The sequence below is a fragment of the Xenococcus sp. PCC 7305 genome (assembly GCF_000332055.1).
Classification (GTDB): Bacteria; Cyanobacteriota; Cyanobacteriia; order Cyanobacteriales; family Xenococcaceae; genus Xenococcus.
This window is the reverse complement of the sequence record NZ_ALVZ01000234.1, coordinates 1-57,671: the sequence shown is the minus strand read 5'-3', so window position 1 is coordinate 57,671 and position 57,671 is coordinate 1. Positions and strand designations below refer to the sequence as shown.

Genomic DNA, 57,671 nt, shown 5'->3' with positions numbered 1-57,671 from the left:
CTATCCAATATTTGAGCGATTTAGGTCAGCAAATCTCCCCTGCTGCTGATTCTCGGCAGGTCATCGTATCTGCTATGGAGGGAATTCAAAGCTATGAACAAAAACTTTGCCAACATTTGATTAGGGGCTTGTTAGCAATTCGGGGGATAACTTTTTACGGTATCAGCGAGCAGAATCGCTTGCGATGGCGAACTCCTACTGTAGGAATCAGGATCAGAGGCAAAACTCCCTATGAGATTGCCAAGGAGCTTGGCGATCGCGGTATTTTTACGTGGCATGGCAATTTTTATGCGATCGGACTTACTGAACGTTTGGGCCTAGAATCCAGTGGCGGTTTGCTGCGTATTGGCTTAGTCCATTACAATGCGATCGCAGAAATTGATCAGCTCCTTGCGACCTTAAAAGAAATTGCCTCTAAAGCCCCTGACGTGGTGAAGGCAGAGGGCAGAGAGAGGGCAGAACGAAAAAATACCCCGAAAATAAAGGCTAGAAACTAATGATAGCAAGACTTTTAGTCAATTTTGTTGATTTTTTAGTTTCTGAAGAGCAGAAAGCAAAAAATGCTCTGAATAATGCAACTTGACCTTCAAGGCAATCGCTAATAATAACCTTTGTTCATAGACGTAAAATCATTTTAAATTACCTTTGCGTCTTTGCGTCTTTGCGCGAGATGCAAAATTACACTTTAGAACGCGATTTAGTATAGAACCTAACACCAGTTCTGACTAGACCATAAAATTGCCAAATCGTCTTTCTTACTTTTTTTTAGTAGCTTTTGGCCTGGTGAATTTAGAGGCTGCGGGAAAATATTTCACAGGTTCATTTGCTAGAGCTTGTGACATAAAAGAGCGCCAAATCGGTGCAGCATGACCACCTCCTGTGACACCTCTTCCTAAAGTTTTATAGTTATCGTTCCCAACCCAAACAGCGGTGGCCAATTGGGGCACATAACCAACAAACCAGACATCTCTTTCCGAAGAAGTGGTACCAGTTTTCCCTGCCGCGGGACGACCAATATCAGCATTGGGAGCTGTCCCTCCAGGGGCAATAACTCCTTTGAGAACAGATGTCAAACTGGCAGTTGCCCAAGAATCTAGTAGTAACTGCGGTTTAGGCCGATTTTCCAGGAGAATATTCCCTCGACTGTCGGCGACTTGCAAAATTAATGTGGGGTCAGCATGCCAACCGTTACTGGCAAAAGTGGCATAAGCTGCGGCCATTTCCATCGGAGTAACCCCAATCGAGCCTAAGGGCAGAGAAACTACTGGTTGCAAAGGACTCTTCAATCCCAAAAGACGACATACTTCAATTACATCCTCTAAGCCAACTGCTTTGCCCAATTTCACCGCAGGAACGTTTTTAGACTGGATTAATGCTGTTCTCAAGGCGATCGTTCCAGAAAATTTCTTGCCATAATTTTGGGGTCTATACCAACCAGAAGGCACTCGATAACGAACCGGGGTGTCATCAATAGTACTGTAGGGACTATAGTTACCACTAGCAAAAGCAGTGTAATAGACAAAAGGTTTAAAGGCAGAACCAGGTTGTCTGCGAGACTGAAGGGCACGATTAAACTGGCTTTCATCGTAGTTTACCCCTCCAACTAAAGCTTTAACAAAATGAGTTCTCGGATCGATCGCAATTAAAGCTACTTGGTCAGCTCGCACACCCCAGCGACGTAAACGTTTAAACCCATCTTGAACTGACTTTTCTGCCATTTGCTGGAAATTTAAATCAATAGTTGTTTGAACCCTCATGCCGCCTCGTAATACTTCTTCTGAGCCGAAACGTTCTTTGAGTTCGGCCGTCACAGCTTCTGTAATAAAAGGTAATTTACTTGCACTCCAGGCAGTTGGTTTATTGACCAATAGAGGGGCTGTTTTAGCTGTATCTTTCTCTGATTCAGAAATCCAACCTAAAGTTGCCATGCGATTTAACACAATAGCTTGTCTTCTTTTGGTAGCTGGATATTGGGAAAAGGGACTATATTGTTCTGGCGCTTGGATTAAACCCGCCATCATCGCCGATTCTTCGAGGTTCAATTCCGAGGCATTTTTATTAAAATAGGTTTCAGCCGCGGTTTGTACACCATAGTTATTGTGACCCCAATAGATATTATTCAGGTACATTTCCAAAATTTCATCTTTCGAGAAAACCTGTTCTACTCGTACCGCCAGAATTGCCTCGGCTAATTTACGACTAAATGTTCTTTCTTGAGTTAAAAACAGATTTTTCACCAGTTGCATCGTCAGGGTAGAGGCCCCCTCTTGCACGCCCCCCTTCTGCAAATTCACTACAACCGCGCGACCAATACTATAGGGATTGATGCCATTATGTTCATAAAAACTGCTATCTTCTACGGCAATCACAGCTGTTTTCAGTTCCGCTGAGATCTCTGAGAGAGGAACTAATTCTCGATTGGCTTCTCCGTGAAGACGGGTGAGGAGTTTGCCTTTGATGTCGTAGATATAGCTGGTCTCAGAAGGTAGATAACTACTTAAAACTCTTACATCAGGTAGATTACGGAAACTAATCGCTAAACCAACTAAGCCTCCTGCGACGATCGCACTACCAATCATGGTAATCCCTAAAAACGTTCCACTAGCAGCTTTGGCAACTCCAGTAGTGAAAGAGATGACAGGTGACAATTTTTTGGGAGGTTGCTGATGGGACTCTATAGCTTTAGACGACACGATGTTTTCACTTCCTCTGCGAACTGATGTGGGACTCTGTATTATAGCTAGTTCGTAGATTATAACTTTGAGGAAACTATTCGCAACTTGTTTCCTCAAACTCCAATGTTCGAGCTGGTAAATTGGGGGAATCGAAGGTTTTAGGTAGTAGGTGTTAGGTGTTAGGTAAGTCCAGAAAAATGATAAATGTACTTCTAGTAGATGATCAAAGTATTGTGCGAGAAGGATTAACCAGTTTACTCGAAACTCAAAGTGATCTGAAAATAGTTGGGGAAGCAGAAAATGGCAAAATTGCCGTAGAGCGATCGCTAGAGCTCAAGCCAGATGTTATCCTCATGGATATTCGGATGCCTATTATGGACGGGGTCGCAGCAATTCGGATTCTGAACAAACAAGCCCCAGAGATTAAAATCCTGGTTTTAACTACTTTTGATGACGATGAATATGTGACTCAAGCGATGGCTTCTGGTGCCAAGGGCTATTTGCTCAAAGATACTCCCTCTGCCGAGCTCGCCCAGGCAATTCGGGCTGTGAATCAAGGATATACCCAATTAGGGCCTGGATTGTTTGAGAAAGCTCTGGCGGTTAATGCTGAAATTTCTGCAACCATACCATCAGAGTTGAGCGAACTAACTTCCAGAGAACAAGAGGTTTTACAATTGATTGCCCAGGGTTATAACAATCGGGAAATCGCCGCGGAATTATATATTGCAGAACGGACTGTTAAAAATCACGTTAATAGTATTTTGCGTCGTCTTAATTTACGCGATCGCACTCAAGCTGCTATTTTGGCGAACAAGTATTTTTAGATTCAGACACAAGTTTCAAACTATAGCGCTACGCGCTGGGGAATAGGCAACAGGCAACAGGCAACGGGAAAAGCAAAATCCAGAATATACAAAGTGTTTGAAGAATTGCAGTGTGATAATCATTTGTCATAACCTAAATTCGTATTGCTATAGAAGCGTTTTAAGAGCTAATTGACAATGAAAATATCTCTATGAGATAAATTTGGAGTATTAGTCAGAGTTGTAATTAGCAATTCGCGGCCCGAACCACTGCCGTCGGCATCAAAGAAAACATTCCCATTGTTGGGATTATAAATAAAGCGATCGCTAGCATCAGTTGTTCCTAAGCCGATCGCAAATTGATCTTCATTAAGAAACTGACCAGATGTTAATTCTTCCCCAAAACCAGCACGGGAGAAAATCATGATATCCTTAGCAACGTCAAAATCTGTAATGCGATCATTCCGATGATTGATTGCCTTATAGAAAAAGACATCTGAACCTTCGCCGCCGGTGAGCAGATCAACGCCGACTCCCCCAATCAAGGTGTCATCTTGAGTTCCCCCCACCAAGGTATCACGACCACCACTGCCATTAAGAATCACTTGCATCCGGGTTACAGCAGAGGCATCGACAAAATTATGGGAGCTCCCCGCAAAAACATTGGCGATTTCAATATCTTCTAAAATATCTGTGCCCCGAGCAATCAGACTTGTGTTCGTCAGCAAAATGTCGCCATTAAAAGATTCTTTGGCAACATCAATGCCTGCGCCCCCTTGCAAAGTATCGTCGCCATTGCCGCCACGAAGAGTATCATCACCCGCGCCTCCCTGTAATACATCTTGACCACCTTGACCAAATATGAGATCTTTTCCTAGTCCACCGACTAGGGTATCGGCACCTTCTCCGCCCACTAGAGTATCGCCAAAAGCTCCACCATCAAGAAAATCCTTGCCATTCCCCCCATTGAGGCTATCGGCTCCTGCTTCTCCTAAAATCGTATCAGCACCATCTAAGCCTTTAATGGTATCGTCTCCATCTTCCCCTAAGATATAGTCTTGACTATTAGTGCCAGTAAGTTGATCATCATTAGCTGTCCCGATAATATCTGGATCAGGTTCGGGATTTGGTTGTGGAGGAATATCTTGCCCCTCAGTAATGGTCAGAATCTGATTGATTGCTACATTGCTAAATTCTTGCGTGGCTCCCGAAGGCCATTCTACTCGTAAATTTTCGATCTGATTGTTTTGTCCTAAACCAAAGTGAATTCTTTGGGAATTTTGCCCAAAAAGATGATTGCCCCCATTTTGTTCTCTGAGCTGACTAGTGCCATCGGGAGTTGTCAGAATAACTCTGGCACCAACAGCATCACGATTGGAAGTTGTACCTTCTAATTTGAACTGAATCCAATTATTATTGTTCCCTTGATTTTGGAAAAGTTGGGGCGCTTCGCCTAAATAAGTGCGATCACGCGATCGCGATGTCAGAGAGCCCGCAAAAATATCTAAAAAGCCGTTATTATCAAAATCGGCAACGGCTAGTCTCTGTCCAATATCAAAATCGAGAATATGGGGGCCAATGGCTGTGCCTTCAGCTCCACTAACTTCTACGGGGATAAAACTACCATCGCCTTGATTGTCATAGAAAATATTCGGTTGATTAAAGCTAGCATAGGCATTGGCAAGATATAAATCTACATCCATATCATTATCAAAGTCTCCTGCCACTACTGATTGAGCAGAAGTTAAAGCTGTAATCCCTGAAGCGATGGAACTATCTTGATATTGATCTGTTGCCGAATCATAAAGCCATAAGCGATCGCTAAGTCTATTGACATTAGGATCTACAGTGGTAAAACCAATTGTGTTTGTATTGTTGATCTGCTCCGTACTTTCAACTACTAGCCGTAGGCGTTCTCTATTGGGAGAAACTAACCGGACTTGCCAAGTTTGACTAAAAAAGTTGTAGCCAATGTATAGACCTTTGGTAGCAGGATCAGGCGTTGTTAAGCCAAAAACTGAAGCATCATTGGGGTTGAGAACTAAACCCGCGCGATCGCTGTTAACAGTTTGTAAAGCTGAGGAATTGGGTGATGCAAACTGAGTAATTGCTGCCAATTCTGCAGCGGTGGGATTGCGCCCCGAAGCTCCGATGAAGATTTGATTGACATTGAGATTAGCGACTAAACCATTGACATCAAAAGTGTCTAGAGCCAGATTCCCATTGGTTTGAAGACGAAAACCAATATCATTGATGCCATCACCAGAGTTCAAAAACAAATCCGCAGCGAGCATTTTTCCCGAAGTTTGCACCAGACTAGAGCCTTGTTGTTTGGTACTAGAGCGGGTCATGAAAATATCGGGACGCAAATCGTTATTAAAGTCTGCGATCGCAAAATCCCTAGCCGCCTGATGATCGATAAAATCTTGAGTCGGTTCGGCAGGAGGATCACTCAAGATAGGAAACTGATTGGTAATATCCTGAAATAAACCAGTTGAGATATCGTAAACTTTCAGAGGAAAACTGTAAGTACCCTGAATGACCAGATCTAGTTTGCCATCTCCAGTTAAATCTGCCAATTGAGCAGAACGGGCCGGTTCATTGAAATTCAGACCAACTTCAACCCGAGCATTAGTAAATGTGCCATCAGCATTTTGACGAAAAAAAGTTGTTTTGCCTAAACCATCTTCTCTGAGCCCATTGAGCTGTAAAACATCTAGTAAGCCATCATTATTGCTATCAAACCAAAGAGCGGACCGGCCTCTACCAATTTTAAATCGAAGATTTTTTTCTCCAGCTTGTTCTCTTAAAACTCCATTATCATTAATATATAAGAGATTGGCATCTACATCATTTCCTCCCAAATTTCCGCCGCCAACCACAAAAAGATCGAGATCCCCATCATTATCAATATCTTGCCAATTTGTTCCATGTAAATCGCCATTATTTTTGACGGTAAAATCCTCAAAGATATTGGTAAAAGTGCCATCTCCATTATTAATATAAAGACTGGGCTTTTTCCCCTCAGGATTAATAGTTGTTGGGACAAAATATCCATGGCCACTCACAAATAAATCTTCCAGTCCATCATCGTTATAATCTAGCCAATTAAGACTAAAAGCTTCAAATCCCCTGGCTTCTGACCAAGTGATTCCCGCCTGTTGAGCTATATCGACAAAAGAGTTCTGGTTAATCATTGTTAATTTGAATATATTTATAATTTGTTCTTTGATTTAATTAATTTACTAAGTCATGAAACCCATTCCAAGAATTACGAAAATCTTTGATTTCTTCTGGATTGGAGGAATACTAACTCGGATTAAATATAAATTAAAATCAGAACATAATTATTCTCAAAAATAGTAGTAAATCAATATAAAAATTATCTATTGGTATAAATAGTCTCATTTAAGAATAGTAATTTATATATTTTTTGTATCAAGATCGGTAATAGTTGTTTATAAATTTGACAATATTTAGCGTAATTGTAAAAATTTCGTTTTTGACTAACTTAAATTTTTAAACTGATAATTGGCAACAGGTAATAGGGCACCGGAAAAAGGAATCAAGCTGATTCAAGATGCCTAACATTGAATAGAAGCTTTAGCTAATGCAATTATCATCGGTTCGCTAGTATAATCCTAAAGGTTCACTCGCAAATTCAGTTAAATTAAACGAACAAGTACTAAATAATACGATTATGTTGAAAAATGATAAATGGATTATTGAGCAAGCTGGAAAAGGTATGATCGAGCCTTTTGAACCCAAATTAGTTAGAACTGTGGTCAATAATGCAGGGAATACCATACCTGTGCTGAGCTACGGTGTTTCTAGTTATGGATATGATATCCGCTTATCTAATTCAGAATTTCTCATTTTCAAACATATACCTGGCACCATCATTAACCCTAAACAATTCAATCCTCGCAATTTAGAAGCGGTCGAATTACAGCATGATGAATACGGAGATTTTTTTATTATTCCTGCCCATAGTTACGGATTGGGTGTTGCCTTAGAAAAACTTAGTATCCCACCAAATATCACGGTGGTTTGTGTCGGCAAAAGTAGCTATGCTAGATGCGGCTTGATTGTAAATACCACTCCTGGAGAAGCTTCTTGGGAAGGTCATCTAACTCTTGAGTTCTCTAACGCTTCAAGTGCAGATTGCCGAGTCTATACAGAGGGCATTGCTCAACTACTTTTTCTGGAGGGAGAGCCTTGCCAAACTACCTATTCTGACCGCAAAGGTAAATATCAAAATCAGCCTCAAAAAGTAACATTACCCATCGTCTAAATATAGAACTAATTAGGTTTTAGGCTTTAGGTTTTAGGTTTTAGGTTAAAAATAATCATATTTTGATTTAAATCAAATAATATTGAGGAATTGCCCATTACCCATTACCTATTACCCATTACCCATTACCTATTACCCATTACCCATTACCTATTACCCATTACCCATTACCCATTACCTATTTACTTACTGGGAATTTTGATTGAAAGTTTGAACCAAAGTAGATAGACCATTGATAGCTCTGTACAGCTGATTTAGAGATTGATTATATTGAATAATGGCATCAAGGCGATTTCCTCTAGCAGTTGTCAATTCGGTTTGAGCTTCAATAACATCAGTTTGAGTCCCTACTCCTGCTTGGAAACGTAGTCTTGCGAGCCTTAGACTCTCTTCTGCAAGTTCTACAGCTTTTCCAGAGGTGACAATATTCTCTTTGTTGGCTTGCAGTCCAAAATAAGCTTGTTCTACTTCGACACGTACCTGATTTCGTTGATTAGCAAAAGCAGTTTGATCAATCAAAATATCGGTTTCTTCCTGTCTTGCTCTAGCAAGAGCTGTTCCACCATCGAAAATTGACCATTGCAATCTGGCGCCATAGGAATAACCATCGGCTAAGTCCGCATCATCATCATAGACTTCTAAGATCTCGTACTCGGCAAACAAACTTATTTGAGGTTTGATCGCAGACCAAGCAATTTTACGCTGTTCCTCGTTAATCTGTTTACGGACTAATAATTGATCCAGCTCTGCGCGATCGCTGTATCCCAAAACAATGGTTTCTTCTAGAGATTTGTCCCAAAGTCCTGCCTCTTGAATTTCATCAGCAGTTTCGAGATTCACTTGCTGTCCCAGACTCAGAGTTTCCGCTAATTGTCGACGTGCGGTGCGCTGTTCGGCTATGCGAGTGGTCAATCTTTGCTCAGCATTAGCCAATTCTACTTCTGCCCGTAAAACATCGAATCTAGTTCCTAAGCCCGCTTGTTCCAAGAGTTGTGCATCTTTTAATGTTTGCTGTGCATCCTCGACTGCGGCTTCTTCAATATTGACTTGAGCATTGGAATTTTGCAGATCATAGTAATCCCTGGCAGTTTCAAAAAGAGTTTGCTCGGTGATTCTTTCGACATCTAATTGATTAAATTCGACGTTCTTTTTCGCCCGACGAATGTCTGCACCTCTATTGCCCCCAGTATAGACATTGTAACTAAGAGTAATATCACTATCCAATTGAGTAATACTGTCTTCATCTGCTGAACTACCAGCGCCAAATCTCTCTCTAGAACGTTCGGAAGCAGCCGAATCACTTTCTGTAAAATTACCTCGTAGATCAAGATCGGGATAGAGAGCCGATCTTGCTTGTTGCAATTCTCTTTCTGCTCGTACTAGGTTTAATCTCGACTCTTCTAAGTCTTTATTGTTTCTTAATGCTAAATCGAGGGCTTGTTTGAGGGTGAGAGGTTCATTGATATTAATTTCTACTTCTTCTGGTGTGGCAGGAAGATTTAGGCGATCGGGATCTTGTTCCAATCTTTCAAATTCAGAATAAGTTTCAGCTTCTACTGTGGGATCTAGTTCCTCTACCTGCTCAACTTCTTCCTCCTCAACAGTATCTGTTGCCTGTGATATTTTTAGGGGACTAGTAGTATTTTTAATATTAGTTGATGTATGGAAATTCTGAGGTTTTGGCGGTTTATCTATTGTTTGTGCCGAGGTTGGGGTTATATAACTAGATAAAATTACGGCGCTTACCCCAATAGTTTTGAGAATTAACTCTACTCTACTCACTCCTCACTCCTTAAATCTATATCTTATATATTGAAAATAGTCGTAACTAATATATCCTAGATTATTGATTCTGACTTTATCTTAGGTAAGTGTTTTGTTTGCGAGTATTATTGTCGGCAAATCATTTCTAAGGCTTAATTTATGGCCGTCTAAATTTTCCAGGCTTTATATAGTCTTTGCCACAAATTATTAACTGTCTTTTTTACCTCATTCTGGAAATCCCAACGTTGAAAAGCCCTTTCGTATTCGTCTCCCTGAAGATGGAAAGTTTTCCAGGCACTCAATGCAATGGCGGGACTCCAAAGTAAGAGAATAAAAATAGACCAAGGAGTAAAGTTAAGCACCAAAAAATTAATCGCGACCAGAAAGGCATTGATAATGAGATATTTGACTAGTTTCTGTTTGAAGCAATCATGGCGATAGCGATCAAAGGCCAGATGCTTTTCTTGAATCGTCTTAAGTTGTAACCAATCTGTTTCAGCCGCTTGTATCGTCTGGGGATCTAGATCCAATTCTTCAGCAATTTCCCAAAGTTGTTTTCTCGTTAGTTGATCATCTTCTCCTTGTCGAGCGATCGCAATCTGGAGAATATGTTGAATATCTTCTGTTGTATATAGTTCTGGATATTGTACGGACGAATCGGGCATGGCTATCTAATAATCTCTTCCTATTCAATTATGCCTAATTACATAAAATTGCTAATATACTTCAATTAGGGAACAATGACAACCTAGGTAGTAATTCCTCCGTGACATAAATATTGGGGACTGGTTATTAATTAAAACTTAAAAATTTTTCCGAGAAAACCCGTAGTTATCATACGACATGAATGGCCCGAACTTTGCTTGTCTAGATCATCGGTTATGGCGCAGTTTCCTTTGCAGGGATGACATCTGCGGGATCGAACCTTTGTTGGGCAAGTCTGCTCAAAAAGTCTGATTAAATAATTGAAAAAGCATTAAAAGACAGTTTTTCCTGGAATTTTGCTTGGTTACAGTTGATTCGTCACTATTGCTTTAGCTTTATTTGTTCAAAAGATGACGGCTTTAACACAGCGATCACGCAAAAATAAAAAATCGGATGCCTCAAGAAAACAACTCGTTTTAATGCCTGTAGATCCTCTGACAATTGAGGAAGAGAGCATTCGTTTTTCCCTAGAAAAAAAAGTAGAAAGAGCCTTTTATGAAGCGGGAAAGGCTTTACGGGAATTACGAAACCGCAGACTTTATCGTTCGACCCATGTCACCTTTGAAGAATATTGTCGCGATCGCTTCGATTTTACCCGTCGTCGTCCCTATCAACTTATTGAAGCCGCCCAAATTTATGACAATCTGATCGACAAATGTGAACCAATTGTCCCAGTTCTTCCAACCAAAGAAGGACAAGTCCGGCCTTTAAGTGAACTGACTATCGATGAGCAACCTATCGCTTGGGAGACTGCTGTCGAGCAGGCTGGGGGCAAAGTCCCCACGGGTAGAATCGTCAAAGAAGTGGTGAAAAGAATGAAAGACAATAACCCGAAACCCATACCTTTTCGGGTAGGCGAAATTTGCCAGATTATGACCAAAGACAACCCCGAATTGCGTGGCAAGGGTGGCTGTTGGTGTATTGTTAAGGATATTTATAAACTAAGCTGTCAAGTAAGCACTTGGAATGATAACTATATTCTGCGGGCCGAAAATCTTAAATCTTTGGGCTATTCCACCGAAGAATGCCAGGAGATGGCCATTATTCGCGATCGCATGAATGCTATCCATCAAACAGGAGACTTGGATGATGCGGCATTATGGGTTCTCAATGGTTTGGCGAAACTGACTGCTCCTCACCTAAGCGATCTAGAAGAAAAGCTGTTGCAACTCTTAGAACTCGAATACAAAGACTAATCATGTTCTATTCTCAAAAGTCAGGGCAAAAGCTGCATTTTCTGGATCGCTCAACTACGCTAAAATGCTGAAACTTAAGAAATAAAAGATAAATAGGTTAAACCAGTAATTTCTAATGAAATCAATTAAGACTTTAATCTTTGATCTAGATGGAGTGATTACCAGTGAAAAGAAATACTGGAACACTTCGCGTTTGACTGCTTGGGAATTAATCTGCGATCGCAATTATTTGGGATTAACTAACTATTTTGGCTCTAGTCCCGATGTTTCGACTAGACTAGAAAAAATTGGGGATAATATTATCCCTAAAAGTTTTATTTATGAATTAAAGAGTCGGGCAATTAACTCTAACTGGGACTTAACTTTTTTTGTTTGCTGTCTACATTTTGCCGGTATTTTCGCTACAATTGCCCGAGAACAGCCTACAAGTTTAGCCAATATTCTCCAGGATAATGATTTAACTCTCGAAAAACAATTACAAAGCATCGGCGAATTATTGCATTCTCGTAATTATCAAAGCCAGATCAGTGATGATGCGATCTCACAATTTTGGGCAGAAACAAAATCTTTGACTGGGGCAGCTGTCTTGAACTATGTGAATACCTTTATTGCCGAAAAACTGGGGCAGCATTTTGCCTTTTTTGATCCCAAAGGAGAATTATGGCAGCTTTGTTATGATAATTTCCAAGCCTGGTATGAAGGCAAAAAAGGCTATGATTTACCTGATGATGAGACGGTAATTGATTTGGCGAGCATTGATAAAACTCTCAAGGCTTTGTCTGATTCGGGAAATTTTACCCTGGCGATCGCAACAGGCAGACCTCGCAACGAAGTTATCCAACCTCTCACAAATTTAGGAATTCTCCAGTATTTTGCTCCCACTCGCATTGTTACTTACGACGAAGTAATTGCTGCCGAATCGGCACTGGTCGCTGACAATCAAACTAAACTAGGAAAACCCCATCCTTTTATTTTATATAAAGCCCTTTATCCCCAGGAATCGGTAGTAAATTTAGCTAGTGATGAGTTTAAGATCTCTAATCCTAAAACTATTGCTTACATCGGAGATGCGGGCAGTGATGTGGTCGCGGCAAAAAAAGCAGGAGTTGTTTCTGTTGGCGTTTTGACCGGTTTTGCTGAAGGAGAGGCGATCAGGAAAAAACGAGTAATGTTAGGGAATTTAGGTTGCGATGTAATCTTAGATAGCGTTTTAGATTTACCTGAATTATTGAGCCTGAAAATTGATGATAAATAGCGATCGCATTAAAGAGGCTGCCAAAAATATTGGCTTTCACAAGGTAGGAATCGTTTCTGTTGACGACATCCCCGATGATGCCGCTGTTGAACATCTCAACAACTGGTTAGCATTTGGCTATCACGCCGATATGGCCTGGATGGCAAATCCTAAGCGAGCCGATATTCGTCTTTGCTTACCAGATGCGCGATCGCTGATCGTCGTGGCCGTGAACTATTACAGTCCCCATCAACATGCCGATGCTCCAGAAATCGCTAAGATATCTCGTTATGGTTGGGGTCGAGATTATCATAAGGTGATGCAGAAAAAACTCAAGGCTTTAAGTAGCTGGCTGCAAGAACAAGGGGACAATATCACAACTCGTTATTACTCTGATACTGGGCCAGTTCAAGATAAGGTTTGGGCGCAACGAGCTGGTCTGGGTTGGATTGGCAAAAATGGCAATCTGATCACCAGAGACTATGGTAGCTGGGTCTTTTTGGGGGAGATTTTAACCAATTTAGCAATAACTGCCGATCAGCCCCATAGCTCACATTGTGGGACTTGTACTCGTTGTCTAGAAGCCTGTCCGACCAATGCGATCGCCAAGCCCTTTGTTGTAGATGCCAATCGTTGCATTGCCTATCACACAATCGAAAATCGGGAGCCAGAATTACCAGCAGAAATTGCCCAAAAATTATCAGGATGGGTAGCAGGTTGCGATATTTGCCAAGATGTTTGTCCCTGGAATCAACGTTTTGCCCAAGAAACAGACATTGAAGATTTTCAACCCTATCCCGAAAACCTTCACCCTCAATTAACAGAATTAGCAAGCATCGAGTCGGGCGAATGGGATCGTCGCTTTCGGGCTTCTGCTCTTCGCAGGATCAAGCCTCAGATGTGGCAACGTAATGCCCAGGCAAATCTGAAATATATCAAGGAACAGTGAATTAGGTTTTGAGTGCAAACTCCAATAATCACTTATAATTAACTTAATTGATTAATTGAACGCCAAAATAGACTAAGTCTCGTTCCTGAAATTATTTGCTGCTTACATTCCTGGCAAGAGGATGACGAAAAAAGTTATTGTTTTTGATTTTGATGGCACAATTGCCGATACCTATCAAGCCATTGTTGATATTACCAACGATTTATCTTCTGAATTTGGCTATCAGCCAATGAGTGAGGAAGAACTCCTATTATTTAAAAATCTTAGTTCCAAAGATATAGTTAAACGCACAGAAATATCTCTTTTTAAAATTCCTTTCTTGGTTAAAAGAGTTCAGAAAGAATTAGGACATCAAATTGCCGATCTTGCCCCTATTAAGGGAATCGAGTCAGTATTAATAGCTTTGAAACAAAGGGATTATGTCTTAGGCATTGTCACTTCTAATGTAGAAAAAAATGTAATAATGTTTCTGCAGAAGAATAATCTGGAATATCTTTTTGATTTTATATATTCGGGAACTAATATTTTTGGCAAGCATCGCATTATTAATGAGATTGTCAGAAAACGTAAACTCAAAAAAACAGATGTTATTTATGTGGGGGATGAAACTAGAGATATTCGCTCAGCTAGAAAAAGTGGCATTGGCATAATTGCCGTGGGTTGGGGATTTAATTCTCAAGAGATTTTGGCAGAATACCAACCGGATTTTTTGGCTGCTAACCCGACTGAATTATTGGAGGCGATCTCTCCGAGCCCCGTAAAGCTAGGTGCATCTTGAAGAAGGCAGATGGCAGATGGCAGATGGCAGATGGGGAACATCTCATGCCGAGGAGTAGACCTAATTATTTATTGTCCTTGACTAGGGAAGAATATTTAGTTCATCAAGACTGGATGGCTCAGGCGATCGCGCTGGCCAAAGAAGCAGGAGATGGGGGAGATATTCCTGTAGGGGCGATCGTGGTTGATGCCCAAGGTCATGCGATCGCCAAAGCCAATAATCTTAAGCAAAGAAATCAAGATCCGACTGCCCATGCCGAAATTATTGCTTTACGGGCTGCCAGTCAAGTGAAACAGAACTGGCATTTAAATGATTGCACTCTTTATGTGACCTTGGAACCTTGTCCCATGTGTGCAGGTGCGATCGTTCAGTCAAGAATTGGGTTATTAGTTTATGGAGTTGATGATCCCAAAACTGGGGCAATTCGGACTGTGATGAATATTCCTGATAGTGCAGCTTCTAATCATCGCTTGTTGGTTTTAGCTGGAGTTGCTGAAGTTGAATGTCGGCAAATGCTCCAATCTTGGTTTGCTCACAGACGAAAAAGTAGAACCTCAAAAATCCACAATTCTGGGAATTATTAGAATGATTAGAGTGACTATTAACGCATATTTACAAATAAAATCTAACCTGACTTAGCAAAAACTATAAAATGCTGTTGAGGAAGAAACTCTTGAGTATCAACCCATTGCAAACCAACAGTTTTCATCTCTTTCTTGACTTGCTTTTGAGTCATTTTATGTAGAGGTTTGATCATAATAAAAGGATCTTCTCTACGATATTCGACGAGAATCACTCTGCCGCCAATTTTTAAAGAATTAAAGATGCTTTCCATCATTTCCCGGGGAAAAGCAAACTCATGATAGGTATCTACCATTAACACTAAATCGATAGTATTTTCTGGAAGATGAGGATCATAGACTTCTCCTAAAACCGTTTCTATATTTGTTACCTGCTTCTGTTGTTTTAAACTTTCGATGACATCTAACATTTCAGGTTGAATATCAACAGCTAATACTTTTCCTTCAGATACGAAAGGAGCCATGCGAAAGCTAAAATATCCTGTCCCAGCACCGATATCAGCAACAATATCTGTATCCTTTAACTCTAAAGCCTGGACGACAGCTGAGGGATGTTCTTGGTTTTCTCTACTGGGTCTTTCTAGCCACCTCATCGCCTGATGTCCCATTACTTGAGCAATTTCTCTCCCAAGATAAAATTTCCCAATTCCACCTCGACTATGAAAGGCTTTTTCCTGATAATAACTAGGATAATTGGTATCTGTTGCCAATAAATCAGGCTCATAAGCAAAGTTAACTAAAAATAAAACTGTTGCCATAATCAAAACGGCAAAGCCAACAATATATTTTTTCATTTGTGCAAACTATAAAATATTTACTGAGTTTTGTTGTTTTACTTTGTACGTTACACTGCCGTTAATGTGCGGTACAAGATCTGCGATCGCAATACTATTCTTTTCTCAGGAGATCGCGTTTGATCAAAAATCTACGATCACATTGCATTACTGACAGCTGTTGGGATTTTCAACTGATAGACCTTCTTGAGAAGCAGCTAGGTTTAATTCATTATCTGCTGATACAAAAATTACAGGTGATAAACCACTAGCTATACAAAGCAAATTGACTGCACAACCTGCCGCTAACTGAACTGCATCATAGCCTCGTAATCCTCTCTTTTCAGCTAATAATATCCCAGAGTTGATGACTTCCTCTGTAATTTCGACAATTTGATAGTCTGTTTGTAAATCACTCTTAAATTGATTACATATAAGTATTGCATCAGCAGAACGAATACTCCCACCGCGTGCCCGTCGGGTAATTGCTGAAATGATTTCAACAGCAGTGATTGCTGCAATAAAAATCTCGTTGTCTTGGGGAAAATCGAATAATTCTAAAACCCATGCTGAGCCAATTTCACTGATATATCTTTTTACCAAGGCACTACTATCTACAAAGTAAATTGCCATCTATCGGCGTTCCTCAATAATGCTTTGAGAAGCTGGTTCACCTTGAATTGGAATAAGCTGTTTGTCTGTTTTTTGGGCAAAGGCAGGTTTTTTGATCTTTCTTACTAAACCAGATTCAACTAAGGCTTGATGGAATGCTGCTCGTTTAGTAACTGTTTCTCTATCTGAAAGATAACCTTGGATTTCTTGACTAAGATGTTGTAATTCAGATTTTTCTAAATCTGGCAGTTGGTCAAGAATTTGATTAAGAATTGCCTGAGACATTGAAGTGAACTTAGATTAAAAAGGCTTTGTCCTCTATTGTACCAAGGCTTAAACATCCTATTATTTTGTTCTGCAAGATCTGCGATCTCAATTAGCTAAAGTGTTGCTCGATCTCTAGCTAAAAACCTCTAGTAGACTGACACGCCTTAAATGTTGCTTTAGAAAACTGCTACAACTTAGCTAAAAAAAGTGTTTAGCAGAAAAACCTAGTGCACTATTTTATCTATGTCAGCCTAAGACAAGATCTGCGATCACACTAATCAGGGAAGCAAACTTTTACTGAGCAGTTTACGTCAACTCTCCCAGAACATTCAATTCATCTTTGAAATCAACACAAGCACCAAGGATTCTTCTTGCACAGACACCATTACGTTGATCTGCATCTCCTCTAAAACTTGGAGGATCTGTTAAGAGTGTTAAGGAGGCAGAAGCTCCATATTTCGCGCGCGCATCATTAAGACAAGCAGCTCTCGCTTCGGATTCCTGTCTTCCTCTATCCCCACAACTTCTCACTCCACTAAAACTTCTAGATACATTAAAGGTTTGATCGCTGTTCTCTATCTTAATAAAAAAATAGTAGAGAAGACTAATTCCCTACTACTAAAATTTATTTAATAACTTTTGCTGAATCTAAAACATTTAAGAAGAAGGTAACAATTCTTTCTTCTTCAGCTGAGGTAAGATTTTGACCTTTCCTTCCTCATTAACATCAACAACCGCAGTATCGCCTTCTCCTAGACGACCAGAAAGAATCTCTTCTGCGAGGACATCTTCCAACAAACGCATAATTGCTCGACGTAACGGACGCGCCCCATAGGCAGGGTTAAATCCTTCATCGACTAAGCGTTCTTTGAATTTGTCTGTAACTTCGAGATCGATTTCCTTCTCTGTCAGACGAGTAAAGACCTCTTTAAGCAAAATTTCGGCAATTTCCTTGACCTCATCCTTACTCAACTGACGGAAGACAATAATCTCATCCAAACGATTGAGGAACTCAGGACGGAAATAGTTTTTCAGCTCTTCGTTAACTAGGGATTTAATCCGATTGTATTGGGCTTCTCCCGCATTATCTTCAAACTCAAAACCTAATCCACCGCCACCTTTCTCAATGACCTTAGAACCAATGTTAGAAGTCAGAATCAATAGCGTATTTTTGAAATCTACCGTTCTGCCCTTGGCATCAGTTAAACGACCATCTTCCAAAATTTGCAACAGCATATTGAAGATATCGGGATGCGCTTTCTCAATCTCATCAAAGAGCACCACAGTATAAGGACGACGACGAACCGCTTCAGTTAATTGACCCCCTTCGTTGTAACCTACATATCCTGGAGGAGAACCAATCAATTTGGAGACAGTGTGACGCTCCATATATTCCGACATATCAAGACGGATCATGGCCTCTTCCGAGCCGAAGAAATAAGTTGCTAGGGCTTTGGTGAGCTCAGTTTTACCAACCCCAGTAGGCCCGGAAAATACGAAACTTGCGATCGGGCGATTGGGGTTTTTCAAGCCTACCCTTGCCCGACGAATTGCCCGAGAAATAGCTTTAACCGCATCTTCTTGGCCAATAATGCGCTGGTGGAGTGTATCCTCCATATGCAAGAGTTTTTCAGATTCAGTCTCGGTGAGCTTGTTAACTGGGACACCAGTCCAAGAGGCAACAATATGGGCAATCTCTTCAGAATCGACAAAGGGCGAATTAGTTTCAGTATCTTCTTCGCTTTTCTTCGCTGAAGCGATATTACGAATTTGCTCCTTGATTTCCATTTCGCGATCGCGCAAAGACCCAGCCTTATCAAAATCCTGAGAACGCACCGCATCATCTTTTTCCTTAAGAATTCCCCGTAATTCTTTATCTAATTCTTTAGCCGCAGGAGGCAGTTGAGAATTGATCAAACGCACCCGAGAACCAGCTTCATCAATTAAATCGATCGCCTTGTCGGGCAAATAGCGATCGCTAATGTAACGATCCGATAGTTTAGCTGCGGCTTCTAAGGCTTCATCCAAAATTTTCAGCTTGTGATGTTGCTCGTAGCGCTCCCGCAAACCGTAAAGGATTTCGATGGTTTCTTCAACCGAAGGCTCACCTACCATTACGGGTTGGAAACGACGTTCTAGAGCGGCATCTCTCTCAATATGCTTACGATATTCGTCCAAAGTTGTTGCCCCGATGCATTGCAGTTCCCCGCGAGCCAAGGCTGGCTTCAGGATATTTGCTGCATCGATCGCACCTTCAGCTGCCCCAGCACCGATTAAGGTGTGAACTTCATCAATTACCAAAATCACATTGCCAGCTTGACGGATCTCGTCCATGATCTTTTTGAGTCTTTCCTCAAACTCCCCACGATACTTGGTTCCTGCAACTAACAACCCAATATCGAGAGTGACGACTCGTTTTTCCTCTAGGATGTCAGGGATATCTTGATTGGCAATGCGCTGGGCTAACCCTTCTGCGATCGCAGTTTTACCAACCCCAGGTTCCCCAATCAGCACCGGATTATTTTTGGTACGACGTCCGAGAATTTGAATAACTCGTTCGATTTCTTTTTGGCGACCGACAACAGGATCTAACTTACCTTCTGAGGCCATTTGGGTCAGATTAGAGCCAAATTCATCAAGAGTTGGAGTTTTGTTTCTGCCTGAGCTACCACCACCAGTCGCAACCTCAGCAGTTTCCCCAAGCATTCTGATAATCTGAGTGCGAACTTTAGAAAGATCGACTCCCAGGTTCTCTAGTACGCGAGCAGCAACCCCTTCTCCTTCTCGAATCAAACCGAGCAGTAGATGTTCTGTTCCAATATAGTTGTGTCCTAATTGACGAGCTTCTTCTAGAGATAGTTCGAGGACTCTCTTGGCTCTGGGAGTGAACGGAATTTCCACTGCCACGAAACCAGAACCGCGACCAATGATTTTTTCAACTTCAATCCGAGCATCTTTGAGATTGACACCCATAGATTTAAGTACCTTGGCTGCTACTCCAGTTCCCTCGCCAATTAAGCCCAGAAGAATTTGCTCTGTGCCAACGAAGTTATGACCCAGGCGGCGTGCTTCCTCCTGGGCTAACATGATTACTTTAATAGCTTTCTCTGTGAAGCGTTCAAACATGACTTCCTTCCATCACCTACTGCTTGCCCTTGTAATGGTGATTCTAGCACAGCCCTTAACGAGGAATTTACTGATTTATTTTACCCATACATATTTTGGTAAAAACCTTTACAAATTCCTGGAATAATCTAAAACACTACAGTTCGGTTGCCATAGACCAATACCCGATGATCCAAATGCCATCTGACGGCGCGGGATAGGACTAATTTCTCTAAATCTTTACCTTTGCGAATCAAATCTGACACATTATCCCGATGACTAACATGAACAACTTCTTGCTCGATAATGGGGCCTTCATCCAAGTCTTCCGTCACATAATGAGCTGTGGCTCCAATAATTTTAACTCCTCTATCATAGGCGCGATGATAGGGTTTAGCTCCAGCAAAGGCAGGCAAAAAGGAATGGTGAATGTTAATAATATTAGGAAAATTATCAACCAAATTAGGACTGAGAATCTGCATATATTTAGCTAGGATTACTAAGTCAATTTGATATTTTTCGAGCAATGCTAATTGTTGCGTCTCCTGGGCGAGCTTATTTGTTTTAGTGATTGGCAGATGGTGGAAATCAATCCCAAACTGACTTGCGATCGCTTCTAGGGAACTATGATTACTAATAATTAGGGGGATTTCGGCTTTCAATTCCCCAGCTTGCCATCTCCAGAGTAAATCTAGTAGACAATGATTTTGTTTGGTTACCCAAATTGCAATACGGGGGATGACATCGGAAAAATGAATTTGCCATTGCCCATGCCAATCCTTGGCGATCGCATTAAAACTATCGGCGATCTCCTGGCAAGATAAAGTAAACCCATCCAATTGCCATTCAACCCGATTTAAAAACAGACCCGTACTAAAGTCTGTATGTTGATCTGCATGAATTATATTGCCGCCATGAGAGTAAATAAAATTAGCAATTTTGGCGACTATACCTGGGCGATCAGCACAGGATATCAAGAGAGTAGCAGTTTTGAAGTTTTCTGAATTTATTTGGGCGCTCATTAATCAATAAGTACCGTTGACTTTTCAGCTACTGATCATTACTCAGAATGGATAATTCATCAACGGCTAGATAATCTTCCCAATCTTGGCCGACTTGAATCGTAATATCAGAATTCAGAACCCCAGTACTTTCGACTAAAACTTCTCCTATGCCCAATTGCCCACGAATATTTTTGGCAGCAACATCATCTCCTGCCTGGGCAATAATTCTTGTTTTAGTGAGGTTTTTAGCGTTATTTCTACTTATATAAGCTCTATTGTAACCAGCTTCTCTGAGGGCAACCAATAATTTTCTTGCAGGACGATCATTTTCCAAAGTATTTTGAATTGCAATCCTAACATCGGTTAGCTCCCGCGTTTCCCAGGCATCATAACTTTCGGGATAAACATCAAAATGCTGAACTACCACCTGTTGAATGCGACGCTCATCAGGAAGCCAATAACTCACTCGTTCGTCAGGACTGTTAAAATCTCCTGGGAGCATAATCATTTGGACATCTGAACGTTCAGATTTTGCCGCAAAACTAGATAGTGCCATCAATTCTTTGACCGTTAAATTGGTATCTAAATGGGACTTAACAACATCTAGGATCTTGGGGATTTTGACAATTGTTGCTGGGCGAAGAGCTTGCTCGACAACAGAGCGCATCAACATTTGTTGCCTTTGAACACGGGCAATATCTCCCAACCCATCGTAACGAAAACGCAAGAACTGAACTGCTTTATCTCCATCCAAATGTTGTTCGCCTTTTTTAAGGTTCACATAGAAATGTTGACTAAAATCGTTGTATTTCATGTCTTTGGGAACATCAACCGTGACGCCTCCTAGAGCATCAATGAGTTTTTCAATTCCCTGGATATTAACTCTTACGTAGCGGTCTATTTCCACGCCTCCTAGCAATTCGCTAACAGCGCTAGCAGTCAAAGCCGGGCCACCCTCATAGTTAGCATGATTAATCTTCCCAATACCATAACCTTCTATATAGGTGCGAGTATCTCTGGGGATAGAGAGGACAGTCAGTTTTTCTTGTAGCGGATCAAAGCGCAATAGTAACATCGTGTCGCTGAGACCTTCAAAGGAATTGACCAGAGCATGATATCCCAAGTCCTCTGGAACCTCCTGAGTTTTGAGGTCCGAAGTTAAAACCTTAATCCCTAGGACTAGGATATTAACTGGACGAGATAATTCTGGGATCGATAAGCTGCTAAGCTCAACAGTCTCTTCTTGACTAAAAACCTGTTCTTCTTCGAGACTTAGTTTCGCCTGTTGCAACATCGAGGATTCAGAAAAAGTGATTGCCAGCAAAGCCCCCGCTGCAGCTGAAGTCATTGAAACAATGGCCAAAGCAAACCCCAGAAAGATGTTGCGTCCTCTACTGGATTGACGTCGTCTATTTTGTTTATATTTCACTCTAGGCTGGAACTTTTTGGTTTTTTTCGTTGTTTTATAAAGTTTGGGCGCTGACACTTTTTATCCTCACACAGGCGTAATTATAAGATTTTTGATTTTTATAGATATAGCTATATACAAGTATTCTTATGTAAGTAAATATCCTGAATACTTCCAACCTTATCAAAGATAGGTATTAATACACAAAAGAATTAAACGATAAACATGACCTAATTATTCGAAAATACTTGGCACAATTGTTCTCTGGAGTATCGAGATAAGCTCTGGATATTCACAACTCAATCTTAGCTTGTTATTCAGAAAATAGCAGATTCAAACCGCTGTCTTTAAGGGAACTTTTTTTTTGTTTTGATGTTGGCTAAGGTACTGATCAAGGGTAAATACGGAGATTTTCCTTGGAGCGACTGCCATAAAAGAACCAGACAGGCTAAAAAATAACCGGTGGTGATTAGAGCATTAATATAAAGTAATCGAAAAGATAAAAGGTCTGAAGTTTGATTAGAACCAAAAAATAATGAGATATATGCTATAAGCCAAGATGAAACTAAGATTAGAGATAACCGGCTGATTTTCTGTTCTTGTTCATTAGCTTGGCCTCGATATAGAGTCCAAAGAGCAGGGATAATTCCCACTATGGGTAGAAGATAAATCCATAATTGTTGTCTTTGTGCTTTTTGGTCTGACACTGAAGATAAATCATTCATAAGCTTAATTTATGCTGTCAAAAGAAAAACAGTCCCTGACCGCTATTGTTTTAGCTGGCGGACAAAGTTCCCGCATGGGACAAGATAAGGCTTTGTTGACTATCGGCAACCAAAGTTTGTTATCTTACGTCTGTAATGTAGCTCAAGAATCTGCGAATTGGGTTTACATTGTGGCGCCTTGGGTTAAGAAATATCACCATTTTGCTGAACATTCTTCTGTTTCCTTGGTGCAAGAATCTTTAATCGACCCCAAAGCCCAGTCTAATTGTCCTCTAGTTGGTTTTTATCAAGGATTAGAGCAAGTTAAAACTGAATGGGTATTATTGCTTGCTTGCGATTTGCCTCGCCTCAATTCTCATGAAATTAAAAGATGGAGTGAATCTTTAAACGATCTGCCCCAGGATGCGATCGCACTGCTGCCCCGTCATGCTAAGGGATGGGAACCGCTATGTGGGTTTTATCGCAGTAATTGCCGTGCTTCTATTCAAAAGTATTTAGAACAAGGCGGCAGGGCTTTTCAACCTTGGTTGAGGGAAAATCGGGTAGTTGAATGGGAAATATGCGATCGCAACATGTTATTCAATTGCAATACAAAAGATGACTGGTTAGAAGTGAAAGAGAATAAGCTGTAAGCCAAAGCAGCTAGTGATTTATCTGTCTTGCTTCTTCGTTCTTTGCTTCTTAACTAACTGAATAGCCAAGCTTCGGCAGCTGCCACTTCGTCCAGACTGAAGGCTTTGATCTCAAGACCGGGAAGCAAAAAACCTTCAATTTCACTGACCTTTTGCACCCATTTCTTGTCAGAAAGCACTGCTGCGCGATTAAATTTCCCAATAGTTCGGAATAATTCGGGAAGACGCGACAGCTCAACCCCAAGTGCTCCTAGGGTGGGTAGATCAAAATCCTCAATTCGATATAACATTGTACCCTGCTCGATATCTTGAGACTTACCTATAAGATCATCAAGGGATGCTTTCATTTCCTGGCTGTCTAATTTGCCGCCAAATTTAATATCTATGCGGTTGAGCCCATTTGATGTTACCTGAAACATGAGACCTCCTTTGCCAAATTCTTAGCATTAAACTGTCCAATACCCAGACAAACAAATTCTAATTCCAATAATTAGCATAAATTAGCTCTAATCACATTTTAGCAATTAGCCAAGAACTCCCCTCTAAAATTAATAATCTGGATTTGATACCAGGTCTCACCTCAGATTACAGTAAAAGGAATCACATATTTGGTTAAGGAATAAGGTAATATTTTATGGCCTCCCTTTTGCTCGAAGCGATCTTGCTAGTTTACTTGCTTAAGAAATTTTTAATAAAGGTTCTCATCGCTTATGTACAATAAAAATAGTAAGCACAAGATCGAGAAAAGTAACAGATAAATTTCAACATTTCTAGAGATAATTGCTCTAGGAAAAGACAGCTTCAGTCACCTGCCGAAACACTTCCTTAATAAGTTTGATAACTAATACGAAAATGACTAAAATACCATCTGCAAAAAATGTAGCAATCACCAATCAAGAACTAAAAAAATCCTCAGAAGAACAACCATTTGCCGGACAACCCTGGTTGGTAGAAGAAAGAGATGCTTGCGGTGTTGGGTTTATTGCTTACCAAGATGGGAGAGCCAATCATCAGATTGTGGAACAAGCTTTGGTTGGCCTAGGATGTATGGAACATCGCGGGGGTTGTAGCGCGGATCTCGATTCGGGTGACGGGGCCGGAGTTATGACAGCAATTCCTCATCAGTTATTCGAGTCTTGGTTTGATGATCAGGGAATTGCGGCACCGAGCGCGCAAAGTTATGGTGTGGGGATGGTTTTTCTGCCCCAGGATCTAGCAGAGCGAGAAGAAGGCAAAAAATTTATCGAACAGATAGTTAGAGAAGAAAATTTAACTGTCTTGGTTTGGCGAGAGGTTCCTGTTAAACCTAGTGTTTTAGGGGTTCAGGCTCGGGATAATCAACCTTATATTGAGCAAATATTCGTCGCTTCGGATGATGGGCTGACGGGAGATGCTTTAGATCGTAAGCTATATATTGCGCGATCGCGAATTGGCAAAAAACTAACTGATCATTTTTATATTTGTTCTTTTTCCTGCCGCACTATTGTTTATAAAGGGATGGTGCGATCGGAGATTTTGGGTCAGTTCTATACAGATTTAACCAATCCTGATTACAAAACAAGTTTTGCGGTCTACCATCGACGCTTCAGTACTAACACTATGCCGAAATGGGCGTTCGCTCAACCAATGCGGTTGTTAGGTCACAACGGTGAGATTAATACTCTTTTGGGTAATGTCAACTGGATGGCCAATCGGGAAAGAAATCTCGAAGTTACCGGATGGAGTAAGTCTGATTTAGCAGCTCTGACTCCAATTGTGAATTCTGCCAATAGTGATTCCTATAACTTGGATAGCTCCCTAGAGTTGCTTGTCAGAACAGGACGTAGTTTACCAGAGGCCACAATGATCCTAGTGCCAGAAGCCTACAAGGATCAGCCTGAGCTGCAAAAATATCCTGAAATTAGTGATTTTTACGATTACTATAGCGGCTTACAAGAACCTTGGGATGGCCCTGCATTGCTAGTTTATAGCGATGGCAAAACTGTTGGGGCGACTTTGGATCGTAATGGTTTGCGCCCTGCCCGCTACAGCATTACTAAAGATGGTTATATCGTAGTAGCTTCTGAGACGGGAGTTGTTGAATTACCCGACAGTGAAATTGTGGAAAAAGGCAAATTAGGGCCAGGTCAATCGATTGTTGTCGATTTGCAGAGTCAGGAAATTTTGCGAAATTGGGATCTAAAAAAACGGGTTGCTAGTCAAAATCCCTATGGTGAATGGGTCAAAGAACATCGTCAAACTATCACTCCTCAGTCTTTTAGCGTTGAGGCTTACTTAGAAGCTCAAGATTTATTAGCTAAGCAAACAGCTTTTGGTTATACAGCTGAAGATGTCGAGATGGTCATTCAGTCAATGGCCTTGAATGGTAAAGAGCCGACCTACTGTATGGGGGATGATATTCCTTTGGCGGTGCTTTCTACCAAACCCCATCTACTCTATAACTATTTTAAACAGAGATTTGCCCAGGTAACTAATCCACCTATTGATCCTTTAAGAGAGAGTTTGGTGATGTCTCTAGGAATGCAATTGGGTGCAAAGGGCAATTTGTTGGAAGTAAGAGCTGAAGATGCCCGCTTGCTTAAGTTGGAGTCGCCAATTTTGAATGAAGCGGAACTGGCGATCATGAAAAATTCTGCGATCAAATCGGCAACCCTTTCTACGTTATACGAAATTGCCACTGGGCCTAAAGGTTTAGAAATTGCCATTAAAAATTTATGTGATGCGGCGATGATCGCGGTGGAAGGAGGAGCAGAGATTCTCGTATTGAGCGATCGCGCTTCGACTGGCATTAACACAGGATCTAGTTATATTCCGCCTCTAGCCGCTGTTGGAGCAGTGCATCATCATTTAATAAAAGAAGGTTTACGCCTCAAAGCTTCTTTAGTAGTCGAGACAGCCCAATGCTGGAGCACCCATCACTATGCTTGTTTAGTTGGTTATGGAGCCTCGGCCATTTGTCCTTACCTAGCGTTGGAAACAATTCGTCAATGGTGGAGCAATCCTAAAACTCAGAAATTGATGGCTAATGAGAAAATTGCCACTGTTTCGCTTGAACAAGCTCAGCAAAATTATCGTCAGGCGGTAGAAGCAGGAATCTTGAAAATTCTTTCTAAAATGGGAATTTCTTTGCTGTCTTCCTATCACGGAGCCCAAATTTTTGAAGCTTTGGGCTTGGGCATGGATTTAGTGAATTTATGCTTTGTGGGGACAACTTCCCGTCTAGGTGGTTTAACTATTGCTGAGTTGGCCCAAGAAACAATAGCATTCCATAGTCGCGCTTTCCCCGAACTGAGTAGTAAGAAATTAGAAAACTTTGGTTTTATTGCTTATCGACGCGGTGGGGAATATCACATGAACTCACCAGAAATGTCTAAGGCTTTGCATCAAGCAGTTAAGAGCAAACAATACGATCATTACGAATTATACAAACAATATCTCAAAGGTCGTCCTGCCACGGCTCTAAGAGATTTATTGGATTTTAATAGCGATCGCGATTCGATATCTTTAGATGAAGTAGAACCAGTTGAATCGATTGTCAAACGCTTCTGTACTGGAGGTATGTCTCTGGGATCTTTATCCAGAGAAGCCCATGAAACCCTTGCCGTTGCCATGAATCGTTTAGGTGGCAAGTCCAACTCTGGTGAAGGTGGGGAAGATGGAGTGCGTTTTAATGTATTGCATGATGTTGATGCCGAGGGCAATTCGGCAACGCTGCCCCATCTCAAAGGTTTACAAAATGGGGATACCGCAAGTTCAGCCATCAAACAGGTAGCATCGGGGCGTTTTGGGGTAACTCCTGAATACCTGATGAGTGCGAAGCAATTGGAAATTAAAGTTGCTCAAGGTGCCAAGCCAGGAGAAGGGGGGCAATTACCAGGGAAAAAAGTCAGTGAATATATTGCATCCTTGCGTCGTTCCAAACCTGGTGTCACGCTGATTTCTCCTCCGCCTCACCATGATATTTATTCGATTGAAGATTTGGCTCAGTTGATCCATGATTTACATCAAATTAGTCCCAAAGCTCAAGTTTCAGTCAAACTAGTGGCAGAAATCGGTATCGGAACAATTGCGGCAGGTGTGGCTAAAGCAAACGCCGATGTGATTCAAATTTCAGGACATGATGGTGGGACAGGAGCTTCCCCTTTGAGTTCGATTAAACATGCGGGGGCACCTTGGGAATTGGGTTTAACCGAAGTCCATCGGGTGTTAATTGCCAATCAGTTACGCGATCGCGTTTTACTCAGGGCTGACGGTGGTTTAAAAACTGGTTGGGATATTTTGATGGCTGCTTTAATGGGGGCTGAAGAATATGGTTTCGGTTCGATCGCGATGATTGCTGAAGGTTGTCGCATGGCGCGAGTTTGCCATATGAATACTTGTCCTGTTGGGGTTGCCACACAGCAAGAAGTATTGCGGAAGCGCTTTACTGGTATTCCTGAACATGTGGTGAATTTCTTCTATTTTATTGCCGAAGAAGTACGCAATCTTTTGGCAATCTTGGGTTATCGCAGTTTAGAAGAAGTTATCGGTCGGGCTGATTTGCTGAAGCAACGGGATGATGTTGAATTGACTAAAACCACTGGCATGAATCTTGATTGTCTGATTAACTTGCCTGATGTTAAAGAAGACCGTTCTTGGTTAGATCATGGTGAGGTTAATACTAACGGTGCAGTTCTCGATGATGATTTACTGGCTGATCTAGAAATTGCTGATGGGATTAACAATCAAGCTGCGGTTACTAAAGAAATTCAGATCGTGAATACAGATCGCTCTGTGGGGGCGAGAATAGCTGGCGCGATCGCGTCTAAATATGGCAATAGTGGTTTTGAAGGATCATTAAACTTTAATTTCTACGGTTATGCCGGTCAAAGTTTTGGAGCCTTTAACCTTCCTGGGATGAATATGGTTCTGACTGGGGAAGCTAATGACTATGTTGGCAAAGGTATGCATGGTGGAGAGATTGTGATTAAACCGCCTGCGACTGCGACCTACAACACTGCGGAGAATGTGATTATCGGTAACACCTGTTTATACGGTGCGACTGGTGGTGTGCTCTATGCTAATGGGCGTGCTGGTGAGCGTTTTGCGGTACGGAATTCCTTGGGTAAAGCCGTTATCGAAGGTGCGGGAGATCATTGTTGTGAATATATGACTGGTGGTCTGTTGGTTGTATTGGGTGCAGTAGGGCGAAATGTTGGTGCGGGAATGACTGGTGGTATCGGTTATTTCCTTGATGAGGATGGTTCTTTCCCCGAAAAGCTTAACCCTGAGATTGTGAAGATTCAGCGTTTAGTTTCTGAGTCGGGGAAAGAGCAATTGAAGTCGATGATTACTGCCCATGTGGAGAAGACTGGCAGCAAGAAAGGTCAGGATATTTTGGCTAACTGGGATAGTTATGTTGATAAGTTCTGGCAGGTTGTTCCGCCTTCAGAAGCTGATAGTGAAGTCGCGATCGCGACCTTTGAGGAGAAGCCTTTGACTTCTGTTTAGTTTTCTTTAATTTGTTAATTTTAAGGCTGGAGGTTGTGATACTTCCAGTCTTTTTTATCTCGCGTAAACTTACTCATCAAGATTGATATTGCAGAGATCGCATTCAGAGCCAAGAATTATTATCGTCCGCGATCGCGAACAATGATACAATATTAACCATGTTAATTTAAATATGTTAGAGCTTAGATCTCAGTCATTGAATCTAACAACATCTCAATACAAACTAATTTAATTCACACCAGAAGCATTTTATATTTTCTTAATGTTTTAGCCAATAGCCATAAGCATAGCGGCCTGTCAGCTTTTCTATAGTTATGCGATAGCAACTCTTGTCAAGCTCAGGTAACAAATTGTTACATATTTTGGTATATTGGTTACATAACTTAACAAAAGCAAATATAAAATTATGTATACCGTTAGAGAAGGAAATGGTCGCCTCAATAACTACGCCGTCGAACCAAAAGTGTATGTGGCGCAATACCCCGCAGCTAGTGAACAACGTCGCTATATTATTCAAGGTGCGATCGCAACTTTAATTGTCGCAGCAGCGCTTATAACTTCTTTTCTAGTTAGTTAAATTAATCACACCTATTTTTATCATCCTAGGAATATCCTGACAAATCAATCAAACTTTGCCCTTTCAGGCATCGAATGTATTAACTTTAGAATTAAATGTTCTATATAAATCCGCATCAACACAGAACTAAAACTATTGACGCTTCCGAACTTCTCAAGCTTTATGGTTTGGGGAAACGCAATTTTAGTCGAGTCAACCTCAAGCAAACTGATTTAAGAGAGGTTAATTTGTCTGAGGTTAAGTTGTGGCGAGCAAATTTAACTAAGGTTAATTTAAGTCACTCGATGCTAAGAAAAACTGATTTGAGCGAAGCTGATTTGATGAGAGCTACGCTATGGCGAACAGATTTTCAACAGGCTTGTTTAGTTGAAGCGCAAATTTCTCAAGCAATGCTAATTGGCGCAAGCTTTTCTCAAGCTATCTTACGAAAGTCGATTTTTCAGGGTGCAGATATGCGCTTAGTTTGCCTAGAAGATGCGGACTTACGAGGTGCTGATTTGTCAGGTGCTAATTTGAGTTATTCCAATCTGCGAGGAGCCGACTTAACGGGAGCAAATCTTAGTAATACTATTCTTACTGGTTCTTCCTTAAACCAAGCGAATTTCAGTGATACAAACCTAAAGGGAACAATTTTGGATGGGGTAGACCTGAGTCAAACTGTCTTAACTGAATAACACTTAAATAAAAAATATTACTATTTTAACTAATTAATTATATATAAAAATATTGTTACAAGTTGAAGGAGACTAATATTTCTTTTAATGGTGGTGAATAATCAATAATGAATCTGACTAATTCTCTACTGCGGGACTTGGTCACAGAGTTTTCTAGCCTACGTCCTCAAATATATTTCAAATCGTCTTTAATCGCTCTAGCCAGTGCAATGGAGGATTTGGTACTGGTTGGTGATGATAACCCGTTAGTCATTGCTGGTTTCCAGGAAGAACATTTTTTTAGCCCCAGTGAACGTCGCTTTTCTAGGATTGCGCAAAAAACAGATCAAGCCTATATGCTTGCAATGCCAGATAATAAGTCTGGTTTTTTAGTAAAAAATGCTAGTTATGAAACTATTTCCTTAGCTGCGACGGATACTCTAGTTGGGGAAAAGTTTCTTGTAGTTATTGGACAGCAATACACTGCCTGTTTGGTAGGGCAGGAAAAGCTTTCGCTAAAAGAGCTAAGAGAGATGAAAACTCCTGTAGAACCAGAAAAAAGATTTGAGGGCTTCTGGACTTTTGATGAGCATTTGACCAAAACTGCTGCTGATTGGTTATTAGGGAGGATTCAGGTTTATCGTCCTGATTTGGCAGAGAAAATAGCATGGGCAAGACAGTATTATTTGCAGAATAGGGAATGTAGAAACAATTTATTGCTTACAAGCCAAGCTGTAGACTTAGATATCTTTACGAAAAAATTGGTTACCTATTTGCAAGCTGGTCAGTATAAACTTATTAAAGCGTATAAGGCGATCGCAGTTGCGGAACGCAAAGAACATTTAATCAACAAGATTTCCCAGAAACAGCGCAATTCTCTCGATGCAGCAGAAATCCTCACCATTACCGTCAGAGAATTAGGGGAAATTTTTCCCCATTGCCGTTGTCTGCTATATCCTGTGAAACCGAATGAGACTGAGGTGACCATAGAACATGAGTTTGTCCCTGCTCAAACTCCATCATTAGTTGGACAAAAATGGTCAGTTGTCGATAATCCTATTTTTATAGTGGCTCAGACACAAGAATCTGCTTTGGTGATTAATGATGTCGCGGAGAATATTTATTTACAGGACAATGGGATTTTAAAAGAAAAAATAGAACGGGCTGCGATCGCGTCTTGGTTAATGGTTGCAATTCGTTATCAAGATAAATTGCTAGGTGTTTTGGAATTGCATTATGGTGACACCAAAGAGTTTAATTGGGAACCAGAAGATATTGCTTTGGTCGAGGCAGTGGCCAATAGTACGGGAACTGCTTTAACTCAAGCTAGTGCCTATACAAACCTCATGGAACTGAATCAAAAACTCGCAGCAGTAGAGCGGATTCAAAATAATTTGATTGCGGTGGTGGGACATGAGCTGAAAACACCCCTCTCGACAATTCGTATTTTTTTGGAAAGTTTAGCCAATGAACCAGATATGCCCCAGGAATTGCAGGGGGCAATGCTAGATTTGGCATTGTCTGATAGTGAGAGATTGGATCAGCTGATCAAGGATTTTTTGACGATATCCAAATTGGAAGCGGGAAAAGCTTATTGCGATATAGAACTAGTTGATATTAAGTATCCTCTCGATTTGGCATTGCATCGCATCACAAAAAAGTCTCCTGTTAGAGCAGTACCAAAAATTACGGTGAAATTATCTGATAAGCTGCTCGCTGTTTCAGCAGATGTGGAGGGGTTGGTAGAGGTCTTTTATAAACTACTAGATAATGCCTGTAAGTTTACTCCTGCTGAGGGAGAGATCATGATTACGGCAGGAATTGACCATGGGGAAGGGAAAGCGACCACCAATGGTTTTAGGAAGCAAACTTTGGTAGTAACCATTGCGGACACAGGACGAGGAATTGAACCTGAGCAACTTAAGCAAATTTTTGCTCGTTTTTCCCAGTCGGAGAATTATCTACGTCGGACGACTAGTGGGATTGGTTTGGGATTAGTGATTTGTCGTCAGATTATTAATGGGATGGGCGGAAAAATCTGGGCTACTAGTGAAGGAAAAAACCAGGGCAGCCAGTTTCACTTTACGATTCCTCTGGATTATTGACTGATACTAAATCCTGTTGAGATAAAAGGCTTACGAGTTGAGGGAAGGCAGATGGCAGACGGCAGCGGTGCGACCCCGCGCCTTTGCAAGGCGCTAGGGAACGCGCACCAAGAGAGACGGCAGAAGGGTTTGAACCTATTAAAATTCTCTCATCTAAAAGTGTGTTTGCGGAATCAGATTTAGTATGATTTAAATCAATATTATATAATTCTGCTATGCAACCAGAATGCAACCAATATGACAAATTTGACAATTAAGAATATCCCTGAAAATTTGTATCAAAAGCTCAAACAAAGTGCAAAACTTAACCGTCGCAGCATGAATTCTGAGGTCTTAGTTTGTCTAGAGCAAGTATTACTTCAATCAGAACCTGACGGAACAAGTATCTTGCCGAAAATTCGTAAGCTTCGTGCTCGATCTAATCGACATTTATTAACTGATGAAGAGATTCTCAAAATCAAAAATGAGGGTCGTTGATGATTGTTACAGATACTAATGTAATTGCTTATTTGTTTCTTGAAGGGGAACGTACCAAAGAAGCTGAATCCGTTCTCCTCTCTGATCCTGAATGGGTGGCTCCATATTTGTGGCGTTCTGAATTTCGTAACATTTTGGCTTTATATATCAGAAAAAGTTATCTTCAATTAGATGATGCTAGCTATATTATGCAGGAAGCTGAAGCCTTGATGTTGGGGAAAGAGTTTGAGATGAACTCAAAGCAGATATTAGATTTGGTTAAACAATCTCGATGCTCGGCATATGATTGCGAGTACGTAGCGCTTGCTCAGAAATTAGAAATTAATTTGGTGACGGCAGATCGTAAAATTTTATCTGAATTTCCCTCAATCGCGGTTTCTCTAAGTTCATTTAAGTAGTTTCAACTTATTCCATGAGTCTTAATTCTACAGCCTTGATCAATTCTGCAAATCCAGATTCACTGTGGATGGCCGTTGTTAGAGAATACATGTCTTTGAGAATATTGGTTAATTGAGGTATTTTATCGCGTATTTCATTATATAAATCGATATCGTCTCTAAATCCCTGTAGATTGGCAGAGGAAACAGTTTTCATTGCTTCATCTAATTTTGTAATTTCTTGTTCCCAATATTGAACATATTTAATGCGATCTACTGGTTTATATATGGATCTCTATTTTTTGAACGACGAATTGTTTCAGACTCTATTCCTTTTAGTACTTCTCTAAGATTTATCTCATCAGTTAGTCCTGGGGGAATAAAACTAGGCTTATTTTTCTTTTCTAAATCTAGTAACCATTCGTAATCTACTGGGGGAATTTCTGGATAGCCTGGAACTTGAACTTTTTGTTCTGCTTTAATCCTAGGAATAGTGCTATGAATATAGTCGAACTGAGAACGAATTGCGGTTAAAAGATTACGTCTAGTATTAATGTTTCCTTTAACGCGGATTTCAATGATTTTATCTTCTCGATCTGCTTTGACTAGGGCTGTATTTCCTTCATGCGCCAAAACTACGCCACTACGCCAATAGGTTTTTTGATGAATATAATGGTTCATACGAACTATGAAGCGAGAAATAATGCTCCCAGGTAAAACGGGATAATGATATTCAAAAGTTAGAGTATTGTCCCATTCTCCTGTGTAAGGTTCTTCCTTGGGTAAGATATCGGGAATGAGCCATTGTTTATCTGTTTCCATCTCAAAACAAAGTTCAAACTTGCGCATCATACCAATGATAAATAGATGCTTTCTGACTGGATAGCGACGTTTATTGATTTGATAGAGAATTCTTTTTAGAATGGTCAGAGTGAGAATCCCTCGATTGTCTACTATTAGTCCGCGATCGTTGAGTATTTTATACACACCATTGGTTACCCATTCAGGATTGAGAACATGAGTATCTTCTAGTCTGGGATCGTCTTGAAAATTGAGGACAATTCCCAAATCGTTTAATAAGCGGATTAGGATACGTTGTTTCTGTTCTTCCTCGACTTTTTCCTCTTCACACAAAGATTCATATTCTTCGTAGGGAATATAGTCTTTATCAATTTTTTCTAGCTTTTGTTTAATATTAAACCAAGGTAAAGGTAGCAAATCATCAATATGTTCTAGTTGATTAATTTCCTGTTTGACAAATTCTGCCAACTCAGGGATTCCTTCCCCTGTTTCGCACGAGATTTCAAAAAAATCTTTAATTTGAGAATATTTTTTTTTTAGGCCATTCTTATCGATATCGAAAGGATGTTGATCGGCTTTATTCCCAACAAGAATTACAGGGGCATCCTTGCCAAAACTCTGAATAATTTTCAGCCAATATTCAATGCGGTTTTCTTCTTCACTCTGAGTTGTGTCAACAATCAAAAGATAAAGGCTACGCTCAGTTAAGAAAAATTGGTGGGTAGAATGCATAATTTCTTGTCCGCCAAAATCCCAAATATTAACTTGCAGTTCTTTGTCTTCTATCTCAATTTTCCAATTCTCGATATCGATACCATCAGTTTTGTTGCGAGTCGGATCGTATTGATTTCTAATTAATCGTTCTCTAAGACAAGTTTTCCCAACATTTCCTTGCCCTACCAGTAACATTTTGGCTTCATGAAGTGGTTGTTTTTGATCTTTTTGCAGAGAGAAATAGTAATTGATGATAATTGATGCATACTTTTCTTTGATAATTTCAGGGGGAATTGGCAGAGAATTATTTGAAACTGAAAGATGCCTAAGGTTGAATAGTTGTGAAATTTCTGGTGGCAAATTGCTCAGCGAATTGTTTGAGAGGAAAAGTTCTGTGAGGTTGGATAATCGTACAATTCCTGGTGGTAGACTGCTGAGAAAATTATTGTTGAGATCAAGTATTGTCAGGTTGGATAATTGTATAATTTCTGGGGGCAGACTGCTGAGAAAATTATTATTTAGATCAAGTATTGTCAGGTTGGATAATTGCACAATTTCTGGGGGCAGACTACTGAGGGAGTTATTTAAGAGGTAAAGTTCTGTGAGGTTGGATAGTTGTCCGATTTCTGGAGGTAGACTACTGAGGGAATTATTTGAGAGGTAAAGTGCTGTAAGGTTGGATATTTGTCCGATTTCTGGGGGCAGACTACTGAGGGAATTATTTGAGAGATCAAGTCCTTCAAGGTTGGATATTTGTCCGATTTCTGGCGGAAGTTCAGTTAGTTCCATCCTCGAAAGATCTAGTACTCCCTCTTGCTCCTTGGCAGCTTGTTCAATTTTTTTAAGTGCTTTGTCATAAGATGGATCGTGCTTTTTTGCTGGAGCTGAGGTGAGGATGTTAGTTTGATCTAGAGTTATCTCTACGGGATACCAATCGCGAACAATCTCTTCTGGTCTTAAATCCAAAACATCACAAATCGCTTCTACCGCTTGTTCTCCAACTTTGTATGTGCCATTTCCCCATTGAGGATTAAACAGTCGTTTTACTTTATCTTCTGTTTCATTGGCTGCTGCGGCAATTTTCTGATAAGTATATTTTTTAATTCGCTTTGCTTCCTTTAGTTTCCTGACTCCTTTTGCTGTCGCCAGATAACCGCCTCGTCTTTTCTGAGTACTCATTTGGTAATAAGCAAAATAAACTCTCTCTACTTTAGCTAAAAAGTACGTATAAGTGCTTGCAAGTTCTTGAACCCCTCTCCAAACCTCTCCCCTCAAAGGAGAGAGGCTTAATGTTTCTTATTTTCTCATCTTGTGGAAGATATCTAGTAAGAGTTCAAATCAGTTTTAATTTGATAATCAGTGCGTTTACATAACAGTTGATGCTCGTACTTAATGGTGCTTGGGTACGTGGTTCTTTTGCCTGTAGCTTGTAGTTAATTCATCAAACGCAAAGCAACACTATGCAGCCAATCAAACAATCTCAAACCAAAATCACCATCGTTGTCCCTTCTGTTGAAAAAGCTCAACCATCCAAGAAACCAAAAATCAATCCTTGGATTTTCAAAGTTATCTCTGTGACTGTAGTTACTCTAATGAGTTGGCTAACTCCAGAAGCTGCGATCGCAATTTTCCTGATCAAGTTATTGTTTATCTTCCTGGAATGGCTCAACAAAAAAGATGCAAAATAGTAGTCACTATAGTTGAATCATGATTTTTAACGCGATCGCAGTTCCTAATTTTTCTCCAGTTGCGATCGCACATTTCATAGACTGAGCAGTGCGAATCAATACTCAACACTGCCAAACCTTAAAAAGTATATTAGCAATTGAAGGCTTGATTTTGAGTATCAAATTTCTCTACAGTTTCAGCAATAAAATCTCTCAAAAGCTTAGAACGAATATCTTTCGGGATTGCCATAAACTTTTCATACTGTTCTTCTGGAACACGAATACCTATAGGTTTTTTCCCCATAGGCTTTTCTCCTACAGGTTTAAATTTATACTTCTCAAGTTGATCTGTTCTTCGATTTGATTTAGTCATTCTGGAAAAGTGAAAAAACTTTACAAAAGTAATCTCTCTAGGCGTGTTAACAGCTACTATATGGTATTATTATATTGTGATTGAATTAGTAAAGAAGCAACTACAGCCTGAGAAACTTAGTTATTACTTCTCTACTTGTACTCAACCACTTATTCACAAGCCATTTACATAAATGCATATGACTAATCTCAGTATACATCAATCATCTATAGACGTAATAGCCTCGAACACCAAACAGCAAAACAATCTTTGGGGTGAAGCGTCATGACAAAAAAATATCTGCTTAATCCCTTCAACGCTGTATATCAAGATAATATCCTACTGAGCAACAAGCCAGAAATCCAAGAACTAAACGAATATGCGATTGGTTTAGAAGACAAAATAGCAGGAGACTTCGATCTACAATATCTCACCTTCGAGTTTGCCTATAACCAACTTGCCTTCGTTCGTAACGGCTTGTTACTCGCCAAAATCAAATTCCTCAAACTATACAAAAACTATGGGGACGGAACCTTTGCGTCTTTTTGTCGAGAAAAACTTAGAAAACAACGCTGGCAGATTAACGATACTATTCGCGCTGCTAGAGTAGTTTTAGAATTAATGTATGCCGGATTTGATGTTTTACCCACTAATATTTCTCAGGCGATTGCTCTGGCCAAATTAACAGGAGAGAAATTAGTAGAAACTTGGCGCAGCATCATTAACATCATTCCTCTGGATAAAATAACCGCTAAAAGCATTCGCAATTTACTCAACCCAACCACAGAGAAAGAGAGAACTGTCACTACAATTCAAGTGCCACCAGAAGTCCATGAAGATATCCACAAAGAAGCCGCCGAAAGAGGTCTGTCTATCGTGGAATTGCTCAAAATGATGCTGGAATTTTTCATCAGTAGTGAAAATTCACACCTTTCGCAACCTGAGATAAATACGCCAGATTACAAGCAAAAGCAACAAATCTGGCGAGAAGATCTGGCAAAACTCGTTGAAGAACAGGAAAATTCAGCAATATTATCTCCTTAAATAGCAGCCTCTCGCCGATCGCACAGTTAGGTTAAGACAGTTTACTTTTCACTAAAGTTTGAATTTTCTTACCGTCAGCCTTGCCCTTCAATTGCTTCATGGCAACTCCCATAACCTTGCCTAAATCCTTGGCAGAAGTGGCTCCGACAGAAGCGATAATTTCATCGAGAATTGATTCTACTTCACTATCATCTAGTTGTTTAGGGAGATAGGTTTCAATAATTGCCAATTCTTGACTTTCTTTGGCTGCCAAATCTTCTCTGCCGGCCTTCTGATACTGGGCGATCGAATCCCGTCGCTGTTTAGCCTGTTGTACCAAAATCTCCACTTCATTTTCCTCAGTAAGACTGTCTTGCCCTTTAGGTCGTAAAGCAACTTCTTTTTCCAGAATGGCTTTTTTGATACCACGTACTGTTTCTAGACGAACTTTATCTTTCGCCTTCATTGCTGACTTAATCTCTTCTCCAATACGCTCTTTAAGACCCATAACTTTAAATACTTAAACTTATATTCTATTGCCAATACTTTATGAGAATGAACCCATGATTCAGATTATAAGCTTTCGCCCGCCTTTCAGAATTTCCCCAAAACCTAAAACCTAAAACCTTCTCCTCACAATTACCTTCCTAATGTCAGATATAATAAATCCGTTACTCTTGCTAAAAATGAATGTCCGTAGAAATTCAAACTGAACTAGAACAAGCTGTTGATGGTCGTCGCAATTTTGCCATTATCTCTCACCCTGATGCAGGGAAAACGACCCTAACCGAGAAATTGTTACTTTATGGGGGTGCAATCCATGAAGCAGGTTCGGTAAAGGCCAGGCGCGCTCAACGGAAAGCTACTTCAGACTGGATGGAGATGGAACAACAAAGGGGTATTTCTATCACCTCTACTGTGTTGCAATTTCGCTACGATGATTTCCAGATCAATCTCCTTGATACTCCTGGACACCAAGATTTTAGTGAAGATACTTATCGAACATTAGCAGCAGCAGATAATGCGGTGATGTTAATTGATGCTGCTAAGGGATTGGAACCGCAAACTCGTAAGTTATTTGAAGTGTGCCAACTGCGTGCGCTGCCAATTTTTACCTTTGTCAATAAACTAGATCGGCCTGGCAGGGAAGCTCTAGAATTACTAGACGAAATTGAGCAAGAGCTTGGCATGGCGACTTATGCCGTGAATTGGCCCATTGGGATGGGCGATCGCTTCACTGGGGTATTCGATCGCATTGAGAAGAAAATACATTTGTTTGAACGTCGCTCTCATGGCAGCAAAGCCGCGCAAGAGACGGTCCTGGAACTAGATGATCCCAAACTTGAAGCAATCTTAGAGCCGGAACTTTATGTTCAACTCCAAGAAGAGCTAGAAATCCTCGATGAAATAGCCGCTGATTTCGACCTTGAACAAATCCATGCTGGCAAAATGACCCCTGTGTTTTTTGGCAGTGCCATGACCAATTTTGGGGTGGAATTATTCCTCAAATCTTTCCTGGAATATGCCCTCAAACCAGAAGGACGCAACTCATCCCAAGGGGAAATCGAGCCGACCTACCCCGAATTTACCGGTTTTGTTTTCAAACTTCAAGCTAATATGGACCCCAAACATCGCGACCGAGTAGCTTTTGTTCGAGTATGTACAGGGAAGTTTGAAAAAGACATGACAGTTCGACATGCTCGCACAGGGAAAACTGTTCGCCTGTCTCGTCCTCAGAAACTATTTGCCCAAGGTAGAGAATCACTTGATGTGGCCTATCCTGGAGATGTCATCGGGTTGAATAATCCTGGGGTTTTTGCGATCGGCGATACTATTTATAACGGGAAAAAACTAGAGTACGAGGGGATTCCCTGCTTTTCTCCCGAAATTTTTGCTTACCTAAAAAATCCTAACCCTTCTAAGTTCAAACAATTCCAAAAGGGAATCACCGAATTGCGGGAAGAAGGTGCAATTCAGATTATGTATTCTTCTGATGAATTTAAGCGTGAGCCTATTTTAGCTGCGGTGGGACAACTTCAGTTTGAAGTGGTACAGTTTCGCCTTAGAAATGAATATGGCGTAGAAACTGCCTTGGAACCTTTATCCTACAGTCTGGCCCGTTGGGTTGGTGGCGGTTGGGAAGCCCTGGAAAAATCAGGGAAGATTTTTAACACCATGACCGTCAAAGATAATTGGGGAAGACCAGTTTTATTAATCAGAAATGAATGGAATTTAGGTCAAATTATGGCGGATAATCCCGATTTAAATCTTAAGTCTACTGCTCCTGTCGGTGCAGGAATTGAACCAGATTAAATCGAAGGCAGAGGGCAGAGGGCAGAGGGCAGATGGCAGATGGTATAAATAAATACTCTGCTCCCTTTCTCAAGGGCGAAGCCCGACAACTGATAACTGATAACTGATAACTGATAACTGACTCATGTCTTGGCAAGAATTTTCTGGCGGTTCTATCTATCTTCCCCCACAAGAAATTGTCGGGGTGGTTCATTTTCTGGGAGGAGCTTTTGTTGCTACTGCTCCCCAACTGTCTTATCGTTCCTTTTTAGAGCAAATAGGAGAAGCTGGATTTGCAATTATTGCCACACCCTTTCTCAATACTTTCGATCATTTAACTATTGCTAAGGAAGTTCTCAATCGTTTCGAGAATATTTGCGATCGCCTTCAAGCAATGGATGCTTTTGGGAAACGATATCTTCCTATTTATGGCATTGGTCATAGCATGGGTTGCAAGCTACATTTACTCATTGGTAGTTTGTTTAATGTCGAAAGAGCAGGCAATATTCTGATTTCTTTTAATAATTATCCGGCGGCTCGGGCGATTCCTTTTGGGGAGCAGATCCCTGTGACGGAGGCTTTGGATCTAGAATTTACGCCTTCCCCTCAAGAAACTAAGAATTTAATCTCTCAAGATTACAAAATAGCTCGCAATCTTCTGATTAAGTTTAATAATGACACTATAGACCAAACGCCAAATCTACAATTTAGTTTACAAAAGCGTTTTCCCAATAGTACAGTAATGCGAACGCTCAAGGGTAATCATTTAACTCCTTTGGGTCAGGATGTGCCCTGGCAAACGGGAGCTGTGTTTTCTCCTCTAGATGCGATCGCACAATGGTTTAAGCAAGGATTGTCTGGAGAATTAACTGGTCTGCGATCGGAAGTCTTGATGTGGCTGAATCCTGTTGCCTATATGTAAAGACAAGACTGAAGGCTGAGTACTTCAAGGATCTGCTTCTCCTGCAAAAATATAAGTCTGGACGATATAAACTGCGTCCACTATCAGTATTAGATGCTGGCCCACTAATAAACTAACTTGGCAATATTTGAGTTTCACTAGTCTCATTTTTTCTCAACACCTATTTCGAAAAAGCTTAGGTTAGTATGAGGTTGAGCAATAACAGTATGCTGCTGTCGCTTGCTGTTGGATCTCATTACATAACACTATAATTAACTACTATTAAAAAATGTACGACTTTGCAATTATTGGTGGGGGAATTGTTGGCTTATCTACCGCAATGGCTCTCGGACAAAAATATCCTGATGCCAAAATAGTTTTATTAGAAAAAGAAGCCAATTGGGCGAGTCACCAGACAGGAAATAATAGCGGTGTGATTCATTCAGGAATTTATTATAAACCAGGAAGTTTTAAAGCTAAGTTTTGCCGTGAAGGGAACCAGGCTCTAATTGATTTTTGCCAAGAACATAATATTAAATATGATCTTTGTGGCAAAGTGATCGTAGCAACTTCAGAAGAAGAACTACCTCGATTAGACAATATTTACCAAAGAGGAATTGAAAATAATATCCCAGTCGCTAAACTGACTCAAGAAGAAGTCAAAGACTATGAACCCTATGTTAGTTGCCTAGCAGGCATTTTGGTTAAATCCACCGGAATTATTGATTACAAGCAAGTCGCCCTCAAATATGTGGAATTAGCCACCAAACAAGGAGCAGAATTACATTGCGATCGCGCTGTTAAAGACATTAAAGAAAACAAAGATAGTTATACCTTAATCACTAATAAAGAGGAATATCAGACCCGTTTTCTCATCAATTGCGCTGGATTATACAGCGATCGCGTTGCTCAACTAGCAGGAGTCAAGCCACCGGCAAAAATCGTACCTTTTCGCGGAGAATATTACGAATTAACCCCAGAAAAATGCCACCTAGTTAAAACGCTAATTTATCCTGTGCCCAATCCCAATTTTCCCTTTTTAGGTGTACATTTCACCAAAATGATTGATGGCAGTGTTCATGCCGGGCCCAATGCTGTACTAAGTTTCAAGCGAGAAGGTTATCACAAAACTGATTTCAATCTTCGAGATTTTGTTGATACTATGACCTATCCTGGGTTCTGGAAACTTTCTGCTAAGCATGGTAAAAATGGGCTGCAAGAAATGGCTCGTTCTTGGAGTAAAGCTTTATTTGTCAAGAGTTTGCAAAAGTTAATCCCCGAAGTCCAAAGCAAAGACGTGGTTCCGACCCATGCAGGAGTGAGAGCCCAGGCATTAGGAACTAATGGCAAATTGGTGGATGATTTTCTGATCATAGACCGACCCCAAGCAATGCATGTGTGCAATGCTCCTTCTCCTGCGGCCACCTCTTCGATCGCCATTGGCAATGCGATCGCCCAAAGAGTCAATCTTCATAATTAGCTTCTGGCCAAAAGATTAATCAAAATGTGATCCAAATCATTTCAAAGATATTATTTATAAGACATAATAATACCTATAGAGATAGAGCTATATAACAGGTATTGATTTACCGCCCTTGGTTATTTATAACTGGGGGTTTTTTCTTGCCTTGAACTAACAATTTAGCTTATTTAAAATTGAAGCTTCATATATGAGTTCCAAACTTTTTGGAGATTTTGAGCATCATTTGGCGATACATGCCCAATTTTGACTGACAATAAAGATTTCTCTAGAAAATCAAGTCGAGAAAGACGCACTGTAGATAAGACTCTTAATCCACTTTCATTCCAATCTTGTAATAAAACATCGGTTTGAGTACGAGGAGCTGCCGAAGTTACTGCCGCTACTACTACATCATTACCATCAAGCCAAAGTATTAAAACAGGACGTCTTTTTGAATTTAAACCATTAGTAAATGGAATTTCAGCAACCCAAAAATCACCCGATTGGATAGTCATCATATAATCCTTCATCTTCTATTGCATAGCCGCTAAGAAAAGCATTATGACTACGAACTGGTTCAGTTTTTTTGGGCTTGGGTTGAATCGTAATAATCCAACTACCGACTCCTACTTGGTCAACTAAAGACTGAGGCAAAGTTAGAGTTTCTCCTGGCCGAACTTCAATTTCACAAGTTAAATTATCTGCAATATTTTTCATTTTGTATCTAAACAATAGATGAAGAATTTAAGGGCAATTAAACATATTTATAGATTCAGTACAAATCCTATAAATTCCATTTGGATTGACGATTGTACCCCTATTTTAAGATATTTGGCCCAAAAAATTTTTAATAGTCATAATCGTTCTTATCAACTAAAGTTTCGGGACGTCCACCCAACAGCGACTGTTATGGGATTGATGAGACAAGTCCATCAGAAGTTGGGAATAAATCCCTTCTTTTAGAGAAGGAGTGAGAGATTTTCCTTGATCAATAGATTCCACTAGACGATCCACTGTTCTAATAAAAGGTGCTAGACGACCATCGCTAAACATTTGAGGAAAAGCTAAACGCTTGGGAATTTCTACAGTAGTAAGAGTTTTTCCCGCGGGGGCAGCCCAGAGTTTAAATCCATGAACATAATCTTTGAGATTATCGCTACCCAAAACCAAAGTGCCTTGATCACCATAGATTTCTACCCAATGACCTCGACCATTGTAGGTAACCGAACTTATAGATAACTGACAAGGTGTGCCATCAGCCAATTCCATCATAATTAAACAAGTATCATCTGCATCCACTGGCTTTAAACTATTGCCATCTTGCGGATCGGGTCGTTCGGGGATAGCGCAAGTTAAATTAGCAGATAAGCGCTTCACGTCACCAAATAGCCAACTAATATAGTCGAAAGCATGGGAGCCTACAGCGCCCAAAGCTCCGCCGCCACGATCTTTGCGAGCATACCAATTCCAAGGTCTGGTGGGATCAGCACGACTAGTGACAATCCAATCAATTTTAATTAATCGGGTTTTCCCGACATATCCTTGTTGCAAATATTCCGCTAAAAGTTGCCAAGCAGGAACAAAGCGAAATTCAAAATCTGCGATCGCGACTAAGCCCCTTGAATCTGCCAGGCGATCGAGCTTTCTAACCTCCTCAACATTCATTGCCATGGGTTTTTCCAATAGCAAATGCTTCCCTGCTTCTAAAGCGGCGCCGGCCATTTCGTAGTGTAAAAAGGGCGGAGTGGTAACGCTTACAGCATCGACTTCAGGCAAGGCCAAAATCTTGTCCAAATTATTGTGAGCATAGCGGATGCCATGGGAATCTGCGATCGCCTTTGCCGTTCCCAAATCGCGATTGTAAACTGCTACGACTTCAGTGCGAGGATGATGTTGAAAGCCGGGAATATGAATTTTTTTTCCGAAACCAGTTCCAATAACTGCAATACCAATTTTTTTACCTGAAGAGGCCATAGTAGTTATCCAAAAAAGTTCTGATAGGTTTGATAAGTCATGGGGAATTAGGGCAATAGGGAATTAGAGAGCATATTTACCTTTCATACAACAAGGAGAAGGAAGAAACTAAAGAATATGAACTCTTAAACAAGCTCATAGGGCTTACTCTTCTTCTTGTTCCTTCTTTCTTTGTCCTTAAATTCACTTCTCTTCTTGTCGCACCAAAAGCACAGGACATTCTGCTTTGATCCGAACATAGTCAGATAGAGAACTACCCAACAAGCGTTCTAAATCAGGCAAATTCTTGGCCACCGAAGGACGACGTTCCGGAGAACCCAACACAAGAAAATCAATATTATAATCCGATGCCAAACCGCAAATTTGCTGTGCTGGTCTGCCTCCCACCAAAAGACAACGACAGTCAATTCCTCGACTTTTTACTTTGGCCGCAGCTCTACTAAGTATGGGATTTGCGGCAATGTCATCAGCAGTTATTTCTAAATTTGCTTTGAGATCAGGATTTACACGGGTTAAATAAATTTCGGCATCGCTATAGCCTTGAAATAGATTAATCGCCTCGTCTAGAGCATACTGAGCGGCTGGAGATTTATCGATCGCCACCATAACTCTTTTAATTCTCTTGACATAAATATCATCTTTAATTAACAACAGAGAACGTCCTGTCAGTTGGAAAACGTATTGACTCACGGAGTTAGCCAAAATAGATTGAAGTTTCCCCAATCCTCTAGAACCCATGATGATGAGATCTGCATTGAGTTCCTCGGCGACTTCCAAAACAGTGATTTTCTTTTCGCCCTCTCTCACTAAAGTTTCTACTAAATTAGGCGTAATTTTTAAATCAGTGATTAGATCTTTAATCTTATTTTCTGCTGCCTCTATCGCTGCTGTTTCTTTTTCTTTGGTATTCGGAGAAATTACCCGTAAGATATACAGTTTTGAACTGCTTAATGAGGGCAGTTTTAGCAATTGCTTGAGCATATCTTGAGCATTATTCGCACCAGAATCCGCATATAAAATCTTTTTCAGCATCTTTCGCCTACCTACAAGCTCGTATTTTGTAAACTTAATCTTGATTATGTTCTTAGATTACTTCAAAGGGTGCAGGGAAATTCCATATTTTAAGTTTTGTGCAATTGATTAGGCTTTAATATTTCTTGAATAAGCAAACATTATTAAACGACAAATGTTGAATTAGGCTTAAGTAACGAAGAAAATTGATGTTTTACTAAAACCTTAGGTTAAAGCTGGTGAATAGAAGTAGTGATTTAAGAAACCGAAATCTACGGGGACAAAACTTTATTTTATGATGAATTCCTAACAAGATAATGATGGTTGTCATGGCATTTATGGGTATAAATAATGCTAAGAAAAATAGCGATCAATTGCAAATAGTTAATTTTAATGATTACTCTTACTGTCCAAGATTTAGAACAGGAAAATATTAGTGTAAAAAAGGATTCGGAAATTACCTTTGAAAATAAAATATATAAAAAAGTAAAAGTTCTATCTAAAAGAGACAAAAATAAAATACCAGAAGTCACTGAAGAATATAGTATTGATAGTTCAGAAATCATTTTAGTGGAGCATAAGTTATTTTTCAGTATTTAGATCGAGAAGACTACAGAAAACAATACTGAAACCCTCAACAATCAGTCATCAGGCAAAAAGATGATCAAGAAATATCGAGGCATAAATTATGAAGTCGAAGTTCCAGAGGTTGAAGGTCAAAATAATGCTGAGCCAGTAAAACGAAAAAAATATCGAGGTAAATTTTACTAAAAATTCTGAGATTATTAGATTAAAAATATTTCCAAAATAGAATGGCTACGCTCATTGCCAGACAAGTCGGAAAAGCTACGCGACTAAAAATCATGAGTTGTTTAATTTTCGTGGTTTCTTGACCAAAAAACTTACTATGACCGATTGTGACTAGCAATAATTCCAATCCTAGCAGTCCGTAAGTCAGATAAAAAGCATAATCGAGAGTCACTACATAACCGACACCATCTGGTAGTTTCTCAATCAAACTAAGATGATAAAAAACAACCGCTAATAAAATACCACTCACAGCGTCAATAGAAATATTCTCAAAGGGCAGAAATAACACCAGATAACTAACTACAACAAAGAATAATAATGGCAATAACTCTTTAATAGTGAAGCTTACGGTATTTCGCGTAATATTAATTGCGGCATTGAAACGAGAATATTTAATCTTAGCATCAGTATTAACAAAACGGCGATCGCCAAGGGTCGACTGATTGATTAAAGTATCAGGGTAAAAACTAACTTTTCTGACAATCCAGTCACTAATCTCATCAAAAACTTGACCTTGCTCCCATTTTGCCAAAATTTCCGGTGTAGTAACAGCTTCCATGCCAATATTATCGACCGCATAAAGTAAGCGAACTTTAGTCAGATGACGATGACGAAAGCGAACCGCTAAAGTTTGATTATCAAAAGGATAATCTTGAAACTTAAATTGCTCCTTAAAGCTTGCTTTCATGCGAAATAGCTTATAATCAGACTTTCCTAGCCGTTTTTCTTCTAAAGGCTCGTCTAAGGTTAAAGTCTCCCCAGAATCCATAGCTTCGGCATTATAATTACTAAACTCAATATCTTCGGGATGTAAATCTTCACCCTGGTAGCGAAACCATAGATAAAAATCTAGGAGATAACTAGAACTTTTTTCATCAATGCTACTGACTTGATTGATGTCAACTCCCGTATAAACAACATGGGTTAGGAGCATATATTCAGAACCAACTTGAATAATGCTACCTTGTTCGATTTGTTGTGCCAAATTATTAACTAATTTGAGATTGAGAATCCTATGTAATTGAATATAGGCAGAAGTTAAGGAATCGTAATTAAAGACGCCTACTAAGGGGGAGACCAGGATATTCCCCTTTGAATCAAAATGGTTTTCCTGTGAAGAATTAGCAATGGTAGTATCTATCGGCTGAAGATTAGCTAAGGATTCTTTAACTAAGTAACGACTCTGATGGTATGTATGTTGATCTATTGCCTTGGCTAAGGGTTTTTCTTTGTCTTGCAATGATTCTGCGATCGCGGTAATCAGGATTTTAGCCGCATCGTAGCTAGCTGCGGCAATCCAACCAGGTCTGGTGTCAAAACGCTGCTTGTATAAACCTCTAAAATCTTGACCTGTCTGTTCAGAAATATCGAAGATAATTGGGGTCAGAGCATAGATATTATTCGTGAAAAATCCTGGATCATCACGATTTTCAGGAGTATCAACAAATTTTTGAGCTAGAGAGATATCCGATAGACTATCCCCTCCAAAAATTGGATAATCTAATCCATATAGTCTCATTTTGGCAATTAAAATTGCAGCTTCTTGACGATGAGCAGTGATTACAATAACCCCTGGATCTTGGTTTTGCTGTTTGATAGCGACCAAGTTTTGAATGATTAAATCGCGATCTTGAGCTGTTTTGAGACCCCATTTATTAACAACCTCCCCCCCTAAGTTAGTAAATTCTCTAGCGACGATTTCCGCGAGATCTGCACTATAGATATCTGAGCTGTCAATAATCGTAATTTGAGGTTGGTCTAAAATTTTCTTGACATAGTTAGCAATGAATAGACCTTGATCACTATTAGAAAAAGTGGAGCGGAAGTACCATTGGTTCCATTTTGTCACTTCATCGGCAGTAGCAGAACCGGTAATCGCGGGAATCCCATAGGCTTGATAAATTTTTCCCGCAGCTAAAGAATTGCCACTACTATAATGTCCAATTACGGCCAGTGCCTGAGACTCAACTATCTGATGGGCAATTTCAGTGGCTGTTTTGACATCATTTTTATCATCATATACCCGCAATTTGATTTTTCTCCCCTTGATGCCTCCTGCTTCATTAATCTGCTCAACATAAAGCTGCGCACCTCTAATCATCGAGTTGCCCCCAATAGAAATCGTTGGGCCAACATCAGTTAGAGGAGCGACAAGGGCAATTTCAATATTCTCTTGATTGAAGCGATAGTGAGATAACACGAGCACAGTTGCCAATGTCAATAATGCAAGCATTAACCAAGGGACAATTTTCTGAAATTTCATAAATGATTGTGACCTATTGCCATCTTTGGAAAATTTCTTGAATTTGCGCGATCGCTTCATCCCCTGCTACTTCAGGAGAAATGCCGTCAGCAATGATCCGATAAAGAGCCTGACCCCAAACATTAGCTTCTAAAACTTCCATATAAGCAGGACTATTACTAAAATAATGGGGGCGAGTCTTCGATTGCGCCAGCATTTGGTAAACCGTAGCCAGATGGGGATCAGACGAATTATTCCAAAAGGGAGAATTCCAATAATCTTGATTGGTCGGGAAAAAACGCCCCCCAGAAGCCTCAATGTAGTTTTGTAAAACCTCTTGCTGAACAAAATATGATAAAAAACTTTTGGCATCTACCAAATTGCGATCGGCAAAAACCAAAACTTGTCTGACTCGGGGAATATAAGTCATTGGTTCACCATTAGGTTTTCTGGGAAAAGCCAAAGTCCCTAACTTCTGATAATAAACATCTGGATCATCCGCTATCCCCGCAGGAATCGAAAGGGTAGGATTAGCTGTCATTGCGACGATTCGATTGTAAAAACTCGCATTATTATCGCTGTTTTCCCAAACAATCGCCGAGGGAGGAATATATTTATCCTGATAGAATTGCGTCCACCATTGCAACGCATTAATAATTCCCTGGCGGTTTTGCGTTTGCTCAATCGTTAATCGACCTTCAGAGTCTACAACCTGAACATTATAGGCTTCTAAAATATGTTCAAAAAACAAAAAAGTATCGGTGGAGAAAGGAGAGGAAGGAAATCCTAAGGCAAAAACTTGTTCTTGGGGCGATAATTGCTTTTGTATTTGCAGCCAAAATTGCCAAAATCCATCCCAGTCCTGGGGAATATCTGCATCACTGTAGCCCAATTCTGTTAGCAAATCCCGCCAATAATGTAAGTAGATGCCTTCTTGGAGAATTGGCACAGCGTAATAACTTTTTTCTTTGGTTAGGCTATTGTATTGATAAGCGTTTTGTAAAATCGGTTCGGGGAAAGAATTTTTGAGTGGCTCTATCAACTCCGAAACATCTTTGAGCTTACCAGACCAAGCTAAACGGGTGACCAACTGAGTGCGATCTATTGTGATATCTGGAGTTGCACCAGATATTAAAGCTTTTTCTATCTCGTCAAGTAAGGTTGTCTCTTCAAAAAATACTAGCTTAATTTTTTTGCGATATTTTTTTTCCCATTCTTTAACTATTTGCGATAATGTTTCTCTTTCGGCTTCCAAATAGCCCGTGTACCACCAAATTGTGAGGATTCCCGTCTCTGCTGAAACTATTTCTTGGGCATTATTGGCTTCACTTATCTCGGCAAGTTCAGTTTTAGGTTGGGATTTGCGATAAAAAATCGCAGTTGCCGCTAGCAAAAATAACAGCAACATCAGAATATATCGTGGTTTTTGTTTCTTTAGACGAATCATTACGGGAAATCTGGCGTTCGTGGGTTTAGAGATGAAAGTCTTTAACTGTATTTTGTTTTACATTTTAAATCCTTATGCAAAAATCAGACCATTGAGGCCTGATTTTGATCGCTTTGCATATTTTTTCTCTATATCCTTTTGAGATATCCTCTTTTAGATAAAATAGAAGTTCAAATTTAATCTAGCTTTGCGAATCTTTTCTAATAAGTCATTGACTGTATCAAGTTTCTGATGAATTTGTCCTGATAAAGGAGAATCCTTTTTATACTTCTCTTGATGATTTTGTAGTTTAACTAAAGTGGATTTAACTGTATTAAGTTCTTTTTCAATTTTAATTAAAAGAATAATTAATCTTGCTACTTTAACTGTTTTCTCCTCCGCAACTACTTCTTGCTGGATGGAGGTTAGATAATCGCCGATGTTTTCCATGAATTTGCTGATGAATTGATTATTGATAGGAGAGCTAAGTCATTTAATTTTTGATAGTCCCAGTATATCCACGGCTACTTAAGTGTTATGTAAAGTTTCCGTGATCATTAAGGGAAGTTATGTAAAAAATATATAAAAAAATCTACGGGTATCTTCTAGGGAATCATAAGTCGAATAGTCAACAACTCTAGTTTGGCATCAAAAACACTGCAAAATACTTTGTTCACCTACAATTATATACTGTAATTTTACTTAAGAGAAATCACTGTAAGCCTTGAAATACAAAGAATACAGCAATAAGACACCCCGGAACGATCGCAGCACAAGGAGACGGGGAGAAGTTAATGATAAAATTAACCCTAACAACTTGAATTGCTCAGAGGAAGAGTTGAGAAAATAAGTTGAAAAGACGCTTGTTACCTATTTAAATTAAATTATCAAAAAAACAATGTATGGCTTGGACTCGCAGACATATCCTATCCTTAGAAGATTTTACAGCCACCGAATATAACACTGTCTTGCAAACTGCCACTAGTTTCTGGGAAGTCTTATCCAGAAAAACCAAAAAAGTGCCTGCGCTTCAAGGACAAGTAGTCGCTAATATGTTTTTTGAACCTTCTACTCGTACTCGCAGTAGTTTTGAACTTGCCGCCAAAAGACTATCGGCAGATATTCTCAATTTTTCTCCTAGCACTTCTTCATTAACTAAGGGAGAAACTATTCTCGATACAGCCAAGACTTATCTGGCAATGGGTGCCAATATCATGACGATTCGGCATCGACAAGCAGGAGTCCCCAAAGCGATCGCACAGGAAATGGATCGCCTCAATTCTGGAGTTTCAATTCTTAATGCAGGAGACGGACTACATCAACATCCATCTCAGGCTTTGTTGGACTTATTTACTCTTACTGCTGTCCTCGATCGCGATAATCCTCGATTAGAATTACTTTCGGGCCAGAAAATTGCGATCGTCGGCGATATTCTCCATTCTCGGGTTGCTCGCTCCAATATTTACAGTTTAATAGCAGCAGGAGCTGAGGTTCATTTAGCGGCCCCACCAACTCTTCTACCAAAATTCTTTTTAGATTTAGTAGATGATAATCAACCAGGAAAATTATTAATTCATTGGCAATTAGAACCTGCTCTGGAAAATGCTGATTTCGTGATGACTTTGCGGCTGCAAAAAGAACGGATGAGTGCCAATTTCATCCCTAGTTTGCGTGAATATCACCATTATTTTGGGATCACTCGCGATCGCCTAAAACTATGTCGCCCCGATGTCAGAGTACTCCATCCTGGCCCTGTGAATAGAGGCGTAGAAATTACTTCCGATTTAATGGATGATCCCAAGTTAAGCTTAATTTCAGAACAAGTCACAAGCGGAGTTGCTGTGCGCATGGCATTGTTGTACTTAATTGGCAATCTTAATACAGTGAACAGTTACCAGTGAACAGTTACCAGTGAACAGTTACCAGTGAACAGTTACCAGTGAACAGTTACCAGTTATTTTTGGGCAATATAAGTTGAGAATTCCACTAGAAGATTTCGTTTAATCATCTACACTCGACATGAAAATTTTAGATAGTCAGCAAATAAACTATTGCAACCTCATTCGCCAAACAGCAGACAAAACAGAACATCTTCCCGGTGTCGTCCATGAGGGTTTACTTTATATCAAAACATCCTTTTTTCCCCAAGAGCATAAAGAACAAGCATTAGAATATTGCCGAGGAAAGTTTCTTGATGCCAAAGGCGAAATCTCATATCTTGTCGTTAATGATCCAACAGGTTTTACAATTTGGGTTGAAGACCAAACTGTTGAATTACAGAATAATCAAGAAAAGCAAGACATTGTCCAAAAGATTAATTTAGAAGAATTGGTCACTAAAATGCGCAATATTGGGGGCTTACAAATTAAGAACCGTCGTTACAACCTCAGAATTTATCAGCAATGTTTTGTTGCGAGTGAAGCCGTAACCTGGATGCAAGAAAAGCTTACAATATCCAGAAAACAGGCTGTTAGTCTTGGCAAAAGATTAGTCGAAGAAAAATGGATTCATCATGTTGTCGATCGCGAAGAGTTTCAAGACAAATATTTGTTCTATCGTTTCTATTGGGATGAAAACTAGTTATGGCTCCCATAGTTAATGGGACTAAATCAAGGCTGGACTTATCGGGAACAAGTGCCCCCATCGGCTGTGGGACAAACAGTATTGCAGTATTACAGTGCAAGATACCGTCATTCCAATGAAGAATCATGGCGGAAAAAAATAATATCTGGTCAGATTTCTCTGGATGGAAGGCGGGTTGATGCTGAGACAATTTTACAATTAGGGCAAAAACTCGCCTATCATCGCCTTCCCTGGTTGGAACCGACTGTTCCCCTCGATTTTGAAGTTATTTACGAAGATCCAGACTTACTCGCGATCGCAAAACCAGCTGGCTTACCTGTGCTTCCAGGGGGCGGGTTTCTACAAAACACTCTGCTCTGGCAAATTAAAAAGATTTACCCTCAAAATACTCCTGTGCCGATTCATCGTTTGGGAAGGGGCACTTCAGGTTTACTATTACTAGCCAAATCAGCTCTAGGCAAATCCAGCCTGAGCCGCCAAATGAGAAGCAATTCGACACACCAAACAACTCAATCGGCAAATCCGCGAATTCAGAAAATATATCTTGCCAAAGTAGACCGGGTTGTCCCCCGCGATCGCTTTACCATTACCAATCCCATTGGAAAAATTCCCCATCCCCATATTGGCTATGTCTATGGAGCAACTCCTACAGGAAAATTCGCCCATAGCGAATGCCAAGTTATTAAACGAAATCCTGATAGCACAATCATTCAAGTCGCAATCCTAACTGGTCGCCCCCACCAAATTAGAATCCATCTGGCGGCAGCGGGTTTTCCTCTCATGGGAGATCCCTTGTACGGAGTTGGGGGAATTCCTCAAATGAAACAAGACGAGGTCGCTGTTCCAGGGGATTGTGGTTATCATCTCCACGCTCATCGCCTTGCTTTTACTCATCCGACAAGTAATGAAAGAGTGAATTTAATTTGCCCACCCCCTGTATCATTAACTTAAACTCAGGCGGCTAGTCGCTAATCTTCATGATCTTCAAAGGGATCGTCTAATTCCATTGAAGGTGGACCAAAAGCTGTATAGATAGAGTATCCAGTGATAAAAACAAGTACAGCACCGATTGTGATGCTAAGAACTATTGCAGGTTCCATAAGTGTATATAAATTATGATTACTATTCCTTTATAATATTACAGAACATTACGAAAATTATCTTAAATAGATTATTGGTAAACTATGTCACAGCGCACTGGATTGGGAGATCTTCTAAAACCACTAAATTCTGAATATGGTAAAGTCGCTCCTGGTTGGGGTACAACTCCAGTCATGGGGGTTTTTATGGCCTTATTTTTAGTATTTTTGTTGATAATCCTACAACTTTATAACTCTTCGCTATTACTTGAAGGAATTAGTGTTGATTGGGCAAGTCTAGGCCGCTAGATTTTTTCAAACATTAAACTACTAAAAATTTGCGATAAAAGATTATTCCCCGTTTATCGGGGTTTTTTTCTGGCATAATAAAGAGACAAGATTGAGCTAAATAGGGAATTTCAGAACATGAACGTTTTTGGCATTGGATTACCAGAAATGGCTGTAATTGCAGTTATCGCCTTACTGGTCTTTGGACCGAAGAAATTGCCAGAAATTGGTCGTAGTCTGGGGAAAAGTCTTCGCAGTTTTCAAGAAGCCTCTAAAGAATTTGAGACTGAATTGAAAAAAGAAGCGCAAAAAATGGAAGAATCGGTACAAATGAATGCTCAGTTGGAAGGCAACACTGAGGAAAAAGCCAAAGTTTCCTCAGAAGTTACAAGCCCTCAAGCAGCTAAAGAAGAAGCCTAAAAACCTCTAAGCTCCTTCCTTTTCCTTATCTCTTCTTCCTCATCCTTCATCCCTTATCCTTCATCCTTTCAATTAAGTTTCGGATGTGTTCGATCTTGCAAAAGTAGGAGTCAAATAGGCCACTAATGCTCCTAACATAAAGCCTAAAACATTACGAAATAAGGGTAACCAATCAGTAGTTCTAGTAACAACAGGGCCGACTCCAAAAGCAAGGAAGAGAATTCCCCACAAAGGAGACATAATCAAAGCCCATTGCCAAGCAAAACTCTGTTTGTCATCGCGAGGGATTCCCGCAAAGCCAAAAATTACCCCACCAACCACAGAGCTAATTAAAGTCAGAATCCATTGTTCTCTAGGTAATCCTGGCACGACGTTACATCCATTTTCCGCTACCAAACAACCCTTAACTACATTCATGGCATTAACGATCGCGTTGTTTTCACCATGATCTTGCACGTAGAACATATTGCCAAAACGCGTTTGTAATTCGATCCAAAAGGTACGAGGCATTAATTCATACACATCATCCCCGATACTAAAGGCTAAAATATTGCCCCCTTTGCCATCAGCTACCAACAAGATGGTCTTATCATCTAATCCCCAGTAGTTAATGACTGCTCTTCCTGGAGTTTGGTCATATTGGGTTAAAACTCGCATTTTCCAACCCGTTTCGGCTTCAAACTCTTCCAATTCCTCAACCAGAAATTTTTCTTGAAGACTCGGTAAGTAGTTTGCCAGATCAACAACCGGTGTAACGTAATCAGGCAACAATTCTGGATTATTTACTGCCCAAGCGGATGGAGTAAACCAGGTGGCGCAAATGACTAAAAAAGCAGCAATACTAACGAATATTTTTTTATAAAAACCCTTTTGCATAATCCTTGTGTTTTAAAGCTCCTTAATAAATATTATTTTTGGTTGTTTCTAATTATTGTTACATTTCTTTACTTATCTTAAAACGATTAGCCCATCATAGCTTAATAAAATTAAACACTCTCCCGCTTAATTATTGATCAGAGTTGTTTGTTCTCCAAGTTTTCCAAGCTGCTTTAAAGCCGACAAACACTTTGCGAGTTCCGGTTTGGGCCTGTTGGACTTGCTCTTTCGTCGTGGTGATGGTGCGATCCACTTGTTTAACGATTTTCGTAGCACTGCCAATTCCTTGATCAATCTCTTCGGTGAGCTGATTAAGTTCATTTCCTGTTAAGCGAACTGCTTCTAGAGTTGCGGGAAGTTCTTTGTTTAAAGTATCAAGTAGTTTTTCTGCACTACGAGCAGTATTTGTCAGTTGTTGTATCGTGGGGAGCGTGGCAATCAATACTGCTATAAGACTGATGACAAATAAACATAAAGATATTTCTAACCAGAATAAGGGATCGAACATGAATTATGGCAAGTTGAAAATTAGTTGAAATCTTGAAAAGATTCACTTGAGGATTGAGGAAATATTTCCTTTTTAGTATGACTGTTTTGTTTGGCAGTTGTCTCAATTGTTGACATATTTTGACTGTCTTGAGGCATTTTTTCTAAGTTGCTCGCTTCTATGCCAGCTGCGATCGCTTTTTTGAGTCTTGCTAAAGTATCATCCCAGTTTTCCAATGCTTCTTCAGAAAGACGATTAGCTTGTAGTTGAATAGAAGTTGAGAGATCCTCGGCTAATTCGGGCAAAGCATCTGCTGATTTTTTGATGACTTTTCTGGTTTCTTTTCCTGTACGGGGCGCAATTAATAAACCAATAAGAGTACCCACCGCACTTCCAATGGTCAAACCAGCAATGAAGGTACCTGTCTTATTTTGCCTTGACATTCTCTTTGTCCAATCTACAGCCATTACAGCTTATCATCAATCGATAATTGATAATTAATGATTAATAGACTTTAATAACCATCCGCTTATTCCTAATCCTAAAAAATTGGGGCTCCAAGCGGCCAAGAAGGGAGAGAGCCAGCCCGCAATACCTAAAGAGCCACTCAAGAATCCTAACAAATAGTAACTAAAAACAATCACGACACAAAGGCCAAAACCCTGAGATTTATTGATAGTAGAATGGGCAGAGCCTAAAGTTGCACCTACTAAGGCAAAGACTAAGCAAATACTAGGAAAAGCCATTTTTTGTTGAATTCTTACTTGTAACAACTTAATTTTTTTTACGCTGCCACTTTCTATAATGAGGTTCAAATAATTTTTTGCTTGTCGTAAACTCATCTCTTCGGGGCTTCTTTGGACTTTCACCAATTCAAAAAAAGTTGCAGGTAATGATATCTCTTGATAATCAAATTGCTTGACTTCGGTAGAAAGTAAACTACCAGTTAATTTTTCCTCCTGGCCTTCAATTAATTGCCATACTTCTTTGTCTTGATCCCATTTAGCATATTTTGCGGTGATTATCTGATTTAATCTATCTTTTGACCAAGTCATAATGGTCATATTTACTAGTCGTTTGCCATCAAATTTCTCAGAATAATATAGTCGTTTCAACTCCTTATCTTGTGCGGTGGTATCTTGATATTCCGGGTAAAAAATATCTTTTCTTTGTAGGGTTAATTCTGTTTCTTCTAAAAAAGAACTTTGTAATAAATTAGCTTGATAATTAGCTGCAGGGACAACTAGTTCATTAAAGAAAAATGAAATTCCTGTGATTAAAATACTAAAGGCGATCGCAGGAGTGATAATCCGATATAAGCTCAGACCTACACTGCGAAAGGCTACTAATTCGCGATCGCTATTCAACCGACCATAAACTAAGAGCGTAGTAAGTAAAGTACCGATCGGCAAGGCATAGGCGGTATATTCAGGAATTTTGAGGATAAATACCAAAATAGCAGTACTTAAGGGTAAATTATACTCGTTGATTTTGTAGGTTAATTCAGAAACTGTACCAATAGTGACGCCAACGGCCGCAAATAAACTAACACTAAAGATCAAGAAAATTATTAGCTGACTAAAAAGATAACGGTCTAGTATTGGTAATTTGACTAAGATAAATTTCAATTTAAAGCGGAATAGATAATGGGTAATGGGTAATGGGTAATGGGTAATGGGTAATGGGTAACTGAACGGCTTAAGTTTGGCTTCTTAATCTCAGAACGTCCAGAAATCATAGTTTGGCTAACATCGCGTTATTGCGATCGCTATCCTGAAACGATTTGCCCAACGCAAAATTGATCGCGATCGCGATTGCTCAAATCACCCCAGGCAACCTCAGAGACGCCATCCTCGAATCTGTGGGAGTTAATATGCTGCCCATGGATTACAGCGCAGCCGAGAAACCAAACGACGCTCTGTAATGACCCTCTTAAATCGAAGGCAGAAGAATGAAGGCAGAAGGCAGAAGGTAACTGGCATAGTGGGAGAATTAGACTCACCACTATGCCCTGTTCCACTTAAAGAAGTGGAGGAATTTAACCTAAAGGGATAAGTTAGAAGTAGTTTTATCCTT

56 protein-coding genes (1 of these 56 running past the window's edge) are annotated in these 57,671 nt (G+C 40.1%); 27 read left to right on the top strand and 29 right to left on the bottom strand.

The annotated features are described in order from the left end of the window. Nucleotides 1-497, top strand: the 3' portion of a protein-coding gene (locus XEN7305_RS25835) for a cysteine desulfurase-like protein (RefSeq protein ID WP_006512511.1). It extends 826 nt beyond the left edge of the window; only the last 497 of its 1,323 coding nucleotides appear in the window; its start codon lies beyond the left edge, outside the window; it ends in the stop codon at nt 495-497. Nucleotides 498-755: 258 nt separating this feature from the next. Here the strand turns inward: XEN7305_RS25835 and XEN7305_RS25830 are convergent, their stop codons facing one another. After that, complete coding sequence (locus XEN7305_RS25830) at nt 756-2,693, bottom strand: transglycosylase domain-containing protein (protein ID WP_006512510.1); 1,938 nt, start codon at nt 2,691-2,693, stop codon at nt 756-758. Between the two features lie 179 nt (nt 2,694-2,872). Between XEN7305_RS25830 and XEN7305_RS25825 the strand changes: the two genes are divergently transcribed. Beyond that, nucleotides 2,873-3,502: a response regulator transcription factor gene (locus XEN7305_RS25825; RefSeq protein ID WP_006512509.1), complete on the top strand. Its 630-nt coding sequence runs from the start codon at nt 2,873-2,875 to the stop codon at nt 3,500-3,502. A 167-nt stretch (nt 3,503-3,669) separates the two neighbouring features. On the opposite strand, the gene XEN7305_RS27150 is transcribed toward XEN7305_RS25825, so the two are convergent. Further along, nucleotides 3,670-6,678, bottom strand: coding sequence for a CRTAC homolog protein (locus XEN7305_RS27150; RefSeq protein ID WP_006512508.1), 3,009 nt, complete (start codon nt 6,676-6,678; stop codon nt 3,670-3,672). Between the two features lie 503 nt (nt 6,679-7,181). Here XEN7305_RS27150 and dcd point away from each other — a divergent pair. Further along, nucleotides 7,182-7,775, top strand: a complete 594-nt coding sequence (dcd, locus tag XEN7305_RS25815) for a dCTP deaminase (RefSeq protein ID WP_006512507.1) — start codon at nt 7,182-7,184, stop codon at nt 7,773-7,775. A 186-nt stretch (nt 7,776-7,961) separates the two neighbouring features. Here dcd and XEN7305_RS25810 read toward each other — a convergent pair whose 3' ends face one another. Continuing rightward, nucleotides 7,962-9,557: a TolC family protein gene (locus XEN7305_RS25810; protein WP_006512506.1), complete on the bottom strand. Its 1,596-nt coding sequence runs from the start codon at nt 9,555-9,557 to the stop codon at nt 7,962-7,964. A gap of 149 nt (nt 9,558-9,706) precedes the next feature. After that, on the bottom strand, nt 9,707-10,204 hold the full coding sequence (locus tag XEN7305_RS25805) for a 2TM domain-containing protein (protein WP_006512505.1): 498 nt from the start codon (nt 10,202-10,204) through the stop codon (nt 9,707-9,709). Nucleotides 10,205-10,594: 390 nt separating this feature from the next. Between XEN7305_RS25805 and XEN7305_RS25800 the strand changes: the two genes are divergently transcribed. From XEN7305_RS25800 to tadA, 5 genes are all read left to right on the top strand, one after another. Then, a complete protein-coding gene (locus tag XEN7305_RS25800) occupies nt 10,595-11,440 on the top strand; it encodes a hypothetical protein (RefSeq protein ID WP_040899695.1) in 846 nt (281 codons plus the stop codon). A gap of 115 nt (nt 11,441-11,555) precedes the next feature. Continuing rightward, complete coding sequence (locus XEN7305_RS25795) at nt 11,556-12,695, top strand: HAD family hydrolase (RefSeq protein ID WP_006512503.1); 1,140 nt, start codon at nt 11,556-11,558, stop codon at nt 12,693-12,695. Continuing rightward, the gene (queG, locus tag XEN7305_RS25790) at nt 12,685-13,623 is read left to right on the top strand and encodes a tRNA epoxyqueuosine(34) reductase QueG (RefSeq protein ID WP_006512502.1); all 939 of its coding nucleotides are present in this window, start codon (nt 12,685-12,687) and stop codon (nt 13,621-13,623) included. The genes XEN7305_RS25795 and queG overlap by 11 nt, the downstream gene beginning before the upstream one ends. Nucleotides 13,624-13,744: 121 nt before the next feature. Next, a complete protein-coding gene (locus XEN7305_RS25785) occupies nt 13,745-14,401 on the top strand; it encodes an HAD-IA family hydrolase (RefSeq protein ID WP_006512501.1) in 657 nt (218 codons plus the stop codon). Nucleotides 14,402-14,445: 44 nt separating this feature from the next. Further along, the gene (gene tadA, locus XEN7305_RS25780; protein WP_173399716.1) at nt 14,446-14,985 is read left to right on the top strand and encodes a tRNA adenosine(34) deaminase TadA; all 540 of its coding nucleotides are present in this window, start codon (nt 14,446-14,448) and stop codon (nt 14,983-14,985) included. A 41-nt stretch (nt 14,986-15,026) separates the two neighbouring features. On the opposite strand, the gene XEN7305_RS25775 is transcribed toward tadA, so the two are convergent. The 8 genes from XEN7305_RS25775 to XEN7305_RS25740 all read right to left on the bottom strand — a co-directional run bounded on the left by XEN7305_RS25775 (nt 15,027) and on the right by XEN7305_RS25740 (nt 22,876). Continuing rightward, a complete protein-coding gene (locus XEN7305_RS25775) occupies nt 15,027-15,776 on the bottom strand; it encodes a class I SAM-dependent methyltransferase (RefSeq protein ID WP_006512499.1) in 750 nt (249 codons plus the stop codon). A 147-nt stretch (nt 15,777-15,923) separates the two neighbouring features. After that, the gene (locus XEN7305_RS25770) at nt 15,924-16,388 is read right to left on the bottom strand and encodes a type II toxin-antitoxin system VapC family toxin (protein WP_006512498.1); all 465 of its coding nucleotides are present in this window, start codon (nt 16,386-16,388) and stop codon (nt 15,924-15,926) included. Continuing rightward, nucleotides 16,389-16,652, bottom strand: a complete 264-nt coding sequence (locus XEN7305_RS25765; protein WP_006512497.1) for a hypothetical protein — start codon at nt 16,650-16,652, stop codon at nt 16,389-16,391. It abuts the gene before it with no gap. A 288-nt stretch (nt 16,653-16,940) separates the two neighbouring features. Further along, nucleotides 16,941-17,165 carry a hypothetical protein gene (locus tag XEN7305_RS25760; RefSeq protein WP_006512496.1) on the bottom strand — a complete coding sequence of 75 codons (225 nt, stop codon included), beginning with the start codon at nt 17,163-17,165 and terminating at the stop codon, nt 16,941-16,943. 126 nt (nt 17,166-17,291) lie between these two features. Beyond that, nucleotides 17,292-19,760 (bottom strand): ATP-dependent Clp protease ATP-binding subunit, encoded by a 2,469-nt coding sequence (locus XEN7305_RS25755; RefSeq protein WP_006512495.1) that lies wholly within the window; start codon nt 19,758-19,760, stop codon nt 17,292-17,294. A 128-nt stretch (nt 19,761-19,888) separates the two neighbouring features. Continuing rightward, the gene (purU, locus tag XEN7305_RS25750; RefSeq protein ID WP_006512494.1) at nt 19,889-20,761 is read right to left on the bottom strand and encodes a formyltetrahydrofolate deformylase; all 873 of its coding nucleotides are present in this window, start codon (nt 20,759-20,761) and stop codon (nt 19,889-19,891) included. 28 nt (nt 20,762-20,789) lie between these two features. After that, nucleotides 20,790-22,229 carry an LCP family protein gene (locus XEN7305_RS25745; protein ID WP_006512493.1) on the bottom strand — a complete coding sequence of 480 codons (1,440 nt, stop codon included), beginning with the start codon at nt 22,227-22,229 and terminating at the stop codon, nt 20,790-20,792. A 269-nt stretch (nt 22,230-22,498) separates the two neighbouring features. Then, a complete protein-coding gene (locus XEN7305_RS25740) occupies nt 22,499-22,876 on the bottom strand; it encodes a hypothetical protein (protein ID WP_006512492.1) in 378 nt (125 codons plus the stop codon). A gap of 11 nt (nt 22,877-22,887) precedes the next feature. Here XEN7305_RS25740 and XEN7305_RS25735 point away from each other — a divergent pair, with 11 nt between their 5' ends. Next, nucleotides 22,888-23,508, top strand: a complete 621-nt coding sequence (locus tag XEN7305_RS25735; RefSeq protein WP_006512491.1) for a molybdenum cofactor guanylyltransferase — start codon at nt 22,888-22,890, stop codon at nt 23,506-23,508. A gap of 53 nt (nt 23,509-23,561) precedes the next feature. On the opposite strand, the gene XEN7305_RS25730 is transcribed toward XEN7305_RS25735, so the two are convergent. Beyond that, nucleotides 23,562-23,927: an STAS/SEC14 domain-containing protein gene (locus tag XEN7305_RS25730; protein WP_006512490.1), complete on the bottom strand. Its 366-nt coding sequence runs from the start codon at nt 23,925-23,927 to the stop codon at nt 23,562-23,564. A 433-nt stretch (nt 23,928-24,360) separates the two neighbouring features. Between XEN7305_RS25730 and gltB the strand changes: the two genes are divergently transcribed. From gltB to XEN7305_RS25700, 6 genes are all read left to right on the top strand, one after another. After that, the gene (gene gltB / locus XEN7305_RS25725; RefSeq protein WP_006512489.1) at nt 24,361-28,998 is read left to right on the top strand and encodes a glutamate synthase large subunit; all 4,638 of its coding nucleotides are present in this window, start codon (nt 24,361-24,363) and stop codon (nt 28,996-28,998) included. Between the two features lie 406 nt (nt 28,999-29,404). Beyond that, a complete protein-coding gene (psb34, locus tag XEN7305_RS28780; RefSeq protein WP_006512488.1) occupies nt 29,405-29,575 on the top strand; it encodes a photosystem II assembly protein Psb34 in 171 nt (56 codons plus the stop codon). 95 nt (nt 29,576-29,670) lie between these two features. Then, nucleotides 29,671-30,249, top strand: a complete 579-nt coding sequence (locus tag XEN7305_RS25715; RefSeq protein WP_006512487.1) for a pentapeptide repeat-containing protein — start codon at nt 29,671-29,673, stop codon at nt 30,247-30,249. A gap of 107 nt (nt 30,250-30,356) precedes the next feature. Continuing rightward, nucleotides 30,357-32,333 (top strand): DICT sensory domain-containing protein, encoded by a 1,977-nt coding sequence (locus tag XEN7305_RS25710; protein WP_006512486.1) that lies wholly within the window; start codon nt 30,357-30,359, stop codon nt 32,331-32,333. 237 nt (nt 32,334-32,570) lie between these two features. Then, nucleotides 32,571-32,810, top strand: a complete 240-nt coding sequence (locus tag XEN7305_RS25705; RefSeq protein ID WP_006512485.1) for an Arc family DNA-binding protein — start codon at nt 32,571-32,573, stop codon at nt 32,808-32,810. After that, nucleotides 32,810-33,208 (top strand): type II toxin-antitoxin system VapC family toxin, encoded by a 399-nt coding sequence (locus tag XEN7305_RS25700; protein ID WP_006512484.1) that lies wholly within the window; start codon nt 32,810-32,812, stop codon nt 33,206-33,208. The genes XEN7305_RS25705 and XEN7305_RS25700 overlap by 1 nt, the downstream gene beginning before the upstream one ends. Nucleotides 33,209-33,215: 7 nt before the next feature. On the opposite strand, the gene XEN7305_RS25695 is transcribed toward XEN7305_RS25700, so the two are convergent. Both XEN7305_RS25695 and XEN7305_RS25690 read right to left on the bottom strand, forming a co-directional pair. Next, the gene (locus XEN7305_RS25695; protein ID WP_006512483.1) at nt 33,216-33,404 is read right to left on the bottom strand and encodes a hypothetical protein; all 189 of its coding nucleotides are present in this window, start codon (nt 33,402-33,404) and stop codon (nt 33,216-33,218) included. Nucleotides 33,405-33,460: 56 nt separating this feature from the next. Beyond that, a complete protein-coding gene (locus tag XEN7305_RS25690; protein WP_006512482.1) occupies nt 33,461-35,881 on the bottom strand; it encodes a COR domain-containing protein in 2,421 nt (806 codons plus the stop codon). Nucleotides 35,882-36,162: 281 nt separating this feature from the next. Between XEN7305_RS25690 and XEN7305_RS25685 the strand changes: the two genes are divergently transcribed. Continuing rightward, on the top strand, nt 36,163-36,390 hold the full coding sequence (locus tag XEN7305_RS25685) for a hypothetical protein (protein ID WP_006512481.1): 228 nt from the start codon (nt 36,163-36,165) through the stop codon (nt 36,388-36,390). A gap of 130 nt (nt 36,391-36,520) precedes the next feature. Here XEN7305_RS25685 and XEN7305_RS25680 read toward each other — a convergent pair whose 3' ends face one another. Beyond that, entirely contained in the window at nt 36,521-36,742 is a 222-nt protein-coding gene (locus tag XEN7305_RS25680) for a hypothetical protein (protein ID WP_040899689.1), read from the bottom strand. A 264-nt stretch (nt 36,743-37,006) separates the two neighbouring features. On the opposite strand from XEN7305_RS25680, the gene XEN7305_RS25675 reads away from it, so the two are divergent. Continuing rightward, nucleotides 37,007-37,765, top strand: a complete 759-nt coding sequence (locus tag XEN7305_RS25675; RefSeq protein WP_006512479.1) for a hypothetical protein — start codon at nt 37,007-37,009, stop codon at nt 37,763-37,765. Between the two features lie 31 nt (nt 37,766-37,796). Here the strand turns inward: XEN7305_RS25675 and XEN7305_RS25670 are convergent, their stop codons facing one another. Next, nucleotides 37,797-38,252, bottom strand: a complete 456-nt coding sequence (locus XEN7305_RS25670) for a GatB/YqeY domain-containing protein (RefSeq protein WP_006512478.1) — start codon at nt 38,250-38,252, stop codon at nt 37,797-37,799. 182 nt (nt 38,253-38,434) lie between these two features. Here XEN7305_RS25670 and prfC point away from each other — a divergent pair, with 182 nt between their 5' ends. The 3 genes from prfC to lhgO all read left to right on the top strand — a co-directional run bounded on the left by prfC (nt 38,435) and on the right by lhgO (nt 42,417). Continuing rightward, entirely contained in the window at nt 38,435-40,057 is a 1,623-nt protein-coding gene (prfC, locus tag XEN7305_RS25665) for a peptide chain release factor 3 (RefSeq protein WP_006512477.1), read from the top strand. A gap of 124 nt (nt 40,058-40,181) precedes the next feature. Then, complete coding sequence (locus XEN7305_RS25660; RefSeq protein WP_006512476.1) at nt 40,182-40,958, top strand: DUF1350 family protein; 777 nt, start codon at nt 40,182-40,184, stop codon at nt 40,956-40,958. Between the two features lie 268 nt (nt 40,959-41,226). Then, nucleotides 41,227-42,417, top strand: a complete 1,191-nt coding sequence (gene lhgO, locus XEN7305_RS25655; protein ID WP_006512474.1) for an L-2-hydroxyglutarate oxidase — start codon at nt 41,227-41,229, stop codon at nt 42,415-42,417. Nucleotides 42,418-42,587: 170 nt separating this feature from the next. Here lhgO and XEN7305_RS25650 read toward each other — a convergent pair whose 3' ends face one another. From XEN7305_RS25650 to XEN7305_RS25635, 4 genes are all read right to left on the bottom strand, one after another. After that, complete coding sequence (locus tag XEN7305_RS25650; RefSeq protein WP_040899686.1) at nt 42,588-42,917, bottom strand: type II toxin-antitoxin system PemK/MazF family toxin; 330 nt, start codon at nt 42,915-42,917, stop codon at nt 42,588-42,590. Continuing rightward, on the bottom strand, nt 42,895-43,116 hold the full coding sequence (locus tag XEN7305_RS25645) for a hypothetical protein (protein WP_006512472.1): 222 nt from the start codon (nt 43,114-43,116) through the stop codon (nt 42,895-42,897). Before XEN7305_RS25645 ends, XEN7305_RS25650 begins: the two co-directional genes overlap by 23 nt. Before the next feature lie 156 nt (nt 43,117-43,272). Further along, nucleotides 43,273-44,373: a Gfo/Idh/MocA family protein gene (locus XEN7305_RS25640; RefSeq protein ID WP_006512470.1), complete on the bottom strand. Its 1,101-nt coding sequence runs from the start codon at nt 44,371-44,373 to the stop codon at nt 43,273-43,275. Between the two features lie 183 nt (nt 44,374-44,556). Next, nucleotides 44,557-45,405 carry a universal stress protein gene (locus XEN7305_RS25635; protein ID WP_006512469.1) on the bottom strand — a complete coding sequence of 283 codons (849 nt, stop codon included), beginning with the start codon at nt 45,403-45,405 and terminating at the stop codon, nt 44,557-44,559. A 372-nt stretch (nt 45,406-45,777) separates the two neighbouring features. Here XEN7305_RS25635 and XEN7305_RS25630 point away from each other — a divergent pair, with 372 nt between their 5' ends. Further along, the gene (locus XEN7305_RS25630; RefSeq protein ID WP_006512468.1) at nt 45,778-45,984 is read left to right on the top strand and encodes a hypothetical protein; all 207 of its coding nucleotides are present in this window, start codon (nt 45,778-45,780) and stop codon (nt 45,982-45,984) included. Nucleotides 45,985-46,174: 190 nt separating this feature from the next. Here XEN7305_RS25630 and XEN7305_RS25625 read toward each other — a convergent pair whose 3' ends face one another. The 3 genes from XEN7305_RS25625 to XEN7305_RS25615 all read right to left on the bottom strand — a co-directional run bounded on the left by XEN7305_RS25625 (nt 46,175) and on the right by XEN7305_RS25615 (nt 50,312). Beyond that, on the bottom strand, nt 46,175-48,457 hold the full coding sequence (locus XEN7305_RS25625; protein ID WP_006512466.1) for an ABC transporter substrate-binding protein: 2,283 nt from the start codon (nt 48,455-48,457) through the stop codon (nt 46,175-46,177). Between the two features lie 13 nt (nt 48,458-48,470). Beyond that, the gene (locus XEN7305_RS25620) at nt 48,471-49,883 is read right to left on the bottom strand and encodes an ABC transporter substrate-binding protein (protein WP_006512465.1); all 1,413 of its coding nucleotides are present in this window, start codon (nt 49,881-49,883) and stop codon (nt 48,471-48,473) included. Nucleotides 49,884-50,036: 153 nt separating this feature from the next. Beyond that, nucleotides 50,037-50,312 (bottom strand): hypothetical protein, encoded by a 276-nt coding sequence (locus XEN7305_RS25615; RefSeq protein ID WP_006512464.1) that lies wholly within the window; start codon nt 50,310-50,312, stop codon nt 50,037-50,039. Between the two features lie 452 nt (nt 50,313-50,764). Between XEN7305_RS25615 and XEN7305_RS25610 the strand changes: the two genes are divergently transcribed. The 3 genes from XEN7305_RS25610 to XEN7305_RS25600 all read left to right on the top strand — a co-directional run bounded on the left by XEN7305_RS25610 (nt 50,765) and on the right by XEN7305_RS25600 (nt 53,396). Then, entirely contained in the window at nt 50,765-51,763 is a 999-nt protein-coding gene (locus XEN7305_RS25610) for an aspartate carbamoyltransferase catalytic subunit (RefSeq protein ID WP_006512463.1), read from the top strand. A gap of 118 nt (nt 51,764-51,881) precedes the next feature. Then, nucleotides 51,882-52,442 carry a Domain found in dishevelled, Egl-10, and Pleckstrin (DEP) gene (locus XEN7305_RS25605; protein WP_006512462.1) on the top strand — a complete coding sequence of 187 codons (561 nt, stop codon included), beginning with the start codon at nt 51,882-51,884 and terminating at the stop codon, nt 52,440-52,442. A gap of 18 nt (nt 52,443-52,460) precedes the next feature. After that, entirely contained in the window at nt 52,461-53,396 is a 936-nt protein-coding gene (locus XEN7305_RS25600; protein ID WP_006512461.1) for an RluA family pseudouridine synthase, read from the top strand. Nucleotides 53,397-53,413: 17 nt separating this feature from the next. Here XEN7305_RS25600 and psbN read toward each other — a convergent pair whose 3' ends face one another. After that, nucleotides 53,414-53,545, bottom strand: a complete 132-nt coding sequence (psbN, locus tag XEN7305_RS25595) for a photosystem II reaction center protein PsbN (RefSeq protein ID WP_006512460.1) — start codon at nt 53,543-53,545, stop codon at nt 53,414-53,416. 84 nt (nt 53,546-53,629) lie between these two features. Here psbN and psbH point away from each other — a divergent pair, with 84 nt between their 5' ends. After that, nucleotides 53,630-53,833, top strand: a complete 204-nt coding sequence (gene psbH, locus XEN7305_RS25590; RefSeq protein WP_006512459.1) for a photosystem II reaction center phosphoprotein PsbH — start codon at nt 53,630-53,632, stop codon at nt 53,831-53,833. Between the two features lie 117 nt (nt 53,834-53,950). Then, nucleotides 53,951-54,232 carry a TatA/E family twin arginine-targeting protein translocase gene (locus XEN7305_RS25585; protein WP_006512458.1) on the top strand — a complete coding sequence of 94 codons (282 nt, stop codon included), beginning with the start codon at nt 53,951-53,953 and terminating at the stop codon, nt 54,230-54,232. Between the two features lie 72 nt (nt 54,233-54,304). Here the strand turns inward: XEN7305_RS25585 and XEN7305_RS25580 are convergent, their stop codons facing one another. The 4 genes from XEN7305_RS25580 to XEN7305_RS25565 all read right to left on the bottom strand — a co-directional run bounded on the left by XEN7305_RS25580 (nt 54,305) and on the right by XEN7305_RS25565 (nt 57,223). Continuing rightward, the gene (locus XEN7305_RS25580; RefSeq protein ID WP_006512457.1) at nt 54,305-55,108 is read right to left on the bottom strand and encodes a TPM domain-containing protein; all 804 of its coding nucleotides are present in this window, start codon (nt 55,106-55,108) and stop codon (nt 54,305-54,307) included. A 130-nt stretch (nt 55,109-55,238) separates the two neighbouring features. Beyond that, nucleotides 55,239-55,616, bottom strand: coding sequence for a hypothetical protein (locus XEN7305_RS25575; protein WP_006512456.1), 378 nt, complete (start codon nt 55,614-55,616; stop codon nt 55,239-55,241). A gap of 20 nt (nt 55,617-55,636) precedes the next feature. After that, complete coding sequence (locus XEN7305_RS25570) at nt 55,637-56,038, bottom strand: YtxH domain-containing protein (protein WP_052035244.1); 402 nt, start codon at nt 56,036-56,038, stop codon at nt 55,637-55,639. Nucleotides 56,039-56,092: 54 nt separating this feature from the next. Next, nucleotides 56,093-57,223, bottom strand: a complete 1,131-nt coding sequence (locus XEN7305_RS25565; RefSeq protein WP_006512454.1) for an LptF/LptG family permease — start codon at nt 57,221-57,223, stop codon at nt 56,093-56,095. A gap of 155 nt (nt 57,224-57,378) precedes the next feature. On the opposite strand from XEN7305_RS25565, the gene XEN7305_RS29210 reads away from it, so the two are divergent. After that, on the top strand, nt 57,379-57,519 hold the full coding sequence (locus XEN7305_RS29210; RefSeq protein WP_158500461.1) for a hypothetical protein: 141 nt from the start codon (nt 57,379-57,381) through the stop codon (nt 57,517-57,519). Nucleotides 57,520-57,671 lie beyond the last annotated feature (152 nt).

Excerpts from the sequence above, each read along its gene's own strand:
- XEN7305_RS25825 (WP_006512509.1), top strand. The coding sequence starts at position 2,873 with ATGATAAATGTACTTCTAGTAGATGATCAAAGTATTGTGCGAGAAGGA.
- XEN7305_RS27150 (WP_006512508.1), bottom strand. The coding sequence starts at position 6,678 with ATGATTAACCAGAACTCTTTTGTCGATATAGCTCAACAGGCGGGAATC.
- dcd (WP_006512507.1), top strand. The coding sequence starts at position 7,182 with ATGTTGAAAAATGATAAATGGATTATTGAGCAAGCTGGAAAAGGTATG.
- XEN7305_RS25805 (WP_006512505.1), bottom strand. The coding sequence starts at position 10,204 with ATGCCCGATTCGTCCGTACAATATCCAGAACTATATACAACAGAAGAT.
- XEN7305_RS25800 (WP_040899695.1), top strand. The coding sequence starts at position 10,595 with ATGACGGCTTTAACACAGCGATCACGCAAAAATAAAAAATCGGATGCC.
- XEN7305_RS25795 (WP_006512503.1), top strand. The coding sequence starts at position 11,556 with ATGAAATCAATTAAGACTTTAATCTTTGATCTAGATGGAGTGATTACC.
- queG (WP_006512502.1), top strand. The coding sequence starts at position 12,685 with ATGATAAATAGCGATCGCATTAAAGAGGCTGCCAAAAATATTGGCTTT.
- XEN7305_RS25785 (WP_006512501.1), top strand. The coding sequence starts at position 13,745 with ATGACGAAAAAAGTTATTGTTTTTGATTTTGATGGCACAATTGCCGAT.
- tadA (WP_173399716.1), top strand. The coding sequence starts at position 14,446 with ATGCCGAGGAGTAGACCTAATTATTTATTGTCCTTGACTAGGGAAGAA.
- XEN7305_RS25775 (WP_006512499.1), bottom strand. The coding sequence starts at position 15,776 with ATGAAAAAATATATTGTTGGCTTTGCCGTTTTGATTATGGCAACAGTT.
- XEN7305_RS25770 (WP_006512498.1), bottom strand. The coding sequence starts at position 16,388 with ATGGCAATTTACTTTGTAGATAGTAGTGCCTTGGTAAAAAGATATATC.
- XEN7305_RS25765 (WP_006512497.1), bottom strand. The coding sequence starts at position 16,652 with ATGTCTCAGGCAATTCTTAATCAAATTCTTGACCAACTGCCAGATTTA.
- XEN7305_RS25755 (WP_006512495.1), bottom strand. The coding sequence starts at position 19,760 with ATGTTTGAACGCTTCACAGAGAAAGCTATTAAAGTAATCATGTTAGCC.
- purU (WP_006512494.1), bottom strand. The coding sequence starts at position 20,761 with ATGAGCGCCCAAATAAATTCAGAAAACTTCAAAACTGCTACTCTCTTG.
- XEN7305_RS25740 (WP_006512492.1), bottom strand. The coding sequence starts at position 22,876 with ATGAATGATTTATCTTCAGTGTCAGACCAAAAAGCACAAAGACAACAA.
- XEN7305_RS25735 (WP_006512491.1), top strand. The coding sequence starts at position 22,888 with ATGCTGTCAAAAGAAAAACAGTCCCTGACCGCTATTGTTTTAGCTGGC.
- XEN7305_RS25730 (WP_006512490.1), bottom strand. The coding sequence starts at position 23,927 with ATGTTTCAGGTAACATCAAATGGGCTCAACCGCATAGATATTAAATTT.
- gltB (WP_006512489.1), top strand. The coding sequence starts at position 24,361 with ATGACTAAAATACCATCTGCAAAAAATGTAGCAATCACCAATCAAGAA.
- psb34 (WP_006512488.1), top strand. The coding sequence starts at position 29,405 with ATGTATACCGTTAGAGAAGGAAATGGTCGCCTCAATAACTACGCCGTC.
- XEN7305_RS25715 (WP_006512487.1), top strand. The coding sequence starts at position 29,671 with ATGTTCTATATAAATCCGCATCAACACAGAACTAAAACTATTGACGCT.
- XEN7305_RS25710 (WP_006512486.1), top strand. The coding sequence starts at position 30,357 with ATGAATCTGACTAATTCTCTACTGCGGGACTTGGTCACAGAGTTTTCT.
- XEN7305_RS25705 (WP_006512485.1), top strand. The coding sequence starts at position 32,571 with ATGACAAATTTGACAATTAAGAATATCCCTGAAAATTTGTATCAAAAG.
- XEN7305_RS25700 (WP_006512484.1), top strand. The coding sequence starts at position 32,810 with ATGATTGTTACAGATACTAATGTAATTGCTTATTTGTTTCTTGAAGGG.
- XEN7305_RS25695 (WP_006512483.1), bottom strand. The coding sequence starts at position 33,404 with ATGAAAACTGTTTCCTCTGCCAATCTACAGGGATTTAGAGACGATATC.
- XEN7305_RS25690 (WP_006512482.1), bottom strand. The coding sequence starts at position 35,881 with ATGAGTACTCAGAAAAGACGAGGCGGTTATCTGGCGACAGCAAAAGGA.
- XEN7305_RS25685 (WP_006512481.1), top strand. The coding sequence starts at position 36,163 with ATGCAGCCAATCAAACAATCTCAAACCAAAATCACCATCGTTGTCCCT.
- XEN7305_RS25680 (WP_040899689.1), bottom strand. The coding sequence starts at position 36,742 with ATGACTAAATCAAATCGAAGAACAGATCAACTTGAGAAGTATAAATTT.
- XEN7305_RS25675 (WP_006512479.1), top strand. The coding sequence starts at position 37,007 with ATGACAAAAAAATATCTGCTTAATCCCTTCAACGCTGTATATCAAGAT.
- XEN7305_RS25670 (WP_006512478.1), bottom strand. The coding sequence starts at position 38,252 with ATGGGTCTTAAAGAGCGTATTGGAGAAGAGATTAAGTCAGCAATGAAG.
- prfC (WP_006512477.1), top strand. The coding sequence starts at position 38,435 with ATGTCCGTAGAAATTCAAACTGAACTAGAACAAGCTGTTGATGGTCGT.
- XEN7305_RS25660 (WP_006512476.1), top strand. The coding sequence starts at position 40,182 with ATGTCTTGGCAAGAATTTTCTGGCGGTTCTATCTATCTTCCCCCACAA.
- lhgO (WP_006512474.1), top strand. The coding sequence starts at position 41,227 with ATGTACGACTTTGCAATTATTGGTGGGGGAATTGTTGGCTTATCTACC.
- XEN7305_RS25650 (WP_040899686.1), bottom strand. The coding sequence starts at position 42,917 with ATGATGACTATCCAATCGGGTGATTTTTGGGTTGCTGAAATTCCATTT.
- XEN7305_RS25645 (WP_006512472.1), bottom strand. The coding sequence starts at position 43,116 with ATGAAAAATATTGCAGATAATTTAACTTGTGAAATTGAAGTTCGGCCA.
- XEN7305_RS25640 (WP_006512470.1), bottom strand. The coding sequence starts at position 44,373 with ATGGCCTCTTCAGGTAAAAAAATTGGTATTGCAGTTATTGGAACTGGT.
- XEN7305_RS25635 (WP_006512469.1), bottom strand. The coding sequence starts at position 45,405 with ATGCTGAAAAAGATTTTATATGCGGATTCTGGTGCGAATAATGCTCAA.
- XEN7305_RS25630 (WP_006512468.1), top strand. The coding sequence starts at position 45,778 with ATGATTACTCTTACTGTCCAAGATTTAGAACAGGAAAATATTAGTGTA.
- XEN7305_RS25625 (WP_006512466.1), bottom strand. The coding sequence starts at position 48,457 with ATGAAATTTCAGAAAATTGTCCCTTGGTTAATGCTTGCATTATTGACA.
- XEN7305_RS25620 (WP_006512465.1), bottom strand. The coding sequence starts at position 49,883 with ATGATTCGTCTAAAGAAACAAAAACCACGATATATTCTGATGTTGCTG.
- XEN7305_RS25615 (WP_006512464.1), bottom strand. The coding sequence starts at position 50,312 with ATGGAAAACATCGGCGATTATCTAACCTCCATCCAGCAAGAAGTAGTT.
- XEN7305_RS25610 (WP_006512463.1), top strand. The coding sequence starts at position 50,765 with ATGGCTTGGACTCGCAGACATATCCTATCCTTAGAAGATTTTACAGCC.
- XEN7305_RS25605 (WP_006512462.1), top strand. The coding sequence starts at position 51,882 with ATGAAAATTTTAGATAGTCAGCAAATAAACTATTGCAACCTCATTCGC.
- XEN7305_RS25600 (WP_006512461.1), top strand. The coding sequence starts at position 52,461 with ATGGGACTAAATCAAGGCTGGACTTATCGGGAACAAGTGCCCCCATCG.
- psbN (WP_006512460.1), bottom strand. The coding sequence starts at position 53,545 with ATGGAACCTGCAATAGTTCTTAGCATCACAATCGGTGCTGTACTTGTT.
- psbH (WP_006512459.1), top strand. The coding sequence starts at position 53,630 with ATGTCACAGCGCACTGGATTGGGAGATCTTCTAAAACCACTAAATTCT.
- XEN7305_RS25585 (WP_006512458.1), top strand. The coding sequence starts at position 53,951 with ATGAACGTTTTTGGCATTGGATTACCAGAAATGGCTGTAATTGCAGTT.
- XEN7305_RS25580 (WP_006512457.1), bottom strand. The coding sequence starts at position 55,108 with ATGCAAAAGGGTTTTTATAAAAAAATATTCGTTAGTATTGCTGCTTTT.
- XEN7305_RS25575 (WP_006512456.1), bottom strand. The coding sequence starts at position 55,616 with ATGTTCGATCCCTTATTCTGGTTAGAAATATCTTTATGTTTATTTGTC.
- XEN7305_RS25570 (WP_052035244.1), bottom strand. The coding sequence starts at position 56,038 with ATGTCAAGGCAAAATAAGACAGGTACCTTCATTGCTGGTTTGACCATT.